54 protein-coding genes and 1 other RNA gene (2 of these 55 cut by a window edge) are annotated in these 57,671 nt (G+C 39.0%); 31 read left to right on the top strand and 24 right to left on the bottom strand.

Annotated features, from left to right (window positions below; genetic code table 11):
- From MMU07_RS00760 to MMU07_RS00720, 9 genes are all read left to right on the top strand, one after another.
- Window positions 1–242: the end of a M20/M25/M40 family metallo-hydrolase gene (locus MMU07_RS00760; protein WP_241123913.1), read on the top strand. 670 nt of this gene lie to the left of the window's left edge; the window shows 242 of its 912 coding nt (coding positions 671–912); its start codon lies beyond the left edge, outside the window; its stop codon occupies window positions 240–242.
- Between the two features lie 17 nt (window positions 243–259).
- Entirely contained in the window at window positions 260–853 is a 594-nt protein-coding gene (hpt, locus tag MMU07_RS00755; RefSeq protein ID WP_336246152.1) for a hypoxanthine phosphoribosyltransferase, read from the top strand.
- 27 nt (window positions 854–880) lie between these two features.
- Window positions 881–1,453, top strand: a complete 573-nt coding sequence (locus tag MMU07_RS00750; protein ID WP_241123912.1) for an adenylate kinase — start codon at window positions 881–883, stop codon at window positions 1,451–1,453.
- A gap of 85 nt (window positions 1,454–1,538) precedes the next feature.
- Window positions 1,539–2,534 carry a GTPase ObgE gene (gene obgE, locus MMU07_RS00745; RefSeq protein ID WP_241123911.1) on the top strand — a complete coding sequence of 332 codons (996 nt, stop codon included), beginning with the start codon at window positions 1,539–1,541 and terminating at the stop codon, window positions 2,532–2,534.
- Between the two features lie 74 nt (window positions 2,535–2,608).
- Window positions 2,609–3,175, top strand: coding sequence for a nucleotide exchange factor GrpE (locus MMU07_RS00740; protein WP_241123910.1), 567 nt, complete (start codon window positions 2,609–2,611; stop codon window positions 3,173–3,175).
- Window positions 3,176–3,184: 9 nt separating this feature from the next.
- Window positions 3,185–4,291, top strand: coding sequence for a molecular chaperone DnaJ (gene dnaJ, locus MMU07_RS00735; RefSeq protein WP_241123909.1), 1,107 nt, complete (start codon window positions 3,185–3,187; stop codon window positions 4,289–4,291).
- A 79-nt stretch (window positions 4,292–4,370) separates the two neighbouring features.
- On the top strand, window positions 4,371–5,258 hold the full coding sequence (locus tag MMU07_RS00730; protein WP_241123908.1) for a hypothetical protein: 888 nt from the start codon (window positions 4,371–4,373) through the stop codon (window positions 5,256–5,258).
- Window positions 5,259–5,304: 46 nt separating this feature from the next.
- Window positions 5,305–6,204 carry an ABC transporter ATP-binding protein gene (locus MMU07_RS00725; RefSeq protein WP_241123907.1) on the top strand — a complete coding sequence of 300 codons (900 nt, stop codon included), beginning with the start codon at window positions 5,305–5,307 and terminating at the stop codon, window positions 6,202–6,204.
- Window positions 6,197–7,504: an ABC transporter permease gene (locus MMU07_RS00720; RefSeq protein WP_241123906.1), complete on the top strand. Its 1,308-nt coding sequence runs from the start codon at window positions 6,197–6,199 to the stop codon at window positions 7,502–7,504. The genes MMU07_RS00725 and MMU07_RS00720 overlap by 8 nt, the downstream gene beginning before the upstream one ends.
- A 57-nt stretch (window positions 7,505–7,561) precedes the next feature.
- Here the strand turns inward: MMU07_RS00720 and MMU07_RS00715 are convergent, their stop codons facing one another.
- From MMU07_RS00715 to MMU07_RS00705, 3 genes are all read right to left on the bottom strand, one after another.
- Window positions 7,562–8,002: a UPF0158 family protein gene (locus tag MMU07_RS00715; protein ID WP_241123905.1), complete on the bottom strand. Its 441-nt coding sequence runs from the start codon at window positions 8,000–8,002 to the stop codon at window positions 7,562–7,564.
- A gap of 87 nt (window positions 8,003–8,089) precedes the next feature.
- Window positions 8,090–8,728 (bottom strand): alpha/beta hydrolase, encoded by a 639-nt coding sequence (locus MMU07_RS00710; protein WP_241123904.1) that lies wholly within the window; start codon window positions 8,726–8,728, stop codon window positions 8,090–8,092.
- The gene (locus MMU07_RS00705; RefSeq protein ID WP_241123903.1) at window positions 8,729–9,211 is read right to left on the bottom strand and encodes a cytidine deaminase; all 483 of its coding nucleotides are present in this window, start codon (window positions 9,209–9,211) and stop codon (window positions 8,729–8,731) included. It lies immediately after the preceding gene.
- Between the two features lie 134 nt (window positions 9,212–9,345).
- On the opposite strand from MMU07_RS00705, the gene MMU07_RS00700 reads away from it, so the two are divergent.
- A complete protein-coding gene (locus tag MMU07_RS00700) occupies window positions 9,346–10,683 on the top strand; it encodes a saccharopine dehydrogenase C-terminal domain-containing protein (protein WP_241123902.1) in 1,338 nt (445 codons plus the stop codon).
- A gap of 89 nt (window positions 10,684–10,772) precedes the next feature.
- Here MMU07_RS00700 and MMU07_RS00695 read toward each other — a convergent pair whose 3' ends face one another.
- From MMU07_RS00695 to aroQ, 8 genes are all read right to left on the bottom strand, one after another.
- Window positions 10,773–11,837, bottom strand: coding sequence for a DUF4249 domain-containing protein (locus tag MMU07_RS00695; RefSeq protein WP_241123901.1), 1,065 nt, complete (start codon window positions 11,835–11,837; stop codon window positions 10,773–10,775).
- A gap of 5 nt (window positions 11,838–11,842) precedes the next feature.
- Window positions 11,843–14,245, bottom strand: coding sequence for a TonB-dependent receptor (locus MMU07_RS00690; RefSeq protein ID WP_241123900.1), 2,403 nt, complete (start codon window positions 14,243–14,245; stop codon window positions 11,843–11,845).
- An 8-nt stretch (window positions 14,246–14,253) separates the two neighbouring features.
- Complete coding sequence (locus tag MMU07_RS00685) at window positions 14,254–15,720, bottom strand: IPT/TIG domain-containing protein (protein WP_241123899.1); 1,467 nt, start codon at window positions 15,718–15,720, stop codon at window positions 14,254–14,256.
- An 84-nt stretch (window positions 15,721–15,804) separates the two neighbouring features.
- Window positions 15,805–16,521 (bottom strand): tRNA1(Val) (adenine(37)-N6)-methyltransferase, encoded by a 717-nt coding sequence (locus tag MMU07_RS00680; RefSeq protein ID WP_241123898.1) that lies wholly within the window; start codon window positions 16,519–16,521, stop codon window positions 15,805–15,807.
- A gap of 64 nt (window positions 16,522–16,585) precedes the next feature.
- Entirely contained in the window at window positions 16,586–17,041 is a 456-nt protein-coding gene (gene rnhA / locus MMU07_RS00675; RefSeq protein ID WP_241123897.1) for a ribonuclease HI, read from the bottom strand.
- A 58-nt stretch (window positions 17,042–17,099) separates the two neighbouring features.
- On the bottom strand, window positions 17,100–17,684 hold the full coding sequence (locus MMU07_RS00670) for a MarC family protein (RefSeq protein ID WP_241123896.1): 585 nt from the start codon (window positions 17,682–17,684) through the stop codon (window positions 17,100–17,102).
- A 4-nt stretch (window positions 17,685–17,688) separates the two neighbouring features.
- Window positions 17,689–18,744, bottom strand: coding sequence for an aminotransferase class V-fold PLP-dependent enzyme (locus MMU07_RS00665; RefSeq protein WP_241123895.1), 1,056 nt, complete (start codon window positions 18,742–18,744; stop codon window positions 17,689–17,691).
- A gap of 6 nt (window positions 18,745–18,750) precedes the next feature.
- Window positions 18,751–19,170, bottom strand: a complete 420-nt coding sequence (gene aroQ, locus MMU07_RS00660) for a type II 3-dehydroquinate dehydratase (protein WP_113925061.1) — start codon at window positions 19,168–19,170, stop codon at window positions 18,751–18,753.
- Window positions 19,171–19,330: 160 nt separating this feature from the next.
- On the opposite strand from aroQ, the gene MMU07_RS00655 reads away from it, so the two are divergent.
- The 7 genes from MMU07_RS00655 (at window position 19,331) to pyrF (ending at window position 26,185) form a co-directional block, all read left to right on the top strand.
- Window positions 19,331–19,522, top strand: a complete 192-nt coding sequence (locus MMU07_RS00655; protein WP_241123894.1) for a type II toxin-antitoxin system VapB family antitoxin — start codon at window positions 19,331–19,333, stop codon at window positions 19,520–19,522.
- Window positions 19,523–19,525: 3 nt separating this feature from the next.
- Complete coding sequence (vapC, locus tag MMU07_RS00650; RefSeq protein ID WP_336246154.1) at window positions 19,526–19,918, top strand: type II toxin-antitoxin system VapC family toxin; 393 nt, start codon at window positions 19,526–19,528, stop codon at window positions 19,916–19,918.
- A gap of 92 nt (window positions 19,919–20,010) precedes the next feature.
- Window positions 20,011–20,916 carry a site-specific tyrosine recombinase XerD gene (gene xerD / locus MMU07_RS00645; RefSeq protein WP_241123893.1) on the top strand — a complete coding sequence of 302 codons (906 nt, stop codon included), beginning with the start codon at window positions 20,011–20,013 and terminating at the stop codon, window positions 20,914–20,916.
- A gap of 68 nt (window positions 20,917–20,984) precedes the next feature.
- Window positions 20,985–22,043 (top strand): quinone-dependent dihydroorotate dehydrogenase, encoded by a 1,059-nt coding sequence (locus MMU07_RS00640; protein ID WP_241123892.1) that lies wholly within the window; start codon window positions 20,985–20,987, stop codon window positions 22,041–22,043.
- Between the two features lie 123 nt (window positions 22,044–22,166).
- Entirely contained in the window at window positions 22,167–24,629 is a 2,463-nt protein-coding gene (locus MMU07_RS00635; RefSeq protein WP_241123891.1) for an FtsK/SpoIIIE family DNA translocase, read from the top strand.
- A 44-nt stretch (window positions 24,630–24,673) separates the two neighbouring features.
- Window positions 24,674–25,327 carry an outer membrane lipoprotein periplasmic chaperone LolA1 gene (gene lolA1, locus MMU07_RS00630; RefSeq protein WP_241123890.1) on the top strand — a complete coding sequence of 218 codons (654 nt, stop codon included), beginning with the start codon at window positions 24,674–24,676 and terminating at the stop codon, window positions 25,325–25,327.
- A gap of 39 nt (window positions 25,328–25,366) precedes the next feature.
- Window positions 25,367–26,185, top strand: coding sequence for an orotidine-5'-phosphate decarboxylase (gene pyrF / locus MMU07_RS00625; protein WP_241123889.1), 819 nt, complete (start codon window positions 25,367–25,369; stop codon window positions 26,183–26,185).
- 77 nt (window positions 26,186–26,262) lie between these two features.
- On the opposite strand, the gene MMU07_RS00620 is transcribed toward pyrF, so the two are convergent.
- Entirely contained in the window at window positions 26,263–27,102 is an 840-nt protein-coding gene (locus tag MMU07_RS00620) for a sugar phosphate isomerase/epimerase family protein (RefSeq protein WP_241123888.1), read from the bottom strand.
- Between the two features lie 152 nt (window positions 27,103–27,254).
- On the opposite strand from MMU07_RS00620, the gene MMU07_RS00615 reads away from it, so the two are divergent.
- The gene (locus tag MMU07_RS00615) at window positions 27,255–28,301 is read left to right on the top strand and encodes a twin-arginine translocation signal domain-containing protein (RefSeq protein WP_241123887.1); all 1,047 of its coding nucleotides are present in this window, start codon (window positions 27,255–27,257) and stop codon (window positions 28,299–28,301) included.
- A gap of 13 nt (window positions 28,302–28,314) precedes the next feature.
- On the opposite strand, the gene MMU07_RS00610 is transcribed toward MMU07_RS00615, so the two are convergent.
- Window positions 28,315–29,076 carry a 3-keto-disaccharide hydrolase gene (locus MMU07_RS00610; protein ID WP_241123886.1) on the bottom strand — a complete coding sequence of 254 codons (762 nt, stop codon included), beginning with the start codon at window positions 29,074–29,076 and terminating at the stop codon, window positions 28,315–28,317.
- A gap of 61 nt (window positions 29,077–29,137) precedes the next feature.
- Window positions 29,138–30,451: a Gfo/Idh/MocA family protein gene (locus tag MMU07_RS00605; RefSeq protein WP_241123885.1), complete on the bottom strand. Its 1,314-nt coding sequence runs from the start codon at window positions 30,449–30,451 to the stop codon at window positions 29,138–29,140.
- Between the two features lie 372 nt (window positions 30,452–30,823).
- On the opposite strand from MMU07_RS00605, the gene MMU07_RS00600 reads away from it, so the two are divergent.
- The 4 genes from MMU07_RS00600 to MMU07_RS00585 all read left to right on the top strand — a co-directional run bounded on the left by MMU07_RS00600 (window position 30,824) and on the right by MMU07_RS00585 (window position 37,100).
- On the top strand, window positions 30,824–32,176 hold the full coding sequence (locus tag MMU07_RS00600; protein WP_241123884.1) for a Gfo/Idh/MocA family protein: 1,353 nt from the start codon (window positions 30,824–30,826) through the stop codon (window positions 32,174–32,176).
- A gap of 31 nt (window positions 32,177–32,207) precedes the next feature.
- Window positions 32,208–33,674 carry a sodium:solute symporter family protein gene (locus tag MMU07_RS00595; RefSeq protein ID WP_241123883.1) on the top strand — a complete coding sequence of 489 codons (1,467 nt, stop codon included), beginning with the start codon at window positions 32,208–32,210 and terminating at the stop codon, window positions 33,672–33,674.
- 21 nt (window positions 33,675–33,695) lie between these two features.
- Window positions 33,696–35,582 carry a 6-phosphogluconolactonase gene (locus tag MMU07_RS00590; RefSeq protein ID WP_241123882.1) on the top strand — a complete coding sequence of 629 codons (1,887 nt, stop codon included), beginning with the start codon at window positions 33,696–33,698 and terminating at the stop codon, window positions 35,580–35,582.
- A gap of 129 nt (window positions 35,583–35,711) precedes the next feature.
- Window positions 35,712–37,100, top strand: a complete 1,389-nt coding sequence (locus tag MMU07_RS00585; protein ID WP_241123881.1) for a Fic family protein — start codon at window positions 35,712–35,714, stop codon at window positions 37,098–37,100.
- A 27-nt stretch (window positions 37,101–37,127) separates the two neighbouring features.
- Here MMU07_RS00585 and MMU07_RS00580 read toward each other — a convergent pair whose 3' ends face one another.
- The 3 genes from MMU07_RS00580 to MMU07_RS00570 form a co-directional block, all read right to left on the bottom strand.
- Window positions 37,128–38,144: a Gfo/Idh/MocA family protein gene (locus MMU07_RS00580; protein ID WP_241123880.1), complete on the bottom strand. Its 1,017-nt coding sequence runs from the start codon at window positions 38,142–38,144 to the stop codon at window positions 37,128–37,130.
- Window positions 38,145–38,181: 37 nt separating this feature from the next.
- A complete protein-coding gene (locus MMU07_RS00575) occupies window positions 38,182–38,541 on the bottom strand; it encodes a hypothetical protein (protein WP_241123879.1) in 360 nt (119 codons plus the stop codon).
- Between the two features lie 127 nt (window positions 38,542–38,668).
- Window positions 38,669–39,955 carry an aminopeptidase P family protein gene (locus MMU07_RS00570; protein ID WP_241123878.1) on the bottom strand — a complete coding sequence of 429 codons (1,287 nt, stop codon included), beginning with the start codon at window positions 39,953–39,955 and terminating at the stop codon, window positions 38,669–38,671.
- A 127-nt stretch (window positions 39,956–40,082) separates the two neighbouring features.
- On the opposite strand from MMU07_RS00570, the gene MMU07_RS00565 reads away from it, so the two are divergent.
- Genes MMU07_RS00565 through MMU07_RS00550 form a run of 4 tightly spaced genes read left to right on the top strand, consistent with a single transcriptional unit; the run spans window position 40,083 to window position 44,561 of the window.
- Window positions 40,083–41,312, top strand: coding sequence for a M16 family metallopeptidase (locus tag MMU07_RS00565; RefSeq protein ID WP_241123877.1), 1,230 nt, complete (start codon window positions 40,083–40,085; stop codon window positions 41,310–41,312).
- A gap of 1 nt (window position 41,313) precedes the next feature.
- Window positions 41,314–41,958: an O-methyltransferase gene (locus MMU07_RS00560; RefSeq protein ID WP_241123876.1), complete on the top strand. Its 645-nt coding sequence runs from the start codon at window positions 41,314–41,316 to the stop codon at window positions 41,956–41,958.
- Window positions 41,955–43,547 (top strand): LysM peptidoglycan-binding domain-containing protein, encoded by a 1,593-nt coding sequence (locus MMU07_RS00555; protein WP_241123875.1) that lies wholly within the window; start codon window positions 41,955–41,957, stop codon window positions 43,545–43,547. Before MMU07_RS00560 ends, MMU07_RS00555 begins: the two co-directional genes overlap by 4 nt.
- 24 nt (window positions 43,548–43,571) lie before the next feature.
- Entirely contained in the window at window positions 43,572–44,561 is a 990-nt protein-coding gene (locus MMU07_RS00550; RefSeq protein ID WP_241123874.1) for a DUF3078 domain-containing protein, read from the top strand.
- Here MMU07_RS00550 and MMU07_RS00545 read toward each other — a convergent pair.
- From MMU07_RS00545 to MMU07_RS00535, 3 genes are all read right to left on the bottom strand, one after another.
- Window positions 44,558–45,013, bottom strand: coding sequence for a hypothetical protein (locus MMU07_RS00545; protein ID WP_241123873.1), 456 nt, complete (start codon window positions 45,011–45,013; stop codon window positions 44,558–44,560). The genes MMU07_RS00550 and MMU07_RS00545 overlap by 4 nt on opposite strands.
- 128 nt (window positions 45,014–45,141) lie before the next feature.
- Complete coding sequence (locus MMU07_RS00540; RefSeq protein WP_241123872.1) at window positions 45,142–46,287, bottom strand: DNA polymerase III subunit gamma/tau; 1,146 nt, start codon at window positions 46,285–46,287, stop codon at window positions 45,142–45,144.
- 396 nt (window positions 46,288–46,683) lie between these two features.
- Window positions 46,684–46,896: a hypothetical protein gene (locus MMU07_RS00535; protein ID WP_241123871.1), complete on the bottom strand. Its 213-nt coding sequence runs from the start codon at window positions 46,894–46,896 to the stop codon at window positions 46,684–46,686.
- A 331-nt stretch (window positions 46,897–47,227) separates the two neighbouring features.
- Between MMU07_RS00535 and ssrA the strand changes: the two genes are divergently transcribed.
- Window positions 47,228–47,636: a transfer-messenger RNA gene (gene ssrA, locus MMU07_RS00530) on the top strand.
- Window positions 47,637–48,171: 535 nt separating this feature from the next.
- Here the strand turns inward: ssrA and MMU07_RS00525 are convergent.
- Both MMU07_RS00525 and MMU07_RS00520 read right to left on the bottom strand, forming a co-directional pair.
- Window positions 48,172–48,555: a response regulator gene (locus tag MMU07_RS00525; protein ID WP_241123870.1), complete on the bottom strand. Its 384-nt coding sequence runs from the start codon at window positions 48,553–48,555 to the stop codon at window positions 48,172–48,174.
- Window positions 48,556–48,567: 12 nt separating this feature from the next.
- A complete protein-coding gene (locus tag MMU07_RS00520) occupies window positions 48,568–51,036 on the bottom strand; it encodes a PAS domain S-box protein (RefSeq protein WP_241123869.1) in 2,469 nt (822 codons plus the stop codon).
- Between the two features lie 365 nt (window positions 51,037–51,401).
- Between MMU07_RS00520 and MMU07_RS00515 the strand changes: the two genes are divergently transcribed.
- Genes MMU07_RS00515 through MMU07_RS00500 form a run of 4 tightly spaced genes read left to right on the top strand, consistent with a single transcriptional unit; the run spans window position 51,402 to window position 56,405 of the window.
- Window positions 51,402–52,436, top strand: coding sequence for a hypothetical protein (locus tag MMU07_RS00515; RefSeq protein WP_241123868.1), 1,035 nt, complete (start codon window positions 51,402–51,404; stop codon window positions 52,434–52,436).
- Window positions 52,437–52,448: 12 nt separating this feature from the next.
- Window positions 52,449–52,883 carry a hypothetical protein gene (locus MMU07_RS00510; RefSeq protein ID WP_241123867.1) on the top strand — a complete coding sequence of 145 codons (435 nt, stop codon included), beginning with the start codon at window positions 52,449–52,451 and terminating at the stop codon, window positions 52,881–52,883.
- Between the two features lie 2 nt (window positions 52,884–52,885).
- A complete protein-coding gene (locus MMU07_RS00505) occupies window positions 52,886–56,023 on the top strand; it encodes a PAS domain S-box protein (RefSeq protein WP_241123866.1) in 3,138 nt (1,045 codons plus the stop codon).
- Entirely contained in the window at window positions 56,016–56,405 is a 390-nt protein-coding gene (locus tag MMU07_RS00500) for a response regulator (RefSeq protein ID WP_241123865.1), read from the top strand. Before MMU07_RS00505 ends, MMU07_RS00500 begins: the two co-directional genes overlap by 8 nt.
- Before the next feature lie 424 nt (window positions 56,406–56,829).
- Here the strand turns inward: MMU07_RS00500 and MMU07_RS00495 are convergent, their stop codons facing one another.
- Both MMU07_RS00495 and MMU07_RS00490 read right to left on the bottom strand, forming a co-directional pair.
- Entirely contained in the window at window positions 56,830–57,042 is a 213-nt protein-coding gene (locus MMU07_RS00495) for a hypothetical protein (protein WP_113925085.1), read from the bottom strand.
- Between the two features lie 279 nt (window positions 57,043–57,321).
- A protein-coding gene (locus tag MMU07_RS00490; protein ID WP_241123864.1) for an ABC transporter ATP-binding protein crosses the window boundary here: on the bottom strand, window positions 57,322–57,671 show its 3' portion. It continues 346 nt past the right edge of the window; only the last 350 of its 696 coding nucleotides appear in the window; its start codon lies off the right edge, out of view — the gene reads right to left on this strand; its stop codon occupies window positions 57,322–57,324.

Here is a 57,671-nt window from a genome sequence, read left to right as displayed (position 1 = left end):
CAAGAAAAAAATTTCTAGAAAAAATACTCAAACTTGCTGATGAAAGTGGAATTCCTTTCCAATTGGAAGTAGAAGGTATAGGGGGAAGTGACGGTCGTGAAATTCAATTTTCTCCTTACCCAATAGACTGGTGTTTTATCGGGGCACCTGAGGATAATGTACATACTCCATATGAGAAAGTTTCCCTGAAGGATTTACAAAACATGATTGACTTTTATAAATATTTGATGAAGAGATTATAGTATTCACAATAAATTAGATGAAGAGGAATCTTTTTTTTTATATTTGCCCTGCCCTTGAAAAAAGGGCATTTTTATTTGATCTTATGATATCAATTAAAGACAAAATATTTGTTCCTTATATTACGGCAAATTCTCTAACCCAGAGAGTTGGTGAAATTGGAGGTGAAATTTCTAAGGATTTCAAAGAAGATTGTCCAGTTTTACTTGGTATACTTAACGGTTCTTTCATATTTCTCTCAGATTTGGCAAAATCCATCTCAATCCCTTTGGAGGTTTCCTTTGTCAAAATCTCCTCCTATTCAGGTACAAGCTCAACGGGAAATGTCAGAAATCTGCTTGGCCTTGATATTGATTTAAAAAATAGGTCAGTTATAATTGTTGAGGACATTATTGACACGGGGTTGAGTATGAATTATCTTTTGGAAATGATAAAAAAAGAAAGCCCAAAAAAAATAGCTATAGCGACATTGCTTTTTAAGCCTGATGCTTTAGCATATCCTATCAATATTAATTACATAGGATACGAAATTCCTAATAAGTTTGTCGTAGGATATGGATTGGACTTTGATGGATTGGGTAGAAATCTTCCTGAAATCTATCAATTGAAATAAGTATAAACATATTAATTAGATCAGAATATGCTCAATATTGTATTATTTGGCCCTCCGGGGGCTGGCAAAGGAACCCAAAGTGAAAATATTATTTCAAAATATAAGCTTACCCATTTATCTACGGGAGATTTATTCAGAAAACACCTAGGCGAAGGTACCGAACTTGGAAAACTTGCCAGAAAATTTATGGATGAGGGAAGGCTAGTGCCTGATGAAGTCGTCATTGGAATGGTTGATGATAAAATCGCCAATACTCCTGAAACAAATGGTTTTATTTTTGACGGATTTCCGAGGACTGTGGCGCAAGCTGAAGCTTTGGATAAATTAATGGAGAAAAACCAAATCAAAATTTCAGGGATGATCGCACTCGAGGTGGCAGAAGATGTACTTAAAGAGAGAATTAGAGAAAGAGGGAAAACTTCCGGGAGAACCGATGACCAGGATGAAGCTAAAATTGAGACTAGGATCAAGGTATATCTTGACGAAACCCTTCCTGTTGCTGAATATTATGAAAAACAAGGGAAATTCACCAAGATAAATGGTGTCGGAACCATAGAAGGTATTTTTGCTGACATTACAAAAGTGATTGACCAATACTAATTCTGATTATTTCTTACCTTTGTAGGGAAGATTATCCGGCTAAGCCTTCAAGCTTAGCCATTTTTGTTTAAAACATTTAGAAAAAGTGGCAGATCCCAACTTTATAGATTACGTAAAATTCTGTTCCAGATCAGGCGCAGGAGGAGCAGGTTCGGTACATTTTCGAAGAGAAAAACATGTACCGAAAGGCGGACCTGATGGAGGTGACGGCGGAAGAGGGGGGCATATTATATTGAAAGGAAGCACCCAAGTATGGACATTGCTCCATTTGAAATATAAAAAACATGTTATAGCCGAGGAAGGTAAAGGAGGTGAAGGGGGAAGAAGAAAAGGAAGAGACGGAAAAGATATAATCCTCGAGGTTCCTCTTGGAACGATCGCAAAAGATGCTGAAACTTTCCAGACAAGGTTTGAAATAACTGAAGAAGGACAGGAAGTTATCCTCTCAAGAGGCGGAAGGGGTGGTTTGGGAAACGATCATTTCAAGACTGCAACCAACCAAGCTCCTCATTTTGCACAGCCTGGGGAAGAGGGAATTGAAGAATGGATAATTCTTGAACTCAAATTATTGGCAGATGTGGGATTGGTAGGATTTCCAAATGCAGGAAAGTCAACTCTCCTATCCAGCATATCTGCCGCACGGCCTGAAATCGGTGATTATCCTTTTACTACTTTGGTACCCAATCTCGGTGTAATTCCATACAGGGATGAAAAGTCATTTGTCATGGCTGACATTCCCGGGATAATTGAAGGTGCGGCTGAAGGCAAAGGTTTAGGGCTGAGATTTTTAAGGCATATAGAGCGAAACTCTATTTTATTGTTTATGATACCGGCAGATTCCGACAATATCAAAGAGCAGTATAAAATCCTTATTGGAGAACTCCAAAAATATAACCCGGAATTGTTGGATAAAAAAAGGTTATTAGCCATTACAAAGGCAGATATGTTAGATGAGGAGTTGATAGAACAAATGAAAAAAGAAGTCCCTAGAGACCTCGATTGGATATTCATTTCATCAGTCTCTGGATATAATCTTGACAAATTGAAAGATATGCTTTGGCAGGCCATCAATGGCCAATAAATGCCAAGTTGTCAGTTTTGAGCCCTTGGCAAAAAAATTGATAGAAAATAAAAAGTCAAATTTCGAAATAAAAAATGGAGGAAAAACAAATATTCAATGAGGATCCAATTGCTTCTGAAGAACAAGGAACGCAAGAAGAACAGGTTGTTAATGAAGATCAAAAAGAATATACTGGAAAAGCAGATACTTCTCAAGAAGAAAAATTAGTAAAAGAAGTAGCCGAACTGAAAGATAAATATTTAAGGCTTTACTCCGAATTTGAAAATTACAGAAGAAGAACGGCAAAGGAACGGATTGATCTTATCAAGACGGCTTCTGAAGATTTGATGACCGAAATACTTCCTGTAGTCGACGATTTTGAAAGGGCATTCAGGGCCCATCAGAATGAAACTGATGCCTCAAAGGTAAGAGAAGGCAACCAACTTGTTTTTCATAAACTATTGAGAATATTAGAGCAAAAGGGCCTTAAACCAATGGAAAGTCTCGTGGGAAAGCCATTTGATGCAGAGACACAAGAGGCAATCACACAAATCGCTTCCCCAAATGAAGAAATGAAAGGAAAGGTAATCGATGTTATTGAAAACGGATATACCCTTGGAGATAAGGTCATCAGGTTTGCTAAAGTTGTTATTGGAGCATAATCAAGAAATATGGCAAAAAGAGACTATTATGAAATTTTGGGGGTAACAAAAAGTGCCACTCCTGAGGAAATAAAAAAGGCTTACAGAAAGCTTGCAATACAATATCATCCAGATAAAAATCCCGATAATCCTGAGGCAGAAGACAAATTCAAAGAAGCTGCGGAAGCCTATGAGGTCTTGAGTAATCCAGAAAAGCGTCAAAGGTATGACCAATTTGGTCATCAAGGTCTTGGTGGAAACGGAGGCTACGGAGGAGGCGGCATGAATATGGATGATATTTTCTCTCAATTTGGCGATATTTTTGGTGGTGGCGGCTTCGATTCATTTTTTGGAGGAAACAGAGGAGGAAGAAGAGTAAAAAAAGGAACTAATCTCAGGGTGAAATTAAAAATGAACCTTAGAGAAATTGCCAACGGAGTAGAAAAGAAAATCAAAGTAAAACGCCATGTCCTTGCGGATGGGGTTACTTTCAAAAATTGTTCGACCTGTCAAGGTTCAGGGCAAATCAAAAAAGTTGTCAATACGATGCTTGGTCAGATGGTTTCTGCCAGCGCTTGTCATGTATGTGGTGGAAATGGCCAGATTGTAGATAAAAAACCAGCTGAGGCAGACATCAGAGGACTTATTCTGAAAGAAGAAGTTATATCGATCAACATCCCTGCTGGGGTCGCTGATGGCATGCAACTCAGTATGTCTGGTAAAGGAAACGAAACAGCTGGAGGCGTTCCCGGCGATTTACTTATCGTTATTGAGGAGATTGAAGATGATGTACTCCAAAGAAACGGAAACGATGTCATCTTTGAACTGTATGTGAGTTTTATTGACGCGGCATTAGGATCTCAAATTGAGGTACCCACCATTGAAGGGAAAGTAAAAATCAAACTTGATCCGGGGACGCAAAGTGGCAAAATGTTGAGGCTGAAAGGAAAAGGAATAAAAGACATCAATGGATATAGCCGGGGAGATCAATTGATCCAAGTAAATGTCTGGACCCCCAAACAGCTTTCAAAAGATGAGCGACAAATTCTAGAAAATCTGAAAAATTCCGAAAACTTTAAGCCAGATCCGGGAAAATCAGAAAAAAGCTTCTTTGACAAAATGAAAGAATTTTTCTAAAAAACTTGCAGCCGGATGAAAATCCGGCTTTTTTTATACCTTTAATAACCTTTTAAATTGATCGCCGTAACCTTACCGTATGCTGAACAAATTTTGCTTACTAATTGGATTGGTTCTGGGGAGTACGTCTTGGTCCGATGCCCAAATTACTAAGGAGTTCAAAGTCGAGGATAAAAGCGGCTACAACCTAGTATATTTAGATTTCAACGTTTATAAAGGAATATCTTCCATCAAAAGGGATCAGATAGATGGGCCTTTGACAATCCAATCAGAACTCAACAAAGTGAATATCCTTCCTTCATTCTCTTACAGGATAAAGGATCAGGTTTTATTTGCCAATCTTTCACACAGAAATGTTGAATCTGAAAATTTAGGAAAGAGTCTTTCTTACAAGCTTTTTTCAAGCTCAAACGAGGATTTTGATCACAAATGGAATGTAGGTCTCAATTCTCACAATCTATATAACCTTCATTTTTACTTTGGGATTGGTTTAGCTTCATTTGACCTTTCCCATTTGCCAATTTCAAATTGTCTTATCAAATCTACTAGTGCTGATATAAAACTGGAATACAGTAAAAATTTTGCTAATTCAGTAAAAATGGATACCCTTTCTGTGACCATTAATATGGGAAACCTGGAAGCAACAAATCTCAATTTCACCAATGCCAAAGAAATGATTTTTGAATCCAATTATGGCACATTGAATCTTTCTTTTTCTGATAAAATGGCTGAATCATGTAATATCAAAGCCATGGTCGGGGTAGGAAAAGTAAACCTTCAGCTGCCAAGTGAAAATCATCCTTATATCCTGAAAATAACCTCCACACCCATGTGCAGGACATATATCCCAAAGTACTTAAAAGACCTCGGCAATAATACCTATGCAAGCAAAGCCTACAGAGAAAATAGTGAAAACCTCATGAGCTTCAATATTGATGTATCAGTGGGTTCAGTTACCATAAAGTAATAAAGCAAACCTATTTTTTTTCTAATTAAGCAAAACACATTCAACCTTGGAAATTCTTGAAATCCGAAATCTCACCAAAAAATATGGGAACCAAAAGGCCCTAAGCGACATCAGTTTGACGATTCCAAAGGGTGGGATTTTTGGTCTTCTAGGTCCAAATGGCGCAGGAAAAACCACTTTGATCAGAATTATTAACCAAATCATCGAAGGAGATTCTGGAGAAGTTTTTTTCAATGGGGTAATCCTTCAGCCAAAGCACATCTCCCAAATTGGATATTTGCCTGAAGAAAGAGGCCTATATAAAAAAATGAAGGTTTGGGATCAATTGGTTTATTTCGCAAGGCTGAAAGATATGCCGGCATCTTTGGCCAAAGAACGGGTTTCCTATTGGTTAAAGAAAATGGATATCAGCTCTTGGAAGGACAAAAGAATCGATGATCTTTCCAAAGGTATGGCACAAAAAGTGCAATTTATTTCGACCATAATCCATGAGCCTGAATTGTTGATTTTGGATGAACCTTTCTCAGGTTTTGACCCCCTAAATGCTGAAATCATTAAAAATGAAATCATTGAACTGAAAAACAAAGGAATTACAGTGGTACTATCTACACACAGGATGGAATCTGTGGAGTTGCTTTGTGATCAAATCGCCATGATTCACCGTTCCCATAAAATTTTGGAAGGGCGTTTATCAGAAATCAAGCAGCAGTTTAGACCAAATTCTTATGAAGTTATTCTCGCTGGATTCTCTGATTCCCTTCCCGAAAAATGGGATGTTCAGAATATAAATGGAAATTCGGTATTCTCAATACCGCTAGGTCAGGATTCTCCGAATAGCACCTTGACGAAACTTATGCAGTATGGCGAAGTGGTGGGTTTTAGGGAAATCTTACCCACTATGGAAGAAATCTTTATCCAACAGGTCAAAAATCATTCTTATGAATAAAATATGGTTGGTCATCCAAAGGGAATATCTTTCTAGGGTACAAAAAAAATCTTTCCTTTTGGCTACCTTATTGACTCCCTTGATTTTCCCCTCCATTATGGGGATTTTTTTGTGGATCTCAATTGGAGAGTCTGAAAATCCCTCTTTACAGATCATCGAAGTAGTGGATGAAAACAATATATTTTTTATAGAAAGTTCTGATCAATACGCATTTTCATTTTCTAAAATAAGTACCGATGAAGGAAAACAAATGGTAAATAACGGCGATCGTTTTGGATTCTTATACATTCCTAAAATCGATCTCCGAAATCCATCTGGCATTACTTATTATGGAGAGAAAAACCCAAGTATGAACCTCATCTCCCTTCTGGAATCAGCCTTAAAGAGGAGAATTGAGGAGCAAAGGCTTTTTGAATCAGGCATAAGCCCTGAAGCCATAAATGCCTATCGTACCAAAGTATCAATTCAGGCAATTACACTGGACAACAGCGGAGAAGAAAAAATCACAGATGCCACGGTTAATTATGCCATTGGATTCCTAGCGGGTATAATGATTTACATGTTTATTTTTATCTATGGCAATCAGATCATGCAAGGAGTGATTGAGGAAAAATCAAGCCGAATCATTGAAATCTTGGTTTCCTCTATCAAACCTTTTCAGCTTATGTTGGGTAAGATCATAGGAATCGGTGCTGTTGGTTTGACACAGTTTTTAATATGGGTTGTTTTGATAGGGGGAATATCTTCCATAGTCATGGGGTATTTTGGCTTGCATATGCCCCAACAACAGGCTCTGGAGCTGGCCAATCCTGAGATAGGTCAAATGATCGAAACTCAAAGCAATCTCAAGAACATCCTTCAAGTTATCAATGGTATTGACTTCGTTCAACTGACGCTAACATTTATCTTTTATTTTTTGGGAGGTTATCTCCTTTATGGGGCTTTTTTTGCGGCTGTTGGAGCGGCTGTAGATGCTCCCTCTGAAGCACAGCAGTTTATGCTACCAATTACTATTCCTTTGCTAGTCGGTTATCTAGGCCTTTTTGTATTTGTTCTCAATGATCCAAACAGCAATGTCTCCTTTTGGCTTTCAATCATTCCATTTACTTCACCTATTGCCATGATGGGTAGGGTAAGTTATGGTGTTCCGATCTTTGATCTCTTGTTATCGATGTCCCTACTAATTTTAGGATTCTTTTTCAGTACATGGGTGGCAGGTAAAGTCTACCGAATTGGAATATTGATGCATGGAAGTAAAGTAAATTACAAGACTCTTTGGAGGTGGATAATTACGAATTAAACCACAAATAAAAACTCCTTAAAAAAAAGAAAGAGCCACGCAAGGCTCTTTCTTTTTTTATTCTTCTGCATAATTGAAGCTGTCTATCTGTTCTTTGATCCAATCCTTATAGTTCTGAAGTCTGTATTCTTTCCATACCTCATTATATTTTCCTGAAGAGTCAATCAAAAACTTAAATGCTGTGGCAGCCTTGGGTTTGCTTAATGCATTGACCAATTCATCTTGAAAAACTCTTTCTTTCACTATTCTATCGGCAAACCTCTCCATCATCTGATGTTCTTGGTTTGGTTCCATTTTGACAAATTCCGCAAAATTGTCAGGATTATCGTCAATTTCATCTAAGATATCCTCCTCTTCAGGTGTCAAATCATAATTGAAATAATCTTCATCATCGGGAAGTTGGTAGATTTTTTTATTGTCTAATTGATAAAAACAAATCATTCCCTTAAGCAGCTGGACTGCTATTTTCTCTACTTCTTTTTCAGATAGGGTAAGCATGTTGGGATTAAAATAAATTTTTAAGAAAATTAAATAACTGCCGGAATAAATCAAACTTTTTAGCCATCTAAACTAGGACCCGATTAGTCATGTAAAAATACTTCTCATCAGCGGTAAATCTAAATCATGTCCTCCATTAAATTCGAGTCTCCTGACCTCAAATGGTAAAGAAGCAATAAATTCGTCTTGTTTTTGAATAGATTCAGGTGTGAGCATTGGATCTGAATTTCCCAAAACCACGACTACATCAGTATTTTTTAACTTCTCTCCGGCATTGGAGACATTCAGGTCATGTGCAAATCCTCCACTCCACAAGACAAGTTTATCAATTTTAAAAGAAAGTTGACTTACCCACCTCGTCGCCGTAGCTGCTCCTTGAGAGAATCCGATAACCTTCACAGAAGGCTTTTGGCCATACTTCATCAAAACTGATTCCAATATTTCGTTCAAATAATTATTATTATTTTGAATCGCTGTTTCTCTCTCATGGCTTGTCATCCAATTGGCTCCAACCCTTCCTGAAAATCCCTTTTGGTAAGAATAATTTGTGGCTTCAGGCACAATAACCAGTCTATCATCACTAAAAATAGGTTCAAGTTTTTTTAGAAAATATTCAGCTAATTGCCCATAGCCATGAAGGGCAACGATAATTTCTTTTTCATTTCTATTTGGCAGATGGGACATATGGTATTGTCCTCTGTGGCGATAAGTCAATGTGGCTTTCATTTAGCAATTAAGATTATGGAATCTAAAGGGTAAAAGTTGTTCTATCCCGGCAGCTTTCAATATCTCATCTTGACCGTTGAGCATCAAAATTTCAATAGTACAGCCAAATTTAATCTCATATTCATTGATCATCTGCCTGCACATCCCGCAAGGAGTCACATAAGCATAACTAGTTTCCCCCATTCTCTTAGCTGCAATTGCGATCTTGAGCGGTCGGGTATTTGGAAAATTCCCCATCACATAACTCAAAACTGCCCGTTCTGCACAAACGCCGACAGGGAACGACACATTTTCTTGATTGTTGCCGGAAAAAACCTCTCCATTTTCAAGCAGCAAAGACGCTCCAACTAGAAACTTGGAATACGGAGCATGTGCCATTTCTAAAATTTCTTTTGCTTTTGAAATAAGCATCGCTTCCTCAACTGTCCAATTGTTTTTAGGTATCACTTCAAGAGAGGCAGTCATTTCTAATTTTCTATTCATTATTCTATTTAAAAAGGGACGGAATTAACAAAAAAAAAACGGGAATTGCACTATTTTTCTAATTAAGCCTTTTTGATTTTTAGCCTTCATCCTTTTTTTACAATTTCGGGAATTGATAATCTTTTATTGACTTTATGCAAACTATTCTAATTATCGGCGCAGGCAAATCATCTTCTTATTTAATTGATTTTCTTTTGGAAAGTGCCGGACCTAAGAATAGAAAAGTCATTGTAGCTGATATGTCAGAAAAAATGGCAGCCGAAAAGGTCAAATCAAATCCAAATGCCACAGCAGTAGCTATAGATATTGACAATAGTGAGGAAAGAATTTCTCTTATACAAAAATCAGACATAGTTGTATCCATGTTGCCGGCATCTTTGCACCCTATCATAGCGAAGGACTGTCTGACATTTGGCAAACACTTCTTCACAGCCTCCTATGAATCCGAGGATTTAAGAAAACTAGCCAATGAGGTCAAGGTAAAAAACCTTCTTTTCCTCAATGAATGTGGACTAGACCCGGGTATTGACCATATGTCAGCCATGAAAATAATTACAGAAGAAAAAGCGAAAGGTCACGAAATCATTTCCTTTAAATCTTTTTGTGGAGGAGTACTCGCACCGGAAAGCGAAGACAATCCGTGGAAATACAAATTTACCTGGAACCCAAGGAATGTAGTCCTAGCAGGTCAGGGAGTATCGCGTTATTTTCAAGCAGGCCAAATTAAATGCATCCCATACCATAAACTGTTCGAAAGACTTGACAAAGTAAGTTTTTCCCAAGCAGGAGAATTTGATGGTTATGCTAACCGGGATTCTTTAAAATATAGATCAATCTACGGGCTAGATAATATCCCTACAATTCTGAGAGGTACACTTAGGAGATCGGGCTTTTGCCAAGCATGGAATGTTTTAGTTCAACTAGGGATGACAGATGATTCTTTTCAAATGGATTTTCCAAAAGGTGTAAGCTACAGAAGTTTTCTAAATTCCTTCTTACCCTTTCATCCTTCAAAAATAGTAGAGGAAAAATTACAGGAATATCTTCCAAAAATTAATCAAGATACCCTATCAAAGATTGAATGGCTGGGACTGTTTTCTGAAAAGCCCATCCCCTATGCCATAGGCAGTCCTGCCGCTATCCTTCAGAAAATATTGGAAGAAAAATGGCAATTGGGGCCAAAGGATAAAGACATGGTTGTACTGCAGCACCAATTTGAAGTAAAAGGAGCTTTTGGAGTAAAAGAAATCATCTCTAGTTTGGTTTGTAAGGGAGAAAATCAAGAATATACCGCAATGTCCAAAACTGTAGGGCTCCCACTTGCAATCGCCGTGGATATATTTTTAGATGGAAAGATTAAATCAAGAGGTTTACAAATACCTGTCCACAAGGAATTTTTTGAACCCATCTTGGGTGCCTTGGAAAAAAAGGGGATCGTTTTCGAAGAAAATGAAAAGCTGGAAATCCACTAACATCAATAAATCTGTCAAGACGGCAAGATTCAAAAAAAGACATGGATTTTGTATCCATGTCTTTCCAAAATATAACAATAAACTGAAATTTAATCATCAATATTCCAACCTGCAGGTGGATCTAAAGTAGCTCCCCTTACAGTAAGGCAGTCGTCAGCAATTACTTTTGGTGTTTGGGTAAACTCTAAGTTGTTTCGCTGGATAAAAACCTCTTTTTTGGAGACGGAGGCTGCAATAAAAAACCCTAAAACAGTTTCATCGGGATCATCTAGACTGATCATATTACCCCTGATATTGGCGGGAGGCTGATCAAAAACACTCCCTGTTAGACTTATCTGCTGCTCAATAAGTCTCAAAAAGCGATGCGCCTCTCTTGATACTGACATTTGAAGGATTTCGGCACGATAGGTACTTTTAAATCTTAGGCCATCGTCTTCTATGAAAGCAATGGGAATATTTTGTCTTAATCCGTTAAAATCAAGATCTGAAGCAAGGGAAAATGTTTGAATTCGGGATTGCTCCTGTAAGAAGCAAGTAGAACAACAATCCTTTGGTGCTGAGCCTCTGGGATTGGTGGGGTGGTCCGGAGGTAAAGTAAACAGCTCAGGATTAGCTACCAAAACATATGAACCCCGGCCCTGTCTCCAATAATAGAAGTTAGTCTGATCGCTTGGATCTCTGAATTGTGTAAAAATCTGGACACCGATCTTATCTTGAAGCCTATTGGCAGTTTTTACTTCAATAGCCCTATACGTCAAGGCCTCAATTTCAGGTACTGAATTTACCATTTCAGGTAAGGAAGTATACGACTTCCCACCTTGGAGTTCGATAAGAAGTGAATAAGAAATCCCAACTCTGGCCTGAAAATCGGCCGGAGTTTGGTAGACTCCTCTTTCTTCAGATTCTGTGAGAAAAACAACATTTCCTTCACTATCGCGGATAGCCACACTTGCTTGGGAAACAGGTCGTATAAGTCCCTCAAAAACACTCCCATAAGTATCACTTCTGGTTAGCCTAATATTATGAGGTCCCGGTTCTGTGGTTACAAATCCATCTACAGTGAGGAGTTGTTCACCTTCTGGCAACTCAACCCTATATGGTTCAATACATGAAATCGGAAACAGTAACAGAATATAAATTAATCTTTTCAACATCACGATCAGAATTTAAGCGAATAACTTAAGGTTGGGAATGGCACTCCAAGAATGGCCAATATATAAGATTGGGGAGGAGATCCCGCTTGGTCTGCAAAGAATACTGAGAAAGGGTTTTTTCTTCCATATACGTTCATAACTGCAAAAGTCCAATCTCCATCATGAAACTTAGTATTTCCCTTTAATTTAAAATTCAAGGAAAGATCTAGCCTGTGGAAATCAGGAATCCTCTGGGTGTTTCTTTCCTTGAAAAAAGCGAGGGAATTTCCCGCAAAGTCAAATTTGGCTTCAGGGAAAGAAACAGGCCTACCTGTGCTATAGGAGAAAGTAGCAGAGATGGAGGCATTAGTTGCCAATTTGTAATTTCCTATCAAAGTCAGATCATGCGGTTTGTCAAAGTTTGAAGCAAACCATTCACCATCATTGATTATCTCTTCCTCAAATGGCGTAATTACCCTCCTCAATGAACGGGAGTAAGTATAACTCGCCCATCCCGTGGTTCTTCCAAGATTTTTCTTAACATAAACTTCTACGCCATATGCTTGACCTTGTCCGGGAACAATTTCAGTTTCGAGATTTTGTTGGAGCAAAAGTCTTGCTCCGTCTTTATATTCCAAAACATTATCGATTTCCTTATAATAAACCTCAATGGAAGTTTCAAAAATATTGCCTTTGAGGTTTTTGTAAATCCCCAATGAATATTGGTCTACTATCTGGGGCTTAAAAAACTGGTCACTGAGCTTCCAAACATCAGTTGGCGCTATTGTCGCAGTATTTGAAATCAAATGGATAAATTGATACATTTTGTTATATCCTGCCTTGATCGAAGTTTTTGAATCCAAAGAATATCTAAGAGATGCCCTTGGGCCCCAGCCATCATAGGTTTGAATGGTTTCTCCCGATGCATAGGTTCTTTCTCCTATTACATTTCCTTCATTCAAGGGAAGGTTAGGAGCATATTCTTTTACTGTCCTAGGCCCATAATATTGGTACATATCATACCTTATTCCATAAGAAAGCCCTATTTTCTCACCAAATTCAAGTTCATGCTGAAGATAAAATCCAGATTCCCTTGCAAATTCGTCCTGTACCTTCTTAGGCAAAATAGTCGCTTCACCTTCAGAGATGCCCGGTATAAGTTCTCCGGGTCTTATAGTGATGTTTTTGGTATCTCCACCAAATGAAATCCTGTTGTTTTCTCCCAGTGCATAGGTGAAATTTAACCTTAATCCTACATCTGTGATTCCTGATTCTAAGTCAAAATTGTTTATTCCAGATTTATTAAAAATGGAAAAGTCATATTTTGAATAATACCCTACAAAATCAGCAGACAGCCTCTCTGAGAATTTTCCTTGATATCTTACCGTATGGCTCAAGTTGGTCCAGGAAATTGTAGTATCAGAAGCTAAAGCAAAATCATCATAACTCCTGTAAAAACTGTAGGTGACATTATGGTTTTCATTGATTTCTCCATATATAATACCATTTACATCATTAAAATTTGCTTGACTGGAACGGAGGTCAGGATTGTTCATCGCTCCTAAGAGCCAATTGATATAAGAACCTCTAAATCCAATTTTTGCGGAAACTTTATCTTTGATGACAGGTCCGTTAACAGACAGCTTTCCTGAAACTGTCCCCACCATCATATCTCCACCCCATTTATCCAGACTGCCGGATTTGGGCGAAATGTCAAGGATAGATGAACCCCTACCACCAAACTTCGTGGGAATAATTGCTTTGTATAAAACAAAATCATTGACAACATCAGGATTAAAGGCAGTGAACAATCCAAATAGGTGTGAAGGATTGTAAATAGGCGCCCCTGCAAATAGAATTAGGTTTTGGTCGGCTCCGCCACCTCTTACATTTAGGCCTGATGAGGCTTCGCCAACCTGACTCACTCCAGGTAATGTGGCCAATGACCGGATTATATCTACTTCTCCCATGAATGGGGGGAGTTCCTTCAAGGTGTTCATGCTCACACTAATCGCTCCCATATCGGTACTCCTAATATTTTTTTCAGGATCCCTTCCATAGATTACAACATCATCCAAGGTAAAATCCTCTTGAATCATGGTTAAACTTATCCTTCCATCCCCAACTGCGACAAATGGATAAATGACAGTTTCATATCCCACGTAACGAATTTCTAAAATATAATCTGCCCTATCCAGAACAAGGTTGAAAGCACCATTGGTATTGGTAATTTCGGTCTTATTTAGCTCCTTTACGGTAACTGTGGCACCTACAAGGGGATCTCCGGATATTTGATCAATAAGGCGACCACTGATTTTTATGTCCTTCAATTGGCCGATGTCTCTGCCAACAATATTTTTTTGTTGGGCCAAAAGCTCCCCTGAAACCAGAAGGAAGAATAAGAAAATATAGGGTAAACATTTTTTCATATCAATCATCATAACGCTTGTGGATCAAAAACCCAAAACTCCATTGAACCAAAGCCTTGCATTTCTCCATTTCTTATAAAATAAATCAATCCATTGTCAACAAAGGTGGCGATGTTTCTGGCTATGGGAGAACCTGTGAAATTGTTCTTTTTAACCCAACCGTTTGTTTCCATATTCAACTCCCAAATCTGTAGGGATCTATTGGCTAGACCTACAAAAACCTTATTTCCAACCGTAATCCCCAAAGCTGAGCCACCCCCCAACTCCCCCGGAAAAATCCCAAAATAGCTCCAAGTATCTGTATCTGAATCAAATAAATAAATTTCCCTGTTTTCGGGATTGATGACATAGCCTTTTCTTTCGAAATTGAAATTAGCCATCGTGTTGTTCATAGGAAATGGCGTATTTGCAATTTTTCGCCATTGGCCCGTATTCGCTGTGTACACATAAGATTCATTACCTGTCCCAACAGAACCCCCAAAAACATATAGCTTATCGTTTAACTCAAACGATATAGAATTAATGGCTTGGAAACTTAAATCAGGAAGTTTATTGAAATTTCCATTTTCAATTTTCCAAAAATCGAAACTTGGTATATACGGAACTAATGTGATCGCTGATGCTCCTCCGCCAAAGTATTTCGGAGTAGAAAAAGCACGCCACAAAGGCGCACCCGAAAAGGGAATGGTAGCCCATTGATTGTTAGACAAATTATACTTCCAGATAGTTGGGTTTAGAAAGCGTGAACCTTCAGATCCTAAACCAAAATAAAACCCTGAATTATCTTGGAAGTAGATATTTTCTGATATTCTAGCAGGAAAAGGAAAATCTGCTAACTGCGTAAATTTACCGGTGGTATACTCAAACTTGTCATCGAAAAGAATTTCCTGATTCTGAACCACTACCTTCACTTCCTCCAAAGCGACAGTGCCGCTAGCAGGAATTATTGCAGTGATAGAGGATTCAAAATCAATCCTAATTACTTGGGCTTCACGGTCTCCGACAAAAACCCTTGTATCGGAAGTGAAGTTTTTCCCTTTTATATTAATGGTAGTCCCTACAGGGCCATTTTGAGGTGAAAAACTATCCACGTCAGGACTTAAAGTAGTTACTTCCAATACATTCCCAAACTGAATACCATCAGGAAGGGAAATAAAGGACTTTACAAAATATTTTTTCTGAATATCAAGTTCGCTTGTCTCCCCGATAAATCTTCCCGGTGCGACTCTTTCTCCCAGTGAAATTACAATCGGTTGGGAAAATGATTCACTCTCTGATAGGTAAAAACCATGGTCACTTGCTTCAACATTTTGATTGGTGATAATTCTCCCCAAAATCCGTGCTCTTTCACCACTTAGGTATATCACTTCCTCCGTGATAAGAGAAGTTGTAATCTGACTTTCTTCTTCACAGGAAGAGAAAATTCCAAAAAAACAAAGCAGCAACGTAATTAACCCAAATTTACTTTTATCCATGTAATTCAAACTTAATGCAGGGCTAAAAATACATCAATATTGGATTTAAAAAAACAATTTGATCAAATGTGGTTTTATTATAAACTAAAAAACAATCAGAAATTCCCGTAGTAGTTCAGAATAATCATTGGAATAAATTCCGCTTTCCGACTTTATTGATAAGCTTCTTACACTTAAAATTTGATCAAATAAAGAAAACTTAAATATAGCCCGTATAATATTTTTTGAGGGATTATCCTTAATCTGGATCTTTGAAGTGATTTTTAACCCGTAAGGAGAAAATTGTTTTTCCAATTCAAGCATTTGACTTGGAGGTAAAATCACCCAAAACTCCGATTTGGTATCGATTAAGGAAACAACTCCTGCAGCTAATTCCCCAAAAGTCAGGCCGTCGTTATGCAGAGCCATATTTCGTTTTGGATCAGGGGATTTGAGATGGTTTGTAAAATAAGGGGGATTGCTTACTATCAAGTCATATTTTTTGCTTTGGTTTATCCAAAATTCCTGAAAGGGCATGTTGATGAATTCGATCCTATCGCTCCAAGGGCTCTGCTTAGCATTTTCGGTGGCTTGAATCCAAGCCTCCTTTTCGATTTCCACACCGGTAATCTTTGCCTCGGGAAATCTTTGTGCCAACATCAATGACACAACACCCGTCCCAACCCCTATTTCAAGAATATTTTTTGGATTTTCGTCGCCTGCTAAGGCTCCCAAAAGTACGCCATCGGTACCCACTTTCATAGCACAACGGTCATGATGGATCGAAAATCGCTTGAAACAGAAAGGTGTCGATTGGCTCATGGGATTGTATTGAAAGTTGAAAAAAATGTGAATCAAATTTTATTTGCCTTATTCCGGATAAAATTTATAGCTCTCCTTTTTCATATTCCTCATCCGGAGGTAAGTTGGGTCTTTCAGCAGCCTCAACGGCCAATTGGTCGCAACGCTCATTTTCAAGATGTCCTGCGTGACCTTTCACCCACACAAATTTAGGCTTGTACTTTACATGCAATGGGATATATTGCCTCCATAGATCCGGGTTTTTTTTATCCTTGAATCCTTTTTTTTGCCAGCCCCAAAGCCAACCTTTTTCGATGGCATCTACCACATACTTACTATCAGAATAAATGGTGACAGGGATATCTCTCACTTTGATTTCCTGAAGTGCACGGATGACCGCCAAAAGTTCCATTCTGTTGTTGGTAGTGTACCGAAAACCCTCTGAAAGTTCCTTTCGGTGTTGGTTATACTTCATCACTACGCCATAACCTCCCGGCCCGGGATTGCCCTTGGCCGCTCCATCTGTAAATATTATAATCATTTTAATAAATCTCAGCTAAACTTAGACCAAAAATAGTCTCTTTCATGGAAGTTAGAAATCAATCCAACTCACCGGAAAATAAAGCTCCTTTGAAAATCTTGATGGCAATCGATAATAGGATAATTCCGAAGATTCTTCTCAAAACGTCTAATCCCGTTTTACCCAATTTCCTTTCTAACCAATTGGTACTTTTCAAAACAGCATATACTATCCCGAGGTTGATGATCATCCCCACGGCAATATTTGCTTGGGTATATTCTGCTTTTAAGGTCAAAATCGTCGTCAGTGTTCCTGCCCCCGCAATCAGAGGAAATGCGATGGGTACTATAGAAGCACTTGTTGTTGAAGCCTCCGGATCCGGTTTGAAAAGCTCTATTCCCAAAATCATTTCGGCGCCGATGGCAAAAATGATCAAAGCCCCTGCAATGGCAAAGTCATCGACTCCAATACCAAATAATTTCAAGATGGATTCCCCAAAAAATAAAAAAAGGATCATCAGAAATCCTGCAGCTATGGTTGCTTTACCGGATTGGATATGGCCCACTTTTTTTCTGAGATTGATGACGATGGGAATTGATCCCAAAATATCAATTACAGAAAAAAGGATTAGGGTAACTGAGAAAATCTCTTTGAGATTGAACATTGGGTCAATATTTCTTTAGAAATTCCACCAACTTTGAAAATTCGGACTCATTGATGGCCGGGAAATTGGCAATTCTAAAGCTGGTCGGCTTCAGGGGACCATATCCACTTCCCAATTGCATTCCTTCCTTTTCTGCAGCTTTTTTGATTTCTGAGATGAATTCCTCCTTTCCTGAAATAGCCAAAACTGTACTGCTTCGGGCTTCGGGATTATGGATAAGCATCCTCAGCTCGGAGGTATTTGCAATGGTATCTTCCAATTTTCTCATTCGGTCCCGGGTCTGTTGGTCGATATGCTGGATTTCAGGCATATCCTTAAGTACCCGGTAGAGCAAGTATATTCCAAAAACATTTGGCGTGTAATGGGTCTGGTAGATTTCGGCATTTTCTAACATGAAATTAAGGCTGTTGTACCTGCCTTTTTCCCCTTTATCTTTTGCTTTGGCAATGGCTTTTGGAGAAACAATCAGAATCCCCAATCCTGCAGGAAGACCAAAGCATTTTTGAACTGAAGCATACCAAATATCTGCCAAATTAAAATTGAGCTCGATTCCTGCCATGGAAGAAGTCGTATCTACAACGATCATCTTTTCGGGATACTTGTTGGCAATCGCAGCGATTGTCTCATTCGTCACCTGAGTGGCATTAGAGGTCTCGTTTTGGGTAATGGCGATCAGGTCAAATTCCTCTCCGATTTGTAATGATTCCACGTCGACAGTTTTGTCTGGATCAAGCTTGTGGGCAAATGTTTTGGGTTCGATATACCTGGCATATTCATACCATTTTTTGCCAAAAGAACCAGAGAAAATATGGTAGCCCGCAGACTGCACAATGGATTGGGAAATAATCTCCCAATTTTCTGTAGCTGATGATGTGAAAAGCAACTTGTAATCTTGGGGCATGTGTAGCTTTTCTCTCATCAGGGTTTCAGTCTCCTGATAGAGGTTCATAAATACAGCCGAGCGGTGATTGGCACTCAAAATACCTTTTTCGTATGCTTCCTGCATGTATTTTGGAAGACTGTCATAGACTTTGGAAGGTCCTGGAGCAAATGTTACCATGGTCAATTAATTGTTAAGAAAATAACGGATAGCCAATTCATAACCTTTGAGTCCAAGGCCTGAAATCATGCCCACACATTCTTTGGTGATGATACTCTTGTGACGGAACTCTTCACGCTTGTAGATGTTTGAGATATGCACTTCCAACACGGGTGTTTTTACTCCCGCTATCGCATCAGAAATGGCCACCGAAGTGTGCGTATACCCGCCGGCATTGAGCAAAATCGCATCATATGAAAAGCCCACCTCATGGATCTTGTCAATAATTTCTCCCTCAATATTACTTTGGAAATAGGAAAGATCAATTTCGGAAAATTTGGTTTTGAGCGTGTCAAAGAATTCTTCGAAAGAAGTGCTCCCATAAATCTCGGGTTCTCTTTTTCCCAAGAGATTGAGATTGGGACCGTTGATGATGATGATTTTCAAGGCAAAATAGGTTTAGTGGTTATCTGAGTTCAAAGTTAAGGAAGGATTTGTTTTAAAAAGGATAAACCTTTTGTTTTAAAACAGTTTGAGTTGATAATCCAAAAAAAAGACAGTCTTTGTGTATAAAAATTGCTTTTTTTGTGTGTAGATTATGTATTCCATGAGAACCAATATAGAGATAGATGAAAAATTGAAGAATGAAATTCTTCAAAAAACATCCATCAAAACAAAAAAAGAGGCGGTGGACACTGCATTGAGGGAATTTGTAAGAAAAATCAAATTGCAGGAATTGGCCGACCTCAGGAGAAAAATCAAATGGGAAGGAAACCTTGAAGAAATGAGGTCAATTTAAAATATAGATATTTTTGTAGATACCTCAAAGTGGATTTCGTTTCTGAATAATCCTGAGGATAAAGACTCAGACAGGTTTTATGAGTTAATTTTGGAAGATAGAATTTGTGTCTGCCCACCCATAATCCAGGAACTTCTCCAAGGCTGCAGAAATAAGAAAGAGTTCAAAATTTTGGAGGATAAAATATCAGGATTGAAGCAACTCATAAATGAGCCATACGATGCCGCCATCGGAGCAGCAAATCTATATTTGGAACTGGGACAGAAAGGAGCAACGATTAGAAAAAGTAACGATTGCCTTATTGCATGGTATACAATTGAACACGATTTGAAGGTCTGGCATTTGGACAGAGATTTTGATATGATTGCAACCCACTCCACACTTCAGATCTTCTGAATACTGCTTTTGAAACGGAAGTGCTTGATTCAGAATTATATGTTTTCTTTACCCCCTTTCCAAAAAAATAAACTCACCCCAAAAAATCAAAAATGTCCAACCATTGGGATGCATCCCTCCGTCAGTTTCAACATTACCTTAAGCTGGAGCGCTCCCTAAGCCCAAACTCCATCCTAGCCTACCAACAGGATATGGAAAAACTAAGCAGGTATATGGTTAAGTATTTTCCCGACACCAAACCGACCGAGGTTCAGTTACAGCATTTAAGGTATTTTGTGAATGGACTCGCAGAACTTGAAATCTCAGAATATACACAGGCGAGGATAATTTCGGGGATAAAAGCATTTTTCCGATTTCTGATGTATGAGGACCTCATATCCGAAGATCCAGCCCAGCTTTTGGAAGCTCCAAAGCTAGGCCGCAAACTGCCCGATACACTCAGTTACATCGAAATCACCCAAATTCTCGAGAGCATTCCACTCGGCGAACCAGAAGGTCACCGAAACAGGGCAATGTTGGAGATTTTGTACAGCTCAGGATTGAGGGTGTCTGAACTGACTGACCTCAAAATTGCAAATGTCTATCCTGATATAGGTTTTTTGAGAGTAATAGGCAAAGGAAACAAAGAGCGTCTGGTTCCTATTGGAAGGGACGCTTTGAAATACCTAAAATATTATATCGAAGAAAAAAGAAAAGAAATTGATCCAGTCAAAGGTCATGAACAATATGTGTTTCTAAACCGTCGCGGCAAAAAACTGAGTCGGGTGATGGTTTTTCTTATCATCAAAAAGCAGGTCGGAACCATAGGCCTTCAGAAAAATGTAAGTCCCCATACCTTCAGGCACAGTTTCGCGACTCACCTGATCGAAGGCGGCGCCGATCTCCGTGCCGTTCAGGAAATGCTCGGTCATGAAAGTATCACTACAACAGAGATTTACACACATTTGGACAGAGATTATTTGAGACAGGTGCTCAATGAGTTTCATCCTAGGAAATAAGACTGATTTTCTTCTATTTTCCCAAGCATTTACCTTATTTTAGCGCATTGAAAAAAAACCAGATCACTGTGTATAAATCTTTACTCAAGCCAATACTTTTTACCAAAAATCCGGAGGACGCACACCATTTTACTTTTTCTTGGATAAAAAAAACTTTCAATCTTCCTCTAATCAAAAACATCATTGAGGGAATATTTGATTATCAAAATCCCATTTTGGAAAGAGAAGTATTTGGCCTGCACTTCAAAAACCCTGTTGGCCTCGCAGCCGGCTTTGACAAAGACGCCAAGCTTATTGAAGAAATGGCTATGTTGGGTTTTGGTTTTATTGAAATCGGGACTTTAACACCAAAAGGACAGGAGGGTAATCCCCTGCCCCGATTGTTTAGACTTCCCGAAGATGAGGCGTTAATCAATAGAATGGGATTTAACAACGGCGGTGTACAAGAAGCAATCAAAAGACTTCAAAATGTAAAAACAAATGTGCTCATTGGAGGAAACATCGGAAAAAACAAATTAACTCCCAATGAAAACGCTGTGGAAGATTACCTCTATTGTCTGCATGCGTTACATCCTTATGTAGATTATTTTGTGGTCAATGTCAGTTCACCGAATACGCCAAATCTTCGTGAACTTCAAGAAAAAGAACCTTTAAAAAAGCTTTTGCTAGCTGTCAAGGAAGCAAACGCAAAAAAATCTAGTCCAAAGCCCATACTATTAAAAATTGCTCCTGACCTGACTGTAGGCCAATTGGATGATATTATCGAAATAGTCATAGAAACCGAAATTGATGGTGTCATAGCGACCAATACTACCATCGACAGGTCTCAACTAAAAACTAATGCTTATAAAATAGATGCGATCGGTGCAGGCGGGGTGAGCGGAAAGGTCATTGCCAAAAGAAGTACCGAAGTTATCAGATACCTATCCAGTCAATCCAACAAGGCATTCCCTATCATAGGAGTGGGTGGGATTTTCTCTGCCCAAGATGCCATCGACAAATTGGAGGCAGGAGCTTCTCTTGTTCAGGTCTACACAGGAATGATTTATGAAGGGCCTGGATTGATCAAAAATATCAATAAAGGTTTGGTCAAATATTTGAAAGGCAAATCCATTAATCCCAATTGATTTTGAATTGATCACAGTTAATTCTTTACTCTTGGTTTTGACCGATTTGTAAAACTCCTAGATTTGAAATCTGTATATTTCAGCAATCTTCCTTTAATTTGAAGAGTGACAGTATAACTTAATATGACTTCGGATACCCCAAAAACAAATACTTTCAGAAAAAAAAGCGATTCAAAACCTAGGGCACAGGAAAGTAACCCTACAAGGTTTTCAATAGCTTTTGCGAGAGATAAAAGAATTCCACTGACTTTGGGGATCATTCTGATGTCATTTGCTATATTCTCATTTTTTGCATTTCTGAGTTATATATTTTCCGGAAAAGCCGATCAAAGTCTCGTAGAATCGGAAATCCAAGAAGGAATCCGAACTACAGCTGCTGAGGCTCGTAATTGGCTGGGGCTGTTCGGTGCAAAAATGTCCGATGTTTTTATCCGTAAATGGTTTGGTCTGTCAGCATTTCTTTTGCCACCCTACTTGTTTTTTCTTGGTTTTAAATTGGCTTTCAAAAAATCCCTGGTCTCTTTGTCAAGGTACAGCGGCTTTGCCTTGTTTTTCGTTTTTTGGATTGGTCTTCTCAGCGGTTATCTTGTCCAGCTTGCGGATGGATATAGCACTTTGGGGTATTTGAGTGGTGGGTTTGGGTTTGAACTTGGTCTATTGGCTGACGAGTTTTTGGGTTGGGGAACTTTTATACTGATTTTCGGCTCAATTTTGATTTTCATTATTTTTTATTTTGATATCCGTCAGCTAAGTTGGTTTGCGACTTCCTCTCCACCAGAAAGCATAGCGGAAAAATCCCAAACTTCCACCAGTGCCGAAGCTTTGACCGAGCTAGATGAAGTTAGGGATGAAGTTGGTTTTGAAGAGGAGATGGAAGAAATAGACATGGAAGAAGAAGCGAGTTCCTGGACCATTAAATCAGAAGAAAAAGAAAAACCTGCTCCATCGAAAGATCCTGTTTTTAATATACAAGGGGATGATGACTTGGAAGACGAAATCGTTATTGAAAAACCCGAGGAAAAGAAATTTGCAATCAACAAACCTAAAGAAGAAAAGACAGCCCTTGAGGTTGAAAACCTTGACCCTTATGACCCGACATTGGATCTGCCTAATTATAAGTATCCCACTTTGGATTTATTGAATGAATATGATGTACAAAAAGTGACCGTATCGAGACAGGAACTTGAAGAAAACAAAAACAAGATTGTGGAGACTCTGGTCAATTTCAAAATTGGGATCCAGGAAATAAAGGCCACCATCGGCCCAACGGTCACCTTGTATGAAATCATCCCTGACCCAGGTGTTAAAATTTCCAAAATCAAAAACCTAGAAGATGATATTGCCTTGAGTTTGGCGGCACTCGGAATACGGATCATAGCCCCGATGCCAGGAAAAGGCACTATCGGTATTGAAGTACCAAACAAAAATCGGGAGCTTGTACCTGCAAAATCAGTACTTGGAACGGAAAAATTTCTACACAGCGACAAAGATTTGCCTGTTGCATTGGGCAAAACCATTTCCAATGAAGTCTTTGTCATGGATCTGGCTAAGATGCCTCACCTGCTGATGGCAGGGGCGACAGGTCAGGGAAAATCAGTTGGTCTGAATATGATTTTGGCCTCTTTGGTATATAAGAAGCATCCTTCCCAATTGAAGTTTGTACTCGTCGATCCCAAAAAAGTAGAATTGACACTTTTCAACAAAATTGAAAGGCATTTTCTGGCGAAACTTCCTGGCACAGATGAGGCCATCATTACAGATACCAAAAAAGTAATCTATACCCTAAATTCCTTGTGTATAGAAATGGACAACCGCTATGATTTACTCAAAGATGCAGGATGTAGAAATCTCAAGGAATACAATGCGAAATTTGTAGCCAGAAAACTCAGTCCTGAAAAAGGGCACAAGTTTATGCCATACATAGTCTTGGTGATAGATGAGTTGGCTGACTTGATGATGACAGCCGGTAAGGAAATTGAAGCACCTATAGCCAGACTCGCCCAACTTGCGAGAGCGATTGGGATACACTTGGTCGTGGCAACGCAAAGGCCTTCTGTCAATGTCATCACAGGTATAATCAAAGCCAATTTTCCTGCAAGACTTTCCTTCAGAGTTACTTCCAAAATTGATAGCCGCACCATTCTCGATGCAGGTGGAGCCGAGCAGCTGATCGGTATGGGAGACATGTTGCTTTCCCAAGGATCAGACGTGACACGGATCCAATGTGCATTTCTAGATACTCCCGAGGTAGATTCTATCTGCGATTGGATAGGTGCACAAAAAGGCTATCCGGATGCTTATTTACTACCGGAATTTGCGGGCGAAGAAGGAGAAGGAAGTCTATCTGATATTGATTTGTCAGATAGAGATCCATTATTTAACGACGCGGCAAGGCTCATTGTTTTGCATCAGCAGGGAAGTACTTCTTTGATCCAAAGAAAACTGAAACTTGGCTATAACCGAGCCGGTAGAATTGTAGATCAACTCGAGGCCGCGGGAATTGTTGGACCCTTTGAAGGTAGTAAAGCCAGAGAGGTATTGGTACAGGATGAGGCAAGTTTGGAACGGTTATTGAACAATTTGTAATTATCAGGATTTAAATTCCGGAAAGTGATATTCACCATACCAAAATGAAAAAATTATCAGCCACTTTAATTATCGCTATATTTTTTGTTTCTGGAGTCTTTTCTCAGACCAAAGACCCAAAGGCAAAAGCAGTGTTAGATGGGGTCAGCCAGAAATACGCTTCTATAAAAGGCCTCAAAGCGAGTTTTGAGTTTTCCTACTCGGACGTCTCGGATGGGCGCACCCAAAACCAAAGCGGAGAGATAGCTATCAAAGGCAATAAATACCACTTGAAATTACCTGAACAAGAAATTTTCAATAACGGCAAGACCGTTTGGACATATATCGAATCTGACAGCTACAAAGAGGTGACCATAAATAATTCCTCTGATATGGAAAATGAGCTAACTCCATCATCTGTCTATACCATTTATCAAAAAGGATACAATTACAGATTGATAGGTGAAAAAACAGAAGGTAGCATGGTTATCCAAGAAATCGAACTGACTGCTGAAAAATCAAACGCACCTTTTAAGCGGGTAAAGCTTTTTGTTGATAAAAATAAAAAGGACCTCATTAGTTGGGAAATCTATGATGACCAAGGGGGGACTTTCAAGTATAAATTCAAATCTGTCAATACCAATGCCGAACTGACAGATGACTATTTCACATTCAATCCGCAGAAATACGGAAAGGTAGAAATAATAGACCTCCGCTGATTTTGATTTTTATCCCTACTTTTAGGAAAAAAATTCAAAATGACGCGACAGGAACTATTTGAACAAATCAAAATCAAGCAATCTTTTTTATGTGTAGGTCTGGATACAGACCTGAACAAAATCCCAAGCCATCTTCAAAAAGAAGCTGATCCCATCTTTGAATTCAACAAGCAGATTATTGATCAGACAGCAGACTTTGCAGTAGCCTACAAACCCAATATTGCCTTCTATGAGGCATTGGGGCCAAAAGGATGGGAAAGTCTGCAGAAGACCTTGGATTATATCCCTAAAAATATTTTTAGCATAGCAGATGCCAAGCGGGGCGATATCGGAAATACTTCCGGCCTTTATGCCAAGGCATTTTTTGAAACCATGGATTTTGATTCCATCACCGTCGCGCCATACATGGGCATCGACAGCGTGAGTCCTTTTCTTTCTTACGAAAACAAATGGGTCATATTATTGGCTTTGACTTCCAATGAAGGGAGTCTGGATTTTCAGTTTTCGGAATTAAAAATCGGAAAACCTGTCTACCAAGAGGTCTTGGAAAAAAGCAGTAAATGGGGAAATCCTGACAACATGATGTACGTAGTCGGAGCCACACGAGGAGAAAAAATCGGTGAGGTAAGAAAAATTGTCCCTGAGCATTTCTTTCTTGTCCCGGGAGTTGGGGCACAAGGTGGAAGTCTGGAAGACGTAGCCAAATATGGAATGAACAGCCGTTGCGGACTATTGGTCAACTCTTCGAGAGGAATCATTTATGCAGGCAAAGGTGCTGATTTTGGAACCGAAGCCAGAAAAGAAGCTAAAAAGCTGCAACAGGAAATGGAAGTTCTTTTAAATCAATATTGCTTCTAAGACCCAATTAAACCATAAAAAAGCCATGGAAACATCAAAAAGTTTCCATGGCTTTTTTTCTTTTCAACCAGTGAAGATTATTTCTCAGCCATCACTTTTTTGATATAGGCCACACTTTGAGGGATTTGTTGTACAGATCTCGAAGACTCATCCTCAATAATCAGGTATTTTGTTCCTGACTTTTGGGCCTGTTTGATCAGTCCTTTGATATCGATGTCTCCCGTTCCGAGTACCACGTTAGTCTCAACATCTCCTTTTCCATCAGAACTTCCCGGGGTTCCTTTTGCCCTGTCCTTCAAGTGGAGCAAAGGGAATTTATCAGGGTATTTTTTCATGATTGCCAAAGGATCGCCTCCACCCATCTGCACCCAAAAGACATCCATATTGAAATCGAAGTTCTTGGCATTCTTGAGCATTTCATCGAATAAAACACCTTTGCCATGGGCAGTAAACTCATATCCATGTGGATGGTAACAAAGGGTAATTCCTGCATCATGTAAGATTTTACCTGCTTTGTTGAATAACTCCACGGCTTCCTGTGTCTCCTTGATGCTGAATTTTCCGGAAGTATGGGGAATCCAAAAACAGGTAGCATATTTCGCACCGTAGGCTTTGGCATTATCTATGATCTCCTGCGGGTTTTCCTGCAATTGCTTGTAATCTGCCCCGACAGCCACTACAGAAAGGCCAAGGCCCGAAATAAAAGTCTTGTATTCATCCTGACTCATGCCGTAAGTACCCCCGCCTTCGATGAATTTGATGCCCATTTTGGGAATTAGGGCATGGGTGCCTTTGACATCGGTTTTCATTTCATTGCGCAGGCTATACATCTGCAATGCAATCTCCTGTGCCTGTACCTGTGCAGACAGGAGAATCGCAATTGCTAAAGAGAATAATTTTTTAAAGAGGTTTTCCATAGGTCTTATTGGGTTTGTTTGATTGAAGATAGTGAATCCGATTAAAATTGCCATCCAAGAATGTGACTGATGGAAATTTTATCATCCAGGAAAAAACAAAATGTGAATTTTGTGATACTTTGCTAAATTACTTCTTCAAAACTCAATAACCCATGACAGATTTCTCTAGAAGACAATTCATCAAGCATTCCGCATTAGCAGGTGCCGCAATGGCGATAACACCTTCTTATTCTTTTGCATCTCAACCTGACACCATCATTGGTCACGGGGATTTCAAATATAAAGTAAATACCTCTTGGGGAAATCTTGATCCCGCCAAATTTCCGGTGGTCAATTGCCACGAAATGGTCATGGACAAGAAAGGAAGACTGCTGATGGTAACTGATGAATCCAAAAACAACATCATTATCTACGACCAATCAGGGAAGTACCTCGATTCGTGGACATTGGGATTGGGTTCTGCGCATGGCCTGAGCCTAGTCGATGAAGGTGGTGAAGAATTTTTATGGATCGTAGACAATGGTGGCAGGGTCATCAAAACCGATCTTAAAGGGAAAATAATTACAGAAATAGCTACACCGACAAGTCAGGAAATCTATAAAGAAGGGATGCGCTACACTCCAACCGAAACTGTCGTTGCACCAAATGGTGACTTGTATATTACCGATGGCTATGGCTCTCAGTATGTACTTCAATATGACAGCAAAGGAAAATTTATCAGGATGTTTGGTGGCGATGGACACGGTGATTCCCAATTCAAAACTGTCCATGGAATAGCCGTCGACCAAAGAAAAGGAGGAACTCCTACCCTACTTTGTACTTCCCGGGGTCATAATTCATTCAAAAGATTTACTATGGAAGGTGAATATTTAGAAACACTTTTTCTTCCGGGGGCTTTTGTTTGCCGTCCTGTTATTCATGGTAAAAATCTCTATGCAGGGGTTTGCTGGTCCAGATCCAAATACCTGGAGCAAATGGACAACTCGGGGTTTGTGACTATTCTGGATGAAAACAATAAAGTTGTCTCTAATCCTGGTGGTACCCAACCAAAATACATCGATGGAGAGCTCCAATTGATGATCCAAAAAGAACCTATTTTCAAGCATTGCCACGATGTATGCATAGATCAGGACGAGAATATCTATGTCTGTCAGTGGAATGCCTCAAAAAGTTACCCCATCAAACTAACGCGGGTATAATCTTTCAGGTCTTTTAATTTCCAGAGGTCAAAAGAGGGGCGATTTGTTCGGCTGAGATGACTCCTGAAGGTAATTCGGTAATTTTCAGGTTTCTGAAATGAATCGGAGCTCCTTCAGATTCCAAGCAGATGTATCCTTTCTTTTGACTTGATTGGCTGATACCGTTGACAAATTTACCGTTTACTGAGAGCTTGATGACGCCATCTGCACAAATGACCACATAAGTATTCCACTCTCCTCTTCCCAAGCATCTGTTTTCAATGGATTTACTCCGGGTCCCACGTGGGTTATCAGGTACCGTAGTCACTCCGCCCACACCAAACAATTCGCCATGGACATAAGCGATTGGAGGCAAGACGCCGTCTTTTTTATTTTGGTTGACCCAGTCCAATTCCAGCATCTGCACCTCGACGCCATCGGGCAGCCTCTGCTCTCCGGGGACAGCACTGCTCCAAACAAAACTCCCTGAGTTTCCCCCGAGTTCCATGTGCTTCCATTCTATATGCATGATGAAGTTTTCATATTGCTTTTCGGATCGGATCACTCCAATGGGCAATCCCCTACATACCAGTTCCTGCCCTTCAAAATACCAGGTGTCTTTTTCTGTATTGACATTATACCATTTCAATGAAGTTTCTTTTGGTGACTGATCGGAAATGAGGGCTTCTATTCCTCTTGATTTCCCAAACTCAAAAAGATATTCCTGACAAAAAGCGGAGAAATTTTGCACAAGAATTAAGAAAAAGACAAAAGACAATGATTTCAGGTTTTTCATTTAGCGGAAATATTTTAAAGGATTTTTAAGAAAAGAAATCGATCGAGGATGGAAAGTTTGGTCAAAAAAACTTGTTCTTTCCCGGGATGGACACAGCGGGAACAGGCCATTTGAGGTCCCAATCATACTCCTCCAATTTAGGCCCTAAGGTTTGGGTGGAGTTGAGCGCTTCTTGCCATCCAATGGTTTGACCCGTGTAGCCGACCATTCTCCCCAAAACCGCCAACATCGTGCTGTTTGCCATCAGGTCTCCTTCATTGATAGGCCTGCCAGACCTTATAGCTACAAACAATTCCTCATGTTGGGTTTCATAAGGATTGTTTTTTTCACCCTCATAATTCCAAGCATTTTGACCATCAATTCGATGAATTTGCCTTCCGATATCCACGATAGCATTTCCATTTCTTCCCGTGATTTCTGCCTTATTGACATTGGAAGCCCCTTGTTGTTGTCTACTGAAATGGATTCCTTTTGCGCCGTTTTCATATTCATATTCTATGGCAAAGTGGTCATAGATATTTCCGAACTTTTCTTCGGTTCGGGATTGTCTGCCACCTGACCCTGTGGCTTTTACTGGAAGTTTGTCTCCAAAAGCCCATGACATCATGTCAAGGCTGTGGACCATCATCTCTACGATATAATCACCCGAAAGCCAATCATAGTAATACCAGTTTCTTAATTGGTATTCCATTTCTTTCCACTCAGGTTTCCTGTCCTTATACCACAATCCTCCCCCATTTCTTACCGTAAGCACGGAAGCTACTTCACCGATGTGCCCCTTGTTGATCCTTTCAAAAAGAGCCCTTTTGGGAAAATCATACCGAAATGTAAATCCTGAAACCACGGAAAGGTTTTTGGACTTGGCTAGTTTGGCTGTTTCCAAAACACTCCGAACACCGGGAGCATCCACAGCGACGGGCTTTTCGCAAAAAACATGTTTTCCGGCCTCAATAGCAGCTTTGAAATGACCGGGCCGGAATACAGGAGGAGTAGTTAGGATAACCACATCCACGTCAGATTCTATGACTTTTTTGTAGGCATCAAATCCAACAAAACGGTTTTCTTTACCCACTTTGACTTGATTGGGATTTGCCTCAAAAAGTGCCTGATAAGATTCATCCAGATAATCGGAAAAAATATCTCCCATACAGGTCAGAACTGCGTCAGAATCTGCTTTTAGAGCCTGCAGTGCCGCTCCGGTTCCCCTACCTCCACATCCAATCAAGCCCACTTTGAGGGTATTGTTCTTCATGGCAAAAGCAGGATTGACCTGAAATACAAAAGGGAGAGCGGCACTTCCTATCAAGGCCGTCCCAGTGGATTTAAGAAATTCCCTCCTGTCTTTTTTTTCGGGCGAATAAATTTTATCTGACATATAAATGCGTTTTATTTTGGGTATGTATATGGAAATATATTTTAATCTTTCCAATCTATTAATTATCAGTAAAATACAATATCTATCCACTAATTCAAAAAAATCGGTTTTTTGGTCGAGCTCTCCAATTAAAATCTTTCAATAAACCATGACTTCTTGGAGTATTGGACTGATGGCAGTTGGAAAATAAAAAATGACTGAAAGCCTATTTTAGCAGCCATTGAGATAACGGTGAAAGTTGGGAATTACATGAAATAACCTGTCCCGTAAAAAATCTTTATCTGCGAAGTATTAATCAATATATTGTAAATGATGGAGAAATAATTCCCGAGTCATTTCTTCAAAAATCACTTTAACCCACCACTACATAACATGACAACTTCCAAAGATTCCAGGAGAGATTTTCTCAAAAAATCCATCGCAGGTACTGCGGTATTTTCGATAGGAGGAATACTTCCTGCCTTCAGTCCAAAAAGCTACGGAAAAATCCTTGGAGCCAATGAAAGAATCAAGGTTTCAGTGATGGGTGTGAACAGCCGTGGAAATGCTTTGGCACAGAATTTTGCAAACCAACCAAATGCAGAGGTAATCCATATCTGCGACGTGGATCAATTGGCCGCAGAAAAATGCATCAATACAGTAGCTAAAATCCAAAACTCCATTCCAAAAGCTACTCCGGATTTTAGAAAAAGCCTGGAGGACAAGGATGTAGATGTATTGGTGATTGCAGCCCCGGACCATTGGCATGCCCCGGCAGCCATTCTCGCCTGCAAAGCAGGAAAGGATGTTTACCTGGAAAAACCTTCCAGCCATAATCCCAACGAAGGGGAAATATTGCTCCAAGCTGCTGCCAGGTACAAAAGACTGATCCAAATGGGAAACCAAAGAAGGTCATGGCCAAATGTGGCCGCCGCCATCAAAGAAGTCCATGACGGTACTATCGGAAGACCATATTATGCCAAAACCTGGTATACCAACAACCGCGGGCCTATTGGAATCGGTAAAAAAACAGCAGTCCCTGCCCATTTGGATTATGACTTATGGCAAGGTCCGGCCCCAAGAGAAGACTTTAGAGACAATGTCATCCATTACAATTGGCATTGGTTCTGGAATTGGGGAACCGGCGAAGCATTGAACAATGGTACCCACATGGTCGATCTGGCACGATGGGGATTGGGTGTGGAATTCCCGACGAAAGTTACTTCCGCAGGTGGAAGGTACCGATATCAGGATGATTGGGAAACCCCGGATACCCAAATGATCAATCTGGAATTTGAAAATAAAAGTATGATCAGTTGGGAAGGAAGAAGCTGCAACGGTATCAACAATGAAGGATCGAGTGTAGGCGTGATTTTCTACGGGGAAGAGGGTTCTGTGAATATTGGAGGTGGCAATGCTTACTCCATTTATGACTTAAAAAACAAACTCGTCAAAGAAGTAAAATACGACCGGCCCGTGGATGCGAGAAATCTTTCCGACCCAACCCAGGAACTTGACGCCATCCATATCCAAAACATGTTTGATGGAATTAAAAAAGGAACTCCACTAGCAGCTGAAATTATCGGGGGACAGACGAGTACACTCTTGGTCCAATTGGGAAATATTGCACAAAGGACAGGTGAGACATTGAACGTGGATCCAAAAAACGGCCATATTATCGGGAGCAAAGAAGCGATGAAATATTGGAGAAGGGATTATCAACCTGGGTGGGAACCAAAAGTATAAACCCAATTCCCTACTCCTCCTCCACCCGACCATGAAGCTCACCTCTTTTGACCTGATTGTAATCACCGCTTTTTTTCTCCTGATGTTGGTGATCGGGGTTTACTCCTATTTCCGAAATAAAAACGCCGACGATTATTTCGTCGCAGGAGGGAACTTGCCTTGGTGGCTTTCAGGAATATCCCACCACGTCTCGGGATATAGTGGGGCAGTTTTCGTTGCTTATGCCGCCATTGCTTATACCCATGGATTTACAATATATGTTTGGTGGGCATTTACTATCGGCTTGACAATTTTGGCCAGTGCCAAAATATTTCCCGTGCGTTGGGTCAGGCTTCGCAAAAAATTCCATATCCAATCTCCTCTTGAATTCCTTGCCCGACGCTACAATATCCTCACCCAACAGATCATGGCTTGGAGCGGTGTGCTGTTAAAACTATTCGATATCGGGGCCAAATGGGCCTCTATTGCCATTTTGCTCAATGTTTTTACCGGCATCAGTCTTCCAATTGGTATTTTAATTGCAGGAGGGATCTCTCTTTTGTACATCACCTTTGGTGGATTGTGGGCTGTTGTCATCACAGATTTTGCGCAATTTATCATTCAACTTTTGGGAGGACTAGTTATGTTCTTCGCAGTGTTATACAAGCTTGATGGACTGGAAAGCATTTTTACTATGTGGGAAAAATTGCCTTCAGCCAACAGCAAACCATTTAATGATCCCTATGGTGTAGGTTTTGCCCTTGCATTTTTGTTTATAAATTTCCTCTCTTATAATGGTGGTCAATGGAATCTTGCCACCCGTTATATTTCTTCCCCTTCAGAATCTCAGGCTACCAAAGCAGCAAGGCTATCAGGTTGGCTATATTTGATTTGGCCTTTAATTTTATTTTTCCCGATGTGGGCTGCACCAATTTTGCTTCCTGATTTGGCAGATCCAAGTCAGTCTTATGGTCAGTTGACTCTTTTACTTTTGCCTTCAGGTTTGGTTGGACTGGTGATCGCTTCCCTTTTTGCCAATACCATGTCCATGACTTCCTCTGACATCAATACCATTTCTGCCGTGATCACAAGAGATATCCTGCCAAACATTTCGGAGAAGTTCAGCTTAAATAAAATTTCATTGCTCACGGCGAGGGTTACGACTTTCATATTTACCTTACTGACTATCATTGTCGCTCTTCAATATGAATATTTTGGTGGAATTCTCGGCTTGATCATTACTTGGTTTGGGGCTTTGGTAGGACCGATTGCCGTCCCTATGCTTTTTGGGGTCATTCCTACCTTCAAATCTTGCGGTCCGGTCGCTGCCATCAGTTCTATTTTTGCAGGCCTCCTCACCTTCATCATCACCAAGAATATTGAAATCAGCAGCTTGGCTTTACAGGTCAGTCTTCCGCTGATAGTATCTAGTTTAGTATATGTATTCATTGGACTAGCCCAAATCCGAAATGTTCCTGATAAAGTAAAAGCAATGCTTCAGGAGATCAGTAAAGAATAAAACCATCAGAAATAAGAAATAATGGAAATCAATGTATTCGATTCAAGAAAAGAAATGGGAGAGACTGCTGCAAAGGCAGTAGAAGAAAGAATATTGAAGGTTTTGGAAGAAAAAGAAAGCGTGAGAATTGTTTTTGCAGCGGCTCCTTCACAAAATGAATTTTTAGCAGCTTTACGCAATTCTTCAAAAATACCTTGGGAAAAAGTGACCGCATTTCACATGGATGAATATGTGGGTTTAAGTAAGGACTCACCTGCACTTTTTTCCAATTTTCTTAAAGAAAAACTGTTTGACAAGTTGCCTTTCGGGAAAATAAATCTCATTGATGGCAACAAAAATCCGGAAGAAGAATGTGACCGGTATGCTTCTTTGCTCCATCAGGCTCCTATCGACTTGGTCTGCATGGGAATCGGTGAAAACGGACACATTGCCTTCAATGATCCTCCTGTGGCAGATTTTAATGATTCCAAAACAGTAAAAATGGTAGCGTTAGACCCGGTTTGCAGGCAGCAACAGGTCAATGATGGTTGCTTTTCAGCTTTGGAAGAAGTACCGAGCCATGCTTTGACACTGACAATTACCGCCCTTCTTGACACGGCTTATATCTGTTGCGTCGTGCCCGGCAAAAACAAAAGACATGCTGTCACTGACACCATCTCAGGTCCGATCGATACACAATGCCCGGCCTCAATTTTGAGAGTCCACGCCAATTGCCATCTCTTTTTGGATATCCAATCCTATCCTGAAATTTTGGAACCAATTGACAAAGATGAATCTATCGGAATTGATTGCCTGACAGGAAAGCTGAGTGTTTACAAATCAAGTGGGATTTTTTTTACCACAAGCATCAAACCATCCAAAAAACAGTTGAATGACCATTTTTTTATTGGTCCCGGTTTGGTGGATTTGCAAGTAAATGGTGTCAATGGTATTGATTTCAATGATCCAAATCTCTCTGTGTCGGATATCGAAAGTGCCTCTGACTTTTTATTGAGCAAAGGAGTCACTACCTTTTTTCCAACCCTGATTACCAATGAAGATCAAGTTATCATCTCCATTTTATCTACCTTCAAAGAAGCCTGCGAAAATAATCTTTTGGTCGCATCCTGCATTGGAGGCATACACTTGGAAGGTCCTTTCATATCATCAGAAGAGGGAGCAAAAGGAGCGCATAATCCTAAATTTATCCAAAAGCCCAATTGGGATTTGTTAAGCAAATTTCAGGATGCATCCGGTGGAAGAATCAAGCTCATCACCATGGCACCTGAGTTGGATAATGCATTTTCATTCATCAAAAAATGTTGCGACAATGGAATAAAAGTAGCCTTTGGGCATAGCAATGCTGCTATGGAGGATTTGGAAAAAGGAGTAGAAGCAGGCGCAAGCCTTTCAACCCATCTTGGAAATGCCGTTCCGCTGATGCTTCCGCGTCATCCCAATATCCTTTGGGATCAACTCTCCTTAGGGTACCTTCACGCAAGCTTGATCGCAGATGGATTTCATGTGCCGGATTCATTTTTGAAAGTGGTTTTGAAGGTTAAAGGAGAAAAAGCTTTTTTGGTGAGTGATGCAACAAAGTTTTGCGGAATGCCTCCCGGAGAATACAACACCCATATTGGAGATGAAGTAATCCTATCACCAAATGGAAAATTATCCTTGAAAAACGGCAATGGATTATTGGCAGGAGCAAGTAAAACCCTTCTTGAAGGCATAGAATACCTGATTGAAAAAAAGCTAGAAGACCTTTCGATGGCTTGGAAAATGGCCTCGGTCTTACCGGCGGCTTTTTTAGGAATCGGTTTTCAAAAACCGGATGATAAAGTAGATCTTGTCGTTTTTAGATTTTTTGACAACAAAAAGATCAAAATCTTTCACGTCATAAAAGACGGAATGGTTTTCAATAATTGACGTAAAATTGACCTTTTACGACAAAATTTCCATATTCACGACAATTAATTGTCGCGAGAGATAAAAAAATTGTCGTGAATATGAGTTTCGCGACAAAAAATATATTATATTTGTCGCGAATAGAAAGAAATGAAAATTCCAAAAACCAAAGAACTAAATGCCATCAAGGAAATTTTGGTAAAATTTCCTGAAGGAATCACTTTGGAAGAAATCAAAGAAAATCTTGATTTTGAACTAGAGCTAAGAACATTACAGCGAAGACTTAAAATCCTAAAAGAAAACGGGGGACTTTATGTAAGCGGAGGATCAAAAGCTACAAAATACCATCCGGTCTATGAAAGAAATGTGGTCAGAGAAAGTGATCCGCCAAAGTATATCGTGGAAAAAAAGGAAGAAATTCCAATTTCCAAAGAAGGAAAAAAGATCAAAGATGCATTAACCAAACCATTGATCAGCAGACCAAAAGTAGGTTACATCAGGCAGTTTTTGGAATCTTACCGACCCAATGTAGACCAATACCTCTCAGAAAAAGAAATTAAAACACTGACAGAATTGGGTAAAACCGGAAATCAAAACCAACCAGCAGGAACCCATGCCAAAGAGGTCTTAAGCAGGTTGCTGATTGACCTGAGTTGGAATTCCAGTAGATTGGAAGGAAATACCTATTCTTTATTGGATACTCAAAGGTTGGTGAATTTTGGTGAATCTGCAGATGGAAAATCCATCGAGGAATCCCAAATGATCCTCAACCATAAAGAGGCTATAGAATTTTTGGTACAGTTGGGAGATGATTTGGAATTCAATTCCTATATCATTCTAAATCTCCATGCGCTATTGGCTGATAACCTTCTGCAGGACCAGAATTCCATAGGCCGCCTGAGGTCCATTCCGGTAGGAATCCATAAATCCGCCTATACGCCATTGTCAATTCCGCAACTGATAGCAGACCAATTTGAGTTGATCTTGCAAAAAGTCAAGGAGATTCAGAATCCATTTGAGCAAGCCTTCTTCATTATGGTGCATTTTCCATATTTGCAGCCATTTGATGATGTCAACAAAAGGACCTCGAGACTTGCAGCAAATATTCCCTTCTTCAAACATAACCTGTCTCCTCTTTCTTTTGTGGATGTCCCAAATGAGGTCTATGTTCAGGCGATTTTGGGGGTTTATGAGCTCAACAGGATTGAATTGTTGAAGGATGTTTTTATTTGGGCTTATGAAAGATCAGCAATCCGGTATGCTGCTATCAGACAAACAGTAGGAGAACCTGATGCATTTAGGACCCGATACCGAAATGAAATCAGGGAGCTTGTCACTGAGATCATCTCAAATAACCTGAGTCCAAAAGAAGGATCAGACAGGATCAAAAGGAAAGCTAATGAAATACTGAAAACCGATCAGAATAAGTTTATTGAATATGTGGAGTCAGAATTGCTCGGTGTTCATGAGGGAAGTTTTGCCCGTTTCAGGGTTTCTCCTGCTGAATTCCATATTTGGAAAGAAAACTGGTCAAGGTAAAGACCAAATTTTTACCTTGACCTTTCTTTATTTTTTATCCAATAGTTCTATCACAGAAACAGATTTACCACCAAGCTTTTTGCTGATATCCGCCGCTTCCATAAAAGCTAAAATTTCGAGGGTTTCTTCAGGATACACTGGCACAATACCCGTGTCAAAATATTTTACAATATCCAAAAGCAAAGGTTCATATCCGGCATAAGGGCCTAAAACCACATTTCCATTTTGGGTAAAAACGGTACCTCCATAATCATGTTTGCCTGTTCGGGTTCCTCTAAAAGTCCCGACTCTTCCATCTTTCCATATCCCGGTGACCACATCTGTATCATTGGTAGACACCCTCACAACAGACGCACATCCAGTACCCATTACGGTAAATAAGGTTTCCACTCCGTGTATCCCATACCAGAATAAATCCGGATGCGTCGGTTCCAATTCAGCAGGGCTAAATGTACTGGCGCCGATGACGGTGCTTTTGTCAATTTTTTCAATTCCTGTAATGTATCTCAAGGAAGATGCTGAAAACACCGGGATTTTGTATTGTTTGGAAGCTTCAAAAATAGCCTTGGCATCCTCAAGAGAAGCAGTCATAGGTTTGTCAATGAACATGCGCTTCCCAGCTTTAAATACTTCCATAGCCTGTTCTAGATGAAGTTTCCCATCATTGGTTTCCAACAACACCACATCTACTTTTTGAAGCAAGTCCTCAATAGAGCCTACAATTTCCACTCCCATTTTCTTGATTTCTTCAGTGTAACCTGGAATTCTATCCATGCTCGATTTGATATCCTTACTTCCAAAAGGATAAGCGGCGACGACATGGTAACCAAAATACATTTGGTCATCTTTATGTCCATTCAATACTTTGGTAAATGCGATACTGTGCGAAGTATCCAATCCAATTATCCCGACTTTTTTTCCATGGGAGTTCTTTACTTGATCTGAAGAAAAACCGAACGAATTTCCATAAAGCCCTAGACCGACACCGGCTATTGTGGTGGTTTTTAAAAATAATCTTCTGGAATTACGAATTCTATTTTTCATAAGGATGCTTTTTGGAAATGGGAAATTTTGGATGAATTTATTTAAATTTATTCTTTAAACCCATTACCAATATGAAAGCATTTGTTGGTTTGAGGTTCTGTTCGAAAATAGGAAAAGAGCCATAGCTTTTTACAAAGGGGTCTTTGATTGTAAACTTGATGGTCTCCAAATGGGTCCCAACATTTTGACATGATTTTCTAGGGATAAAGGCAGACTCGATGCCGGAGGAAGTCTGGGTAAAGCTGAAGGAATTTATAAACTGGGTACTGAGGGCTCCAAAATCTATTTTACATCTGAAGATGAAGACGTCGAACTCAGCAGAATTGAAAAAGCCGGAGGGGAAATCCATTAAGGCCAAACCCCAAATTCCTGAAATTGGGTTTATGGCATGTTCCATGATTCGGAGGAATATGGAATTGCACTACCTTCCAAAAAAAAAAGGAAAAGCGACAGAATTCGAAATTCTGTCGCTTTTCCTTTTTTTTATAATTTTTTGAAACAAAGGATTCAAAAAAACTTCCAGCTCAATTCATCAAATCTTCAATTTCGCCGGGGATAATCGGGATATTCCGCATCAGGTCAAAATACCCATTATCCAAAATCAAAATGTCATTTTCTAGGCGAACTCCAAGTCCTTCCTCCGGAATATAAATCCCAGGTTCGACGGTAAATACCATACCCGCGGTTATTGGATCATGCATAGTACCAACATCATGTACGTCCAATCCAAGATGATGAGAGGTTCCGTGCATAAAATATTTCTTGAATGCCGGCCATTTTGGATCTTGGTTTTTGATGTCAGTCTGATCGATCAGTCCCAAGCCCAATAATTCAGATTGCATAATCAGCCCCACTTCTTTGTGGTAATCCTGTATGTTGATTCCGGGCCTTAGCATTTCAGAAGCTTGGTTTTTGACTCTTAGCACCGCATCATAGACGGCTCTTTGTCTTTTAGTAAATCTTCCATTGACAGGGATAGTCCTCGTCATATCAGCATTGTAGTTACCGTATTCAGCTCCCACATCAAGCAAAATCATGTCACCATCCTTACAAACTTCCTTATTTTCGATATAATGGAGGACACAAGCATTGAGTCCGGAAGCAATGATGGGTTCATAAGCAAAACCCTTGCTTCGGTTTTTGATAAATTCATGGATAAATTCAGCCTCAATTTCATATTCAGTCACTCCGGGCTTTACAAAAGAAAGAATGCGCCTAAAACCTTTTTCGGTAATATCACAGGCAATCTGCAACTGATCTATTTCCTCTTTTTCTTTAAATGCCCTAAGCTGATGCATCAGTGGCGCCACTCTATGGTATTGATGAAGAGGATATCTCTCTTTACAGTTTTTGATAAACCTTGCATCACGTGTTTCGACAACTACAGCTGCCCTTAGATGTTCATTGGCATTCAAAAAAACATGCTCACTTAATGCCATAAGTGTGTTCAATATGTTGTCAAAATTTGAAACCCACAGGATATTTTCAATTCCCGAAGAAGTAAAGGCTTCTTCTTTGGTATACTTATGTCCTTCCCAAATGGCGATGTGTTCGCTGGTTTCGCGTAGAAAAAGTACCTCCCTGAGATTAGGATCCGGAAAATCAGGACATATAACCAAAACTGTCTCTTCCTGATCTATACCAGATAGGTAGAAAAGATCGTTATTTTGCCTGAATCGCATAGTTCCATCTGCATTGGTAGGCATGATATCGTTTGAGTGAAACACCGCTAACGACTTTGCCGGTAACTTGGCCTTAAGTTTTTGTCTGTTGCGGATATAAAGAGATTGTGGAAGGGGCTTATATTTCATATATAGGGTTTTCTAAGTGGCAAAATCGGAATTTAAAATTGAACCAAAAATACCATTTATCCATTGGCTAAAAAAAGACTTCAAAAAGTCTTTTATTTTTGTACTTTGAGGGAGGGAAAATAAAAGAATGCAATACAATCTGAAAGAATTGCCCAACGGCATCAAAATCGTCCATCAGGAGGTCAATCATACGAGGCTTGTTCATTGTGGCTTTGTGCTGAATATTGGGAGTCGCGATGAATCCAAAGAGCAAGAAGGGCTTGCGCACTTTTGGGAGCATATGGCCTTCAAAGGCACCAAAAAAAGAAAAGCCTATCATATCATCAACCGCCTGGAAACATTGGGTGGGGAACTAAACGCCTATACAACTAAGGAGAAGATTTGTTTTTACGCAAGTACACTTAAAGAGCATTTTGACAAAGCGGCAGAGTTGCTTTGTGATATTACTTTCAACAGCACCTTTCCAAAAAAACAGATTGACAAAGAAAGACAGGTGATTTTAGAGGAAATGTCCATGTACAGAGACTCTCCCGATGATTCTATACAGGATGATTTTGATGAAATCATATTTGAGGGACACGCTCTGGGTAGAAATATTCTTGGCACGGAGGAAACGGTCAAAAATTTTAATCAAGAGGACTTTTTTGATTTTTTGACTTCAAAACTTGATACCACGCAGATGGTTTTTTCTGTTGTGGGAAATGTAACTTTCAAAAAAGTGCTACAAGAAGTGGAAGGTTTTCTTACTGAGATTCCAACAAAAAGAAGCCTTTATGTAAGAAGTGGTTTTTCCAATTATGGGCCAAAAAACAAAACCATACAGAAAGAAATCACACAATCTCATTGTGCCATTGGACAACCGGCTTATTCCATGTACGATCCCAGGAGGTTCAAACTCTATCTATTGAACAATATCCTTGGAGGTCCTAGCATGAACTCAAGGCTTAATCTTGCTCTCCGGGAAAAGTACGGCTATGTCTACAGTGTCGAATCCCATTACCAGACCTATTCGGATACGGGTTTTATAGGGGTGTATTTTGCTACGGAGCAAAATAAAGCCAACCGTGCAAGAAAATCTGTCCTCAATGAAATGGAGAAGCTTCGTAACAAAAAACTAGGAACCATGCAACTTCATATGGCCAAAGAACAAGCAATCGGACAAATGGCCATGTCAGAAGAAAATTATGCTGCATTGATGCTTGTTTTTGGCAAAAACTTATTGGATAAAGGCAAAATTGACTCCCTTGATACTATCTTTGGAATCATGAGAGAAACAACTGCAGAAGAGTTGATAGACATAGCCAACGAGGTTTTCGATCCTACAAAGCTCAGCTTTCTTAATTACATCCCTGCCTGATATGGAGTTCATTGCACCTGAATTATTGGTCTATTGCGAAGAGCACAGCAGTATAGAGGATGAGCTCCTACAATATGTCAAGCGTGAAACATTCGCCAAGGTCCTTATGCCAAGGATGCTTTCAGGACATTTACAGGGCAAAACACTGGAGCTTTTGGTCAAAATGTTGAATCCAAAAATCATCCTTGAGATCGGTACCTACACCGGCTATTCAGGTATTTGCCTAGCAAGAGGTTTGGGTAAAAACGGTAAATTGATCACAGTGGATATCAATGATGAATTGGAGAGAATGGTTAGGGGATTTTTTGAAAAGTCAGGGCTATCCTCTAAAATCGACTACAGGCTTGGAAACGCCTTGGATATCATCCCAGACCTTAATGAAAATTTTGATATGGTATTTATCGATGCAGATAAGTCCAATTATATCAAATATTATGAGCTTGTCGTTGAGAAGGTTAATCCAGGAGGAATTATTATCGCAGACAATGTCCTTTGGTCGGGAAAAATCCTTTTTGAAAAGGGTCAAAAAATAGACAAAGACACTCAGGCGATTTTGGATTACAACCGGATGGTGCAAAACGACCCCCGTGTAGAAAATGTATTACTTCCCATAAGGGATGGATTGATGCTGGCTAGAAAACTATGAAACACAAAAACAGTCCCCTATTCAGATCTGCTTTTTCATGTATTCTGATATTTTTTTCCGTTTCCTTGGCTTTTGCCCAAGTACCTCAGGTTCCTTCGGAACTCAGATTTGCTGACCTTACCATAAAGATCAATGAGCAAGCAAGGCGAGAAATCCAAAGTGATGTAGATGCGCTCTATCGTAATCCTACGTATTTCAAGGTAAAAGCTGAACGGGTTAACCTGTATCTCCCAATAGTGGAGCGAGAACTGAGAAATGCCGGCGTACCCACGGATTTCAAATACTTGGTCATACAAGAAAGCAGCCTTATAGCTGACGCTGTATCTACTTCAAATGCAGTAGGTTTTTGGCAATTCAAGCAAGGAACTGCCGAGGAAGTCGCTTTGCGGGTAGATGGACAGATCGATGAAAGAAAAAACATTGTCGCTTCCAGTCAGGGTGCTGCAAGATACCTGAAGAAAAATAATGGCCCTTTTGATAATTGGATGTGTGCCTTGGTAGCATATCAGATGGGACTTGGTGGTGCTAGATCTTATTTTGGCACTAGCTATAATGGAAAAAAAATTGTGGAAGTGGACAGAAATTTTCATTGGTACTTCAAGAAATTTCTGGCTCACAAAATTGCATTTGAGGCACCAACTGTCATGCTTGCGAGCAATAACAGTATTTTGGAAGAAGTACAGGTTCAGGGACCGACTTCCTTAAAAGCCTTGGCCCCAAGGCTTGGAGTCACTGAAGCTCATCTCAAAGAATATAACAAGTGGACCGCTAAAGGAAACATCCCTGATGATAGACCATATTCTGTTATTTACCTTAGGGAAAATACTCCGAGACCGCGGCAGGCTGTCGCCCAAGCACCATCGATCGATAGCTCCACTTCAGCTGTAATTACAGCCCCCGAAAAGAAGTCAGAATATCCCAAAATCTCTGGAAACCCCCAACAAGCTACCCAACCCAATAAGATCAAGGTTAACAATATCGATGGAGTAAAAGCGGCATCTACAACTACCTTAAACAATTTTAGCGAAACAGTCGGGGTCAAAGAAGCAAAACTTCGGCGTATCAATGACTTGGACAAAACCGATAAAATAGAAGCAGGAAAGTACTATTATACAAAACCCAAAAAGACCAAAGCAGAGGCTGATACCCATACTGTACTTCCAGGCGAAACGCTTTGGTCTATTTCGCAGATGTATGGAATCAAACTTTCTGCTTTGAAGTCCAAAAACAGAATCAATGACGAACGTGAACTGAAAGCAGGCATGATTCTAAATCTCCGAGATTTCAGACCAAGAGGTGAAGCCATTCCCATGGTCCCTGCTACCGAATACAGGAAAATCATTGCTAATCAAGTAAATAATACCGTTTCTCCCAATCCAATTACAACCCAACCAATTAAAGTGGAAAACAATAATCCTGTGGCCCCATCCAATTCCAGTCAGAGGATCACGCATACAGTAGCCGCAGGTGAAAACCTTTTCAGGATCGGCCAAAAGTATGGGGTCAGTGTAGAGGAAATCATGAAGTTGAATAAACTTCATGATAACAATATTAAAGTTGGACAAAAACTCATCATCAACAAGCCCTAAGCCTAATTCAAGGTGAATTGACCTATGAGAAAAAGATTTTCGATATTCTTTGTGTTTTTCATCTGCTCTTTTGGCTTCCTAACAGCCCAAGACAGGCTTCAGCTAGCCGATACCTTGTTAATAGATGGGGATACGATAATCATGTTGGGTGATTCCATTATTTTCAAACAGCAGGTTAAACCAGTTTATTGGGAAAAAGGAGGGAATTTCAACCTTAGCATACAGCAAGTCAGTCTTTCTAACTGGAATGCAGGGGGATCGAGTAACCTTGCTTGGAATACTGCCTTGACATTATTTGGCAATTACAAAAAAGATGCGATTATCTGGGACACCAAGCTGAATATAAATGCCGGATTCAACAGGCAATCAGGGAGAAACTACCCTACCCGTAAGACCAACGATAACTTTATTTTCCTGAGTAAATACGGAAGAGAATTAACCGAATCTTGGTTTTTGTCAACCCAACTAGATGCAAGAACTCAACTGCTGGAAGGTTACCGATATTTTAGGCCCGCAGGTGCTGAGCAAGATTCCAGGTCCAAGTTATCAGATTTTCTTGCCCCTGCTTACATCCAATCTTCTACGGGTTTGAATTACAGGAGGGAATTCAAAAACAAAGACCGAATTTCCCTTATTGCTTCGCCATTTACTGGCAGGTTTACTATAGTAATGGATGATTCTTTGAGCAATGCAGGTGCTTTTGGAGTGGTACCCGGTGAAACTGTTCGCCCTGAGGCGGGTCTTTCTTTTGGTTCTACCACTGATATCCAATTGTATGAAAATATCCGATGGAGAGCAGATTTGAATCTATTTACCAATTTTGAAAGATTGGGTAACTTTGTAGTGAACCTTAATTCGGTGGTTTCAATGCGGGTCAATAAATTTATTACAACTAGGATTGAGACCATTTTGATTTATGATGAAAAAGTTTTGATCCAACAAGAATCAGGTCCGCCTAAGCAAGCAATTCAGCTTCAAAATATGTTCAATTTTGGCATAGGTTTGGATTTTTAGAAATCAGTCTCCAAGCCAAACCTTCTTTTCAAATCCATCAATGCAGGAGATTTATCAAGAAGGTAATTAAGTTTGTCAGTACTTGTATAAAGTTTTCTTTTACCCTCATTCTCCTCTTCTTTTATTATGGCTTCTAAGTGGATGCTGTAATTATTGAGTTTTCTTCTGAGGATCTGGAGAATATCAGGTTTGATTTTTTGAAAAATTCCTTCTTGGATATCACCGTTGAGCTGAAAAGTGATGGTTTCCTTGTCCAAGATCACCGGCTGCTTCAGTACAGTCATTTCTAGACTACGGTGATGTAATTTATAATCTTCAATAATTTCGTTGATTTCAAATTTCAATCTCGCAAGGTCAAAAATCTCGGCTAGTTGCTCTGATGGTTTTAGTGGACTTGGTTCAGCAATTTCTGCTTCTAAGACTGCTAGTGAGGAGTTTTGCTCAATAACCACCTTGGCAGAACCGATACTTGTGGGTATGGAAAGTGTCTTTTGGACAGGTGTTTTTTTTGCAGCAAAAGCATTTGCTTCTTTAAAAAGAGGGGTTACCGGTTTTTTTAAAATTTCTTGAGGTGCATCAATCAGGCTTTTTTTTTTGACTCCTCCTGTGCCAAAGCAGCCAAAGTAAGAGCCTGAGGCAATTTTGCCATTTTCATCAAAGCCAATTCAACATGCAGGCGTTGGTTTTTACTGGTTTTATATTGAATGTCACATTGATTACAGATGGTCAAGGCTGACAAAAGAAATGAAATACTTGATTGTTGGGATTGGGTGATGTACCTGTCCCGCGCAGAATCAGACACCTGGATCAGGTCGACCGTTGCAGGGTCTTTGCATACCATCAAGTCTCTCAAATGTTCGGAAAGTCCAACTATGAAATTATGTCCATCAAACCCCTTTTTCAAGATTTCATCAAAAATCAGCAAAACATTGGAAATACTTCCTGCCAATAAAGACTCAACAACCTTGAAATAATAATCATAATCTAGAATATGGAGGTTGCTGATGGTCTCCAAATAGGTCAGCCGATTACCGGAAGAATATGTCACGATCAGGTCAAACATCGAAAGTGCATCTCTTAAAGCACCGTCAGCTTTGGTAGCAATTAGTCGCAAAGCCTCTTCTTCAGCCTCGATTTTTTCCTGCTCAGCAATATGCTTGAGGTGCTCAGCAATGTCATTGATAAGAATTCTGTTGAAATCAAAAATCTGACAACGTGATAATATTGTTGGGATGACTTTGTGCTTTTCGGTTGTGGCCAATATAAAAATGGCATACTTTGGTGGCTCCTCTAAAGTCTTTAAAAATGCATTGAAAGCAGCATTGGAGAGCATGTGCACTTCATCAATGATATATACTTTATAAAGACCTTGTTGCGGGGCATACCTTACCTGCTCTACTAGATTCCGGATATCATCTACAGAGTTGTTGGAGGCCGCATCTAGTTCGTGTACATTGAATGAAGCGTTGTTGTTAAAAGCCAAACAAGAATCACATTGGTTACATGCTTCAAAGTCGGAAGTCCTATGCTGACAATTAATGGTTTTGGCTAAAATCCTAGCGCAGGTAGTCTTACCTACACCCCTAGGTCCACAAAATAAAAAAGCCTGGGCCAGATGGTTGTTTTTGATGGCATTCTTCAGCGTAGTAGTAATATGCTGCTGCCCTACTACACTATTAAAATCGGAAGGCCTGTATTTTCTGGCGGATACTACAAAATTTTCCATCGTCGCAAGATATAAAATAATTGGAATTCAGCGCTTGGCAAATTGATCATTGTGGGCAATATTTTTTTGTTGCTGAAAAAATTATTCAAGAAAATACTGTAAAAATTAACGGAGTCCGATAATTCCCTAATCTGATCACCCGCATTCTTGCCTCTATTTCTTTTAGACAAAACGGCCTCGACTTCGCTCGGCCACCGGATTTGGTGCTATTAGGAGGTGGGGGGAAATGTGGCTATTAAATCTCCCTTTTAGATATCTTCCCCATCCACAAGACCTGAGGCAGTCTCAAATTAAGAAATGTAGCTTTAAAAAAATTCATGCTGGTGACTATACTTTATCAATTTATCTTAATTCAGAATTGAATGAGACGAAAACTGTTTTGCGAGGGAATCGATTTCAAAATGATAAAGCCCCTTTGATAATTTTACCAATTTTTTTGCCAAATGAATCTTTTGAATGAATATCTTTTTCTGCAAGTACTGAAATGAAAGTTGTTTTATTTCGGATAACTTCCAAGGCGTTATCTTCCGCCTCTTTAGGGTTGTCCGCTGAAGTTCTGATTTGAAATTCAACCCCTTTAATTTCCAACTTGATCAGATATTTTTCCATCTTTAAAGTATTTACTCACCGACTCAGGCTTTGGTCTTGGGGAAACAATTTGACTTAGCTTATTTATTGATTAAATTAAAAGTAGCAGGTACTGTCCTAAAAATAAAGAAGCGAAAAATGAAGATCAGATTTAAGTAAGCAAAGTGATCGAGGCAATAATGAAATTGAATAAAATGATCAAAATCAGAGGATTAAATTTGGTTCTAAATTTTTGGTTTTACCAAATCCTCTCCCTAGCCCAAAGGAACTCCAATGCAGCGATTTTCCCAACCCACAATTATTGATATCGGAACTTATTTAAGCTTATATTTGTCTCCCCTTGTAGAAAAATGGGGCTGACCGGTTTTGACAGTAGGTGTAAGGACTGGGCTCGCATGCAGGCCGGAGTATGTATGGCCTTGAATAATTCATACGAACATAACTGGCGAAACTTCTTACGCCATGGCTGCATAATCTAACCCTTCGGGGACAAGATAACGCTTAAAGGGTTGAGTCCGCCAAGGTGGATTCCCCGGCCACATCCCGCAACCCCCCGTCCTTTCGGGGTTGATTCTGGGGTGTCGAAATGATCGGACTAGTGCCGGTGATGATGCTAAGCCGGTGCGAAGCTCAAGTATCTAAGCAGTGAATAGGTGTGTCATCCAGCAGTACACTGACGAAAACCCAACAGATGACTAAGCATGTAGACGGTACGGTGTTTCCCTATCTGGACGCGGGTTCGAATCCCGCCAGCTCCACAACCTAAAAGCCTTCTTTCAACCTTTAAATAGGTCTAAGGAAGGCTTTTAATTTTACAGGTTTGCTGATATCAGTATTTTTCAGAATTTTCGAACTATAGCCACGACCACAATAGGGGAATTAAAGTTACGCCTTGGAAAGTTCATAATTATCCTAAACCCGGGAGTGCACGGAGGGGCGTAGCCAAACGTTGGATATTAGTACATGGTGGATGCGGATAGCTGTCAGCAGATAATTCCCCCCTTCTATTCAAACTACCTATCCATAAGCCATCGGAAGTAAATTGGACTGTTCAATCAAATATCCCAACCAAAGGTTATCCGATTGACTATGATAGAAAAGTGCAGTTAGTATTCATGCTTGGCGCCAATACCAAAAATTACCCGGGTAGGAAGTTCAACATCCTTTGAGACCTTTGCAAAACCTTCTTATCCTGCTCGGTAAATATTTTACCACATAGTCCCGGCAATAATCCATATCTCACCAAAGGTCAAATGTTTTTCCGGGCAATTTCTATCCTGGATATTTTGATATTTTCTATTCAAAATGTGCCCTTTCCATGATTTGTTCAACCAAATCTCTATTTAGTGGCTTGTTGATGAAGTCCACGACAAAATGAAATTTCTTACTTTTCTCCCTTTCCTCAATCTCAACGGAAGAGGTTACAATGACTACTTTGAATTTACATTTGAAATCCCTAGCATCCAGATAGGCCAAAATCTCCCAGGCATCCATATTATCCATATAGATATCTAAGAGTATTAAAAACTTTTTGTCCTCAGAATTATTGTTTTTTAAAAATGAAATTAACTCTGTCCCCCACAAAAATGACCTTATTGGGAATATGACCCCATGACGTTTTAAAATATTTTCATGTATCATCAAAAATACTGCTTCATCATCCACTATTATGATTTCCATATTTCTCTCTTATTAGTTAAAAAGATGTCTGGCTTTATTTGATTTTTCGCTTATTTCCCTAACTACTCTATCCAATTCATTAGAAGCGTCTAAGATTGCATCGAGTACAAAGTCAGGGGAAAAATCCTCCTCCTCTTTTTCTTCTTGTAAAATCTGTACCAATCCCATGATTTTGGCCAAAGGTGCCCTCACAATATGTGACTGTATCCAAGCTATCTCTTTCAAAGACTCATTTTGCTGTTCCAAAGCCTTATGATATTTATTTCTTTCTGTCACATCCTGAATGATCTCATGAACCAAATCTTCATTGCCTATTGATATTTTACTGCAAAAGACGTCCACATCCCTCATTTCTCCTGATTTAAGCTTATGCACAAATTTAAATTTGCCTTTACCTTCATTCATCACCTGTTGGGCTACGATCGGCATCTGTTCAGGACTAGTGTGAAAAGTCTGGTTCAAATCCAATATATTCATGCTTTTGAGGTCGTCCATCCCAAATCCGTAATAATCGGATGCTGCAGGATTGCAATCTTCGATTTGACCATTGTTCGGGTTGATGATTAACATCGGGGTTACATTTTCTCTGAATATCTGCGAAAACCTCAATTCGCTTTCTGTCAGCGCCTTTTGACTTGCCTTTCGGTCTGTGATATCGGTGACAAATGCGGATAAAAATTCTTCTCCATTGTAGGTGAACAATTGGAACAAAACTTCCGAATCATAGGAGCTCCCATCTTTTCTTAAATGAGAAGCTTCTAAAAAAATAGAAGGGACTACCCCGGAAATTACAGATCCAATACCATCCAAAATGTATTCATGGTTAGCCCTAGAAATCAAGTCGAAGAAAGAGATATTTTGAATTTCCCTTGCTGAGTACCTTGAATTTCTAATACCTGCGATATTGGCCTGTTTGATAAGGAATTTATCAGTCGAAATCAGGAAAATCTCATTGGTAGAATTATCAAAAAGACTTTGGTAAAGTTTAGACGTCACATCTAAATCTGCCTTTTCAGTTACATTCTTACTAAAAACAGACACGCCTTCTATTCTATTTTCAACTTTTATCGGATAGATGACTATTTCAAAAAAATATTTTACACTATTTATTTTCAGCATATCGGTAAAATGGAGTGATTGCCCGTTTTTAAGCACAGTCTTATACCTCTCCTGCCATTTTTTCTTTTCTTTTTTTTCAGGTATCGCGGCAATAATGTTCATCCCTTTGGTCAGCTCTACACCATTGAAAAAGAAAAATTCTTCAAAATATGTCTTGTTGGTAAAGATTACGTTGAGCTTTTTATCAACTGACCAAATACTCTCATTTACACTTTCCAAAATACCTTTAAGATTGGCTTCCCTTTCTTCAATCATTTTAGCAGCTTCTCTTATTGCTGTTATCTCGGTAGAAATCCCACAAATCCCGTTGATTTTTCCGTTTTCATCTTTGTATGGAAACTTTAACGATAAAAAGTACTGATCAAAAACAGAACCACCAATCGAATGTTCTTTGGGAATAACCTCCTCTTTATATGTTACCTTTCCCTCATGCAACACCCTCTTATCATCCTCGTAATAATTTTTGGCAATTTCTAATCCTGCAATTTCCTCAAGCTTTTTCCCAATTACATTTTCACGATTGTGACCCGTGATCTGTTCCCACCTCCTGTTGACCATGATGTAATTTAAATCGATGTCTTTGACAAAAATTACAGAATGGCTGTTTTCAATGATGGCTTCCAATAACTTCCTGTCTTTATGGGATTGGTTTTCTGCCCTTTTCCTTTCGGTGATGTCTATCCAAAAACCCATCAAATGACTTGGTAGACCCTCTTTGTAATATACAATTTCACCCTTGTCTTTTATCCAGCGAACTTCGCCTGATTTGCGATAGATTCTGTATTCCAGTTCAAATGGCCCTCCATTTTTGATGGATTGGAGCAGACTTTCCTGTACATTTTTTTGATCGTCAGGATGTATTATTCCATTAATTTTAATCTTGTTTTGAATGAAGTCGATATCCCTGTAGCCCGTTAGGTCAAATACTTTTGGACTCATATGAATTACCGTCAGTTCTTTGTCAATGTTATATGAATAAACTGCCCCGGGAAGGTTTTCTACTAAAACCCTGTACCGTGTTTCAAAATTGGTTTTTATGGATTCTTTTTTAAGAAACACAGTAATTCCCTCTTCATCAGTATAAATATCATGGTAGATAATCGAATACAAATCCGAACTGTAATGCGATTCGGAATACGAAAAATTTGAAAAGGGAAGGTTCAAATAAAAAGACTCAATTTTGGGTCTGTCGCGCTCAGGAATGAGAGTGAAAAATGATTTCCCAATGACCTCATCTATACGGTAACCCAAAACCCCATAGGAAGCCTCATTTGAAATGATTATTTCATAATTTTTATTTACTCTCAAGATACACAGGGGAACCTTATCAAGAAAATGGTTTTCAAACTGAAGGGGTTTCATATTGACTGATACATTACTAAGCGGCAAAATCATGATAAGGTAAAATCAAAACTGTAGCTGCCCTTTTTTTTGAATAAATAAAATCCAATTATACGATTTATGAATTCAACTTATGGTCTCAGAATAAAAATAAAAAATTATTGTAAATAAAGTGTATGTAAAAAATAATAAAGTGTAATTTTTAATTTTTTCAATTTTTTATTCTGCAAAAGTTAAATTTATTTAAGGATAAAAAATTAGATTGCGTTTGCTAAATAATTATATTAATATATGATAAATAATGTTTTATATAAAATTTATTCAAAATGAACTGTTTTGAAACTTTATTTTATAAAATTATACCCATAATATTTTGTGCACTGATTTTGAGTATCTCAACATATGCCCAAAACCGTCAAACGCAATTCAATGGCTTTGGACATATCGAATTTCATTTGGACAAAGATGAAAATGGAAATACAGCATCTTTTGTGATGGGTGAGCATGACTTTTTCATTACTTCCACTATCACTGACAAAATAAGTTTTTTGGGTGAGTACGTGATTAGATTTAACAAAAACTCTCCCACCAACTACCTGCCTAGTATTGAGCGCTCTTTGGTCAAGTTCAATTATATCAACAACCATTCAATCATCGTAGGAAAAATACATACTCCTGTCAATTATTGGAATGATGTATACCATCACGGAAGGGTGTTTTTCCCGGTAATAGACCGTCCAATAGCCTTTAATTACTTGGTTCCGCTTCATACCTTAGGACTACAGTTTCAGGGTCAGAATCTGGGCAAACTCAATTTTGGTTACGATGTGGTAGTTGGGAATAGCATCAATTCAACAGATGTGCTTAATAAATCTCTCATCCCCTCGCTGACCGGTTCCCTTCATATCAAACCCAAAGAAGGAGTAAGGATTGGCATGTCGTATTATTGGGACAATCTTAAAAATAATATGGCAGGAGTACATTCTGGACACAGTGTAATGCCAAATATCCCACTCGATGACATATACAAAGGACCGGTCAAATTGAGAAACCTTAGTTTTTCTTACGCCCAATTTGGAGATAAATTTGAATTGCTGAGTGAAACTGTGTACAATGTCAGTAAAACGGATAGCACAGGTACAGCAAGAAATTATTCCCAGTTTATCTATACCGGATTAAACCTTTCGGAAAAAAGTACCCCATATGCTTTGGTGGATTATATAAATATAGCAGATAATGATATCCATGTATATTCTCTAGAGACATTAAAGGTGGCATTGGGATACAAGTATTCTTTCAATTATCTCCTTAACATAAAAATTCAGATGGAAACCAATTGGGAGCTAAGGCATGCCGGCCACAGTCATAATTCCAAATATAATGGGCCAAGTTTACGGGTTCAGGTCGCTTATGGATTTTAACCTATTGGGATTATGAAGTTAAAAATACTCATCCTTTTCATTTTGCTCATTCCAATGGAATTAACAAGCCAAAGCCAAAAGCTTGGGGACTTGGATTTTTTGATTAATGTCTCAAACATAAGCAGCCTATCTTCCAAGGAAACTATTTCGATCTTTAGAAATGGAAGAAGCTTATGGCCTAATGACCAAAGAGTTACCATTGTACTTCCTTCCAACAAATCTTTATTTGCCGAAAAAGTTGCTTTGGAGCTTTACGGAGGATCGATTTCTTCCATGCAGAAATTTTGGCTTGCTCTTGTATTCCAAGGAAGGGCCAATCCTCCTGTATTTTTGCAGACTGAGGAGGAGATTTTTGATTTTGTCTCCAAAAATCCCGGTTCAATTGGAGTAGTAGGAAAAGGCCATCCCAAATTCCCTGAAAAATACAGATTAACCATAACCCAATAGTTATGAAGAATTTTTTCCAAAGTTTAACTTTTAGAATCTGGTTTCCATTTGCCTTGGTAATATCTCTGTTACTGTTCAGTCTGAGTATTTTATATCCAAATAGACAAGAAATCCTATTAAGAAAAACTTTCGAATTTGAGTTAGATCAACTGACAAAGGCTACTATGCTGGGAGTCAGGGTAGCCTTGAATAACAATGATTTCAACGGATTGAGTGAAATCATGAGTCTAGTGAATCTGAAGGCCTCAGGTTTGGAGTTTGCAGCAATTACTGAAATAACTGAAGAAGGGATTGAAAAAGTATTTGTAAGTGACCCGCTACAATATCCCCAAGAAATTATATTAAACCCAAATGAAGATCTTTTTTTGCTGCGTAAGGAAAAAATTTCTACTGAATATTTTGAGGGCTATGTAATTCTGGCTGTAAATAATGCTTCCATTGAAAAGGAAATTTTTGAAATCAATTATCCAGTATTCATTTTTTTAGGGATTCTTCTGATTCTTTCTCTAGGGATATTCTTTGTTTTAGCGAATCAAATATCCTCCCCTATATCTTATTTAACGGGGGTTTCGAACGAACTAAAAACCGGGAAGTACGACTCTGAAATAAAATTAGTGTCGAACATATCAGAAATCTCTGATTTGAATTTTTCTTTATTAGACCTGAAGGAAGAACTTAAAAAAGCCAGGGCCCAAAATGTGGAATTCAACAAGCAGCTGGAAGATCAGATTCAAATCCGGACTGAAGATTTAGAAAAAACCACAAAAAGGTTACTGGAAGCCCAGAATTTTTCCAACTTGGGTGATTTTGAAATTGATCTAGATACGGGAATATGGGCTTGTTCCCCTATTGTAGACAGAATTTTCAACATCCCTAAAAATTTTCCAAGAAAGAATTTTACCTGGAAGTATTTTTTGAGCAAAGAAAACCAACAGATAATGGTGGACCTGCTTGATAAAGCCATTGCCTCGGGCCAAAATTTTTCAAAAGACTTTAAGATACAACCATTTAATTTCCACAGCTCAGAAAAATGGATTTCTATTACTGGTAGTCCCGTAAAAAACGGAGCTTCTGAAACTCGCTTTATAAAAGGAACCATTCAGGATATCACCGAAAGAAAAAATATTGAAAATGAAGTAGAAAAACTCTCGTTGGTTGCTAAAAGAACATCAAACTCAGTAGTCATAACTGACCTTGATTTTAAAATCCAGTGGGTAAATGATGCCTTTTTGAAGCTTTCGGGATATTCCATGGAGGAGTTGAAAGGAAATACACCTAAAATGTTCCAGTTTGAAAAAACCGACAAAAAGGTAGCTTCTTATATAAAAGAACAAGTATTCATGGGAAAAGACGTCACTGCAGAGGTTTTGAACCGTGGAAAATATGGGAATGAATATTGGCTTCAGCTTAATATAGTCCCATTGAGAGAGGACTCCGGTGAAATCAGGGGGTATATGGCATTGGAGACTGACATTACTGAATTAAAAATTAAGGATGAGAAAATCCAAAGACAGGTTGAACTCCAAAATATATTGATTGATATTTCATCTACCTATATCAATATAGACGTCAAATACATCGAGATAACAATCAATTCATCTCTTGAAAAACTTGCCAAATTTGTTGAAGCCGACAGGGCCTACATTTTTGACTATAACCTAAAGGATTTTACTACTTCCAATACCTATGAATGGTGTGCACAAGATATCTTGCCCGAAATAGAAAATCTTCAAAATGTACCTCTAGAATACATTCCGGATTGGTTAGAACAGCATTCCAAAAAATTACCGATGATTGTTCCCGATGTATTGACACTTCCCATTGCGGAAAATGAGGAACTTAACCTGAGGTCAATCCTAGAACCGCAGGGAATAAAAAGTCTGGTTACAATTCCAATGTACGAGGATGATACATTAGTCGGATTTTTGGGGTTTGACAGCGTACAAAAAAAGCGGTTTTTTGCAGAAGAGGAGGTGAAATTATTGACACTTTTTGGGCAAATGCTGATCAATGTAAGACAGCGTCAAAAATTCCAAAAACGACTGCAGGTTCAGGAAGAAAAATACAGGAATATCATCGCCAATATGAATCTTGGGTTTCTGGAGGTTGATACCAATGATATAATCCAAAATGCAAATCAAAGTTTCTGTAAAATGTCCGGTTTCAATTTAAATGAAATGGTTGGAAAAAAAGGAATCGATTTGTTTTTTGGAAACGACCAAAATTCAAAGAAAATAATATTAAAAAGGAACCTCCTAAGAGCAACGGGAAAATCAGATGTGTATGAAATAGAAGTCACAAATAAGTTTTCGGAAAAAAGATATTGGTTAGTCAGCGGTGGGCCAAATTTTAGTGATGCCGGCGAATTTATTGGATCAATAGGAATACATCTTGACATTACAGAAAAGAAGAAACTTGAAAATGAACAGCAGATTCTCCTAAACCTCACTCAAAATCAAAACGAAAGACTGAAAAATTTTGCCCATATAGTATCCCACAATTTACGATCCCATGCGGCAAACCTTTCCGGTATGATTTCTTTCATGGAAGTCCAGAGTCAAGATTTTGTAGAAAACCTGTTCTTTCAAAATTTCAAAAATGTGATTGACAACTTGATGGAATCTATTCAGAATCTGTCTGAAGTAGCCGAAATCCAAACCAACGATAAAACCAAAATGGAAAAAATTGATTTGGCTGATATCTTAAAACTGTCATTGTCAAACGTTTCCGGACTTGTCAAAACATCAGGCGTTACGATAAATTATGATCAACAAAATGAACCGATAACAGTTTTGGGAAATGCGAGTTATCTAGAAAGTATTACCCTCAACTTACTTACAAACGCAATAAAATATCGTGATCCTGAAAAAAACAGTGAAGTTGAAATAAAAATAGAAGTTGTGGATGATTTAGTACATCTTAAAGTCATAGACAACGGATTAGGCATTGATCTCAACCGGCAAAGAAGGAAAATATTTGGCATGTACAAAACCTTCCATGACCATCCTGATGCAAGAGGCATAGGTCTCTTTATAACAAAAAATCAGGTTGAAGCATTGGGAGGAAAAATTGAAGTTGAAAGTGAAGAAGGAAAAGGAAGTGTTTTTACAGTAAGTTTAAAAAAATTTAAAGATGATTAACAAGACGATTTGTATTGTAGAAGATGACCCCAACTATATGATCTTGACAAAAAAGATGATAGAATTCACATCTTTATTTGATGAGATTTTAACATTCAACAATGGTAAGGCCGCCTTTGAGGGAATATTAGAATTGAAAACAAAGTTTGGGGAATTTCCCGGTTATATTTTACTTGATATCAACATGCCTATTTGGGATGCATGGGATTTTTTGGACGAATTTTCAAAGGTATCGGGAGACTGGAAAGGATCAATTTACATTATCACAAGTTCGATTGATAAAATAGACGAAACAAAGGCTTCTGAATATACCATAGTCAAGGAATACCTCAGAAAACCCGTGAGTTTCAATAAAATAATAGAAATCTTTAATTTGAATTGAAATTTATATTTTAGATTATAATTATCCGCATTTATACCGATAGCCAAATATCATTTTTCTCCACCTCGGCTTTGGTAAACGGATATCGTGAGATCAGAGGGGGTGGTAAAAATGCGGCTTTGCCGCATTTTTACCACCCCTTTCAATATCAATAAATTACGGTGGTCGATCCCAATATTTATTGCAGACAAGACCATTCTTTAAGTAATCCTATACCGGTAAAAAAGGTGCCTACACATATTTTATATATCCTTTAAGCTTTGTTTTTATTAATAAAGGAACAAAAACTATCCAATTATATGCCTCTCGTACATCAACTGAAAAATAAAACAAAAAGCCCTCCCAATGACTCTTACGAGCAATAAAGGAAAGGCTTATTTTAAGGTAAAATTAAGATTAAAAAATCACCACTAAGGCTTATAATTTAAAACAGCAGGGCACTTTTTATTCCCTGTGCCAATTTTGTACTGAAAGAACTGTAAAGTTCCTTTTTCTGATCTTTTTGAATAGAAAGAAAGGAAGTCCTGTTGCGGATTACTTCCCATGCATTGTCTTTCGCTTCTCTTTCACTGCCTGCCAAGGTCTGGATTTGGAACTCAATCCCATTGATTTCCAATTTGATTACATACTTTACCATTTTGTCCAAATTTTAATTTAAAACCTAAAAACTTTTTAATTTATCATGACAGTTTTCCAACTGTACCTTCAACTTGCGATTGATTCTTGGTAAGCGTTAATTTTAATACAAATTACATTTTTATATATTTAAAAAACAAATTTTTGATTAAAAAAAATTACATCACATTTAAAATTTATTCAAAAAGGCAAATTCACAGGTTAATGGGCAAAAAAAAGCGGGTTTGGATAAGGAGAATTTCCCCTAACCAAACCCGCCCAAACTATTTCTAAATAGGATTTAGACTCCGAAATATGTATTCAATTCCTCTGACATGAGCGATTTCTCATTGAGGTCTTTGATAACTTTGCCTTTTTCGAGCAAAACTATCCTGTCACAAATCTCGGTGACATGGTTCAAGTCATGGCTTGAAATCAAAAAAGTAATCTTTGAATTCTCTTTTGACTGTAAGATCAGCTTTTTGAACCTGTTTTGTGAACTTGGATCCAGATTCTCAAAAGGCTCATCAAGAAGTACCACATCCGGATGCCCCATCATGGCAGCTGCAATTCCGACTTTCTTAAGGTTTCCTTTAGATAGGTCTCTGATGTACTTCTTCTTCCCCAAAATTTCCTCATTGAAAAGTTCCT

Origin of the sequence: Cognataquiflexum nitidum (genome assembly GCF_022538055.1) — a bacterium.
GTDB lineage: Bacteria > Bacteroidota > Bacteroidia > Cytophagales > Cyclobacteriaceae > Cognataquiflexum > Cognataquiflexum nitidum.
The sequence above is the reverse complement of the archived record's forward strand: the minus strand, read 5'-3'. Positions and strand labels throughout refer to the sequence as shown.

Excerpts from the sequence above, each read along its gene's own strand:
- MMU07_RS00690 (WP_241123900.1), bottom strand. The coding sequence starts at position 14,245 with ATGAAAAAATGTTTACCCTATATTTTCTTATTCTTCCTTCTGGTTTCA.
- MMU07_RS00520 (WP_241123869.1), bottom strand. The coding sequence starts at position 51,036 with ATGAAACCCCTTCAGTTTGAAAACCATTTTCTTGATAAGGTTCCCCTG.
- MMU07_RS00605 (WP_241123885.1), bottom strand. The coding sequence starts at position 30,451 with ATGTCAGATAAAATTTATTCGCCCGAAAAAAAAGACAGGAGGGAATTT.
- MMU07_RS00500 (WP_241123865.1), top strand. The coding sequence starts at position 56,016 with ATGATTAACAAGACGATTTGTATTGTAGAAGATGACCCCAACTATATG.
- MMU07_RS00665 (WP_241123895.1), bottom strand. The coding sequence starts at position 18,744 with ATGGTAACATTTGCTCCAGGACCTTCCAAAGTCTATGACAGTCTTCCA.
- MMU07_RS00535 (WP_241123871.1), bottom strand. The coding sequence starts at position 46,896 with ATGGAAAAATATCTGATCAAGTTGGAAATTAAAGGGGTTGAATTTCAA.
- pyrF (WP_241123889.1), top strand. The coding sequence starts at position 25,367 with ATGACGCGACAGGAACTATTTGAACAAATCAAAATCAAGCAATCTTTT.
- MMU07_RS00695 (WP_241123901.1), bottom strand. The coding sequence starts at position 11,837 with ATGTTGAAAAGATTAATTTATATTCTGTTACTGTTTCCGATTTCATGT.
- dnaJ (WP_241123909.1), top strand. The coding sequence starts at position 3,185 with ATGGCAAAAAGAGACTATTATGAAATTTTGGGGGTAACAAAAAGTGCC.
- MMU07_RS00635 (WP_241123891.1), top strand. The coding sequence starts at position 22,167 with ATGACTTCGGATACCCCAAAAACAAATACTTTCAGAAAAAAAAGCGAT.
- MMU07_RS00600 (WP_241123884.1), top strand. The coding sequence starts at position 30,824 with ATGACAACTTCCAAAGATTCCAGGAGAGATTTTCTCAAAAAATCCATC.
- hpt (WP_336246152.1), top strand. The coding sequence starts at position 260 with ATGAAGAGGAATCTTTTTTTTTATATTTGCCCTGCCCTTGAAAAAAGG.
- MMU07_RS00615 (WP_241123887.1), top strand. The coding sequence starts at position 27,255 with ATGACAGATTTCTCTAGAAGACAATTCATCAAGCATTCCGCATTAGCA.
- rnhA (WP_241123897.1), bottom strand. The coding sequence starts at position 17,041 with ATGATTATAATATTTACAGATGGAGCGGCCAAGGGCAATCCCGGGCCG.
- MMU07_RS00720 (WP_241123906.1), top strand. The coding sequence starts at position 6,197 with ATGAATAAAATATGGTTGGTCATCCAAAGGGAATATCTTTCTAGGGTA.
- lolA1 (WP_241123890.1), top strand. The coding sequence starts at position 24,674 with ATGAAAAAATTATCAGCCACTTTAATTATCGCTATATTTTTTGTTTCT.
- MMU07_RS00550 (WP_241123874.1), top strand. The coding sequence starts at position 43,572 with ATGAGAAAAAGATTTTCGATATTCTTTGTGTTTTTCATCTGCTCTTTT.
- MMU07_RS00685 (WP_241123899.1), bottom strand. The coding sequence starts at position 15,720 with ATGGATAAAAGTAAATTTGGGTTAATTACGTTGCTGCTTTGTTTTTTT.
- MMU07_RS00495 (WP_113925085.1), bottom strand. The coding sequence starts at position 57,042 with ATGGTAAAGTATGTAATCAAATTGGAAATCAATGGGATTGAGTTCCAA.
- MMU07_RS00710 (WP_241123904.1), bottom strand. The coding sequence starts at position 8,728 with ATGAAAGCCACATTGACTTATCGCCACAGAGGACAATACCATATGTCC.
- MMU07_RS00505 (WP_241123866.1), top strand. The coding sequence starts at position 52,886 with ATGAAGAATTTTTTCCAAAGTTTAACTTTTAGAATCTGGTTTCCATTT.
- MMU07_RS00750 (WP_241123912.1), top strand. The coding sequence starts at position 881 with ATGCTCAATATTGTATTATTTGGCCCTCCGGGGGCTGGCAAAGGAACC.
- MMU07_RS00655 (WP_241123894.1), top strand. The coding sequence starts at position 19,331 with ATGAGAACCAATATAGAGATAGATGAAAAATTGAAGAATGAAATTCTT.
- MMU07_RS00715 (WP_241123905.1), bottom strand. The coding sequence starts at position 8,002 with ATGCTTACCCTATCTGAAAAAGAAGTAGAGAAAATAGCAGTCCAGCTG.
- MMU07_RS00580 (WP_241123880.1), bottom strand. The coding sequence starts at position 38,144 with ATGAAAAATAGAATTCGTAATTCCAGAAGATTATTTTTAAAAACCACC.
- MMU07_RS00540 (WP_241123872.1), bottom strand. The coding sequence starts at position 46,287 with ATGGAAAATTTTGTAGTATCCGCCAGAAAATACAGGCCTTCCGATTTT.
- MMU07_RS00620 (WP_241123888.1), bottom strand. The coding sequence starts at position 27,102 with ATGGAAAACCTCTTTAAAAAATTATTCTCTTTAGCAATTGCGATTCTC.
- MMU07_RS00525 (WP_241123870.1), bottom strand. The coding sequence starts at position 48,555 with ATGGAAATCATAATAGTGGATGATGAAGCAGTATTTTTGATGATACAT.
- MMU07_RS00730 (WP_241123908.1), top strand. The coding sequence starts at position 4,371 with ATGCTGAACAAATTTTGCTTACTAATTGGATTGGTTCTGGGGAGTACG.
- MMU07_RS00570 (WP_241123878.1), bottom strand. The coding sequence starts at position 39,955 with ATGAAATATAAGCCCCTTCCACAATCTCTTTATATCCGCAACAGACAA.
- MMU07_RS00555 (WP_241123875.1), top strand. The coding sequence starts at position 41,955 with ATGAAACACAAAAACAGTCCCCTATTCAGATCTGCTTTTTCATGTATT.
- MMU07_RS00670 (WP_241123896.1), bottom strand. The coding sequence starts at position 17,684 with ATGTTCAATCTCAAAGAGATTTTCTCAGTTACCCTAATCCTTTTTTCT.
- xerD (WP_241123893.1), top strand. The coding sequence starts at position 20,011 with ATGTCCAACCATTGGGATGCATCCCTCCGTCAGTTTCAACATTACCTT.
- MMU07_RS00585 (WP_241123881.1), top strand. The coding sequence starts at position 35,712 with ATGAAAATTCCAAAAACCAAAGAACTAAATGCCATCAAGGAAATTTTG.
- MMU07_RS00565 (WP_241123877.1), top strand. The coding sequence starts at position 40,083 with ATGCAATACAATCTGAAAGAATTGCCCAACGGCATCAAAATCGTCCAT.
- MMU07_RS00700 (WP_241123902.1), top strand. The coding sequence starts at position 9,346 with ATGCAAACTATTCTAATTATCGGCGCAGGCAAATCATCTTCTTATTTA.
- MMU07_RS00560 (WP_241123876.1), top strand. The coding sequence starts at position 41,314 with ATGGAGTTCATTGCACCTGAATTATTGGTCTATTGCGAAGAGCACAGC.
- MMU07_RS00595 (WP_241123883.1), top strand. The coding sequence starts at position 32,208 with ATGAAGCTCACCTCTTTTGACCTGATTGTAATCACCGCTTTTTTTCTC.
- MMU07_RS00590 (WP_241123882.1), top strand. The coding sequence starts at position 33,696 with ATGGAAATCAATGTATTCGATTCAAGAAAAGAAATGGGAGAGACTGCT.
- MMU07_RS00740 (WP_241123910.1), top strand. The coding sequence starts at position 2,609 with ATGGAGGAAAAACAAATATTCAATGAGGATCCAATTGCTTCTGAAGAA.
- MMU07_RS00610 (WP_241123886.1), bottom strand. The coding sequence starts at position 29,076 with ATGAAAAACCTGAAATCATTGTCTTTTGTCTTTTTCTTAATTCTTGTG.
- MMU07_RS00575 (WP_241123879.1), bottom strand. The coding sequence starts at position 38,541 with ATGGAACATGCCATAAACCCAATTTCAGGAATTTGGGGTTTGGCCTTA.
- MMU07_RS00510 (WP_241123867.1), top strand. The coding sequence starts at position 52,449 with ATGAAGTTAAAAATACTCATCCTTTTCATTTTGCTCATTCCAATGGAA.
- MMU07_RS00705 (WP_241123903.1), bottom strand. The coding sequence starts at position 9,211 with ATGAATAGAAAATTAGAAATGACTGCCTCTCTTGAAGTGATACCTAAA.
- MMU07_RS00680 (WP_241123898.1), bottom strand. The coding sequence starts at position 16,521 with ATGAGCCAATCGACACCTTTCTGTTTCAAGCGATTTTCGATCCATCAT.